Source organism: Streptococcus sp. KHUD_012 (genome assembly GCF_052588255.1).
Genome location: NZ_CP159355.1, coordinates 1453795 through 1511326, shown reverse-complemented (window position 1 = coordinate 1511326; position 57532 = coordinate 1453795). Strand labels below are relative to the sequence as shown.

At 39.8% G+C, this 57532-nt stretch carries 61 protein-coding genes, 1 riboswitch and 1 other annotated feature (2 of these 63 running past the window's edge); of the genes, 54 read left to right on the top strand and 7 right to left on the bottom strand.

Features of this window, described 5'->3' with window-relative positions; all coding sequences use genetic code 11:
• From ABVF55_RS07320 to ABVF55_RS07265, 12 genes are all read left to right on the top strand, one after another.
• Positions 1 to 681, top strand: partial view of a bifunctional riboflavin kinase/FAD synthetase gene (locus ABVF55_RS07320; RefSeq protein WP_445285137.1) — the 3' portion only. Its footprint begins 255 nt before the window's first position; the window shows 681 of its 936 coding nt (coding positions 256-936); the start codon falls outside the window, past its left edge; its stop codon occupies positions 679 to 681.
• Between the two features lie 309 nt (positions 682 to 990).
• On the top strand, positions 991 to 1392 hold the full coding sequence (locus ABVF55_RS07315; RefSeq protein WP_009732658.1) for a Spx/MgsR family RNA polymerase-binding regulatory protein: 402 nt from the start codon (positions 991 to 993) through the stop codon (positions 1390 to 1392).
• 12 nt (positions 1393 to 1404) lie between these two features.
• Positions 1405 to 1683: a UPF0223 family protein gene (locus ABVF55_RS07310; protein ID WP_445285136.1), complete on the top strand. Its 279-nt coding sequence runs from the start codon at positions 1405 to 1407 to the stop codon at positions 1681 to 1683.
• Positions 1673 to 2443: an inositol monophosphatase family protein gene (locus tag ABVF55_RS07305; protein WP_061455451.1), complete on the top strand. Its 771-nt coding sequence runs from the start codon at positions 1673 to 1675 to the stop codon at positions 2441 to 2443. The genes ABVF55_RS07310 and ABVF55_RS07305 overlap by 11 nt, the downstream gene beginning before the upstream one ends.
• On the top strand, positions 2444 to 3748 hold the full coding sequence (locus ABVF55_RS07300; protein WP_320909307.1) for an RsmF rRNA methyltransferase first C-terminal domain-containing protein: 1305 nt from the start codon (positions 2444 to 2446) through the stop codon (positions 3746 to 3748).
• Between the two features lie 107 nt (positions 3749 to 3855).
• Positions 3856 to 4722, top strand: a complete 867-nt coding sequence (locus tag ABVF55_RS07295; protein WP_049518365.1) for a phosphate ABC transporter substrate-binding protein PstS family protein — start codon at positions 3856 to 3858, stop codon at positions 4720 to 4722.
• Positions 4723 to 4738: 16 nt separating this feature from the next.
• Entirely contained in the window at positions 4739 to 5650 is a 912-nt protein-coding gene (gene pstC, locus ABVF55_RS07290; RefSeq protein ID WP_003003307.1) for a phosphate ABC transporter permease subunit PstC, read from the top strand.
• Positions 5640 to 6524, top strand: a complete 885-nt coding sequence (pstA, locus tag ABVF55_RS07285; protein WP_003006597.1) for a phosphate ABC transporter permease PstA — start codon at positions 5640 to 5642, stop codon at positions 6522 to 6524. The genes pstC and pstA overlap by 11 nt, the downstream gene beginning before the upstream one ends.
• Before the next feature lie 10 nt (positions 6525 to 6534).
• The gene (gene pstB, locus ABVF55_RS07280) at positions 6535 to 7338 is read left to right on the top strand and encodes a phosphate ABC transporter ATP-binding protein PstB (protein WP_003006600.1); all 804 of its coding nucleotides are present in this window, start codon (positions 6535 to 6537) and stop codon (positions 7336 to 7338) included.
• Positions 7339 to 7367: 29 nt separating this feature from the next.
• Positions 7368 to 8126 (top strand): phosphate ABC transporter ATP-binding protein PstB, encoded by a 759-nt coding sequence (gene pstB, locus ABVF55_RS07275; RefSeq protein WP_003003393.1) that lies wholly within the window; start codon positions 7368 to 7370, stop codon positions 8124 to 8126.
• A gap of 12 nt (positions 8127 to 8138) precedes the next feature.
• Positions 8139 to 8792: a phosphate signaling complex protein PhoU gene (phoU, locus tag ABVF55_RS07270; protein WP_003006603.1), complete on the top strand. Its 654-nt coding sequence runs from the start codon at positions 8139 to 8141 to the stop codon at positions 8790 to 8792.
• A gap of 130 nt (positions 8793 to 8922) precedes the next feature.
• Positions 8923 to 11466 (top strand): M1 family metallopeptidase, encoded by a 2544-nt coding sequence (locus ABVF55_RS07265; RefSeq protein WP_445285135.1) that lies wholly within the window; start codon positions 8923 to 8925, stop codon positions 11464 to 11466.
• Positions 11467 to 11998: 532 nt separating this feature from the next.
• Here the strand turns inward: ABVF55_RS07265 and ABVF55_RS07260 are convergent.
• A complete protein-coding gene (locus ABVF55_RS07260) occupies positions 11999 to 13276 on the bottom strand; it encodes a sensor histidine kinase (protein ID WP_445285134.1) in 1278 nt (425 codons plus the stop codon).
• Entirely contained in the window at positions 13276 to 13986 is a 711-nt protein-coding gene (locus ABVF55_RS07255; RefSeq protein ID WP_070660283.1) for a LytR/AlgR family response regulator transcription factor, read from the bottom strand. Before ABVF55_RS07255 ends, ABVF55_RS07260 begins: the two co-directional genes overlap by 1 nt.
• 106 nt (positions 13987 to 14092) lie before the next feature.
• On the opposite strand from ABVF55_RS07255, the gene ABVF55_RS07250 reads away from it, so the two are divergent.
• Both ABVF55_RS07250 and ABVF55_RS07245 read left to right on the top strand, forming a co-directional pair.
• On the top strand, positions 14093 to 15049 hold the full coding sequence (locus tag ABVF55_RS07250) for an ABC transporter ATP-binding protein (RefSeq protein ID WP_445285650.1): 957 nt from the start codon (positions 14093 to 14095) through the stop codon (positions 15047 to 15049).
• Position 15050: 1 nt separating this feature from the next.
• Positions 15051 to 15773 carry an ABC transporter permease gene (locus ABVF55_RS07245; RefSeq protein ID WP_320909302.1) on the top strand — a complete coding sequence of 241 codons (723 nt, stop codon included), beginning with the start codon at positions 15051 to 15053 and terminating at the stop codon, positions 15771 to 15773.
• 152 nt (positions 15774 to 15925) lie between these two features.
• On the opposite strand, the gene ABVF55_RS07240 is transcribed toward ABVF55_RS07245, so the two are convergent.
• Positions 15926 to 16459: a biotin transporter BioY gene (locus tag ABVF55_RS07240; RefSeq protein ID WP_445285133.1), complete on the bottom strand. Its 534-nt coding sequence runs from the start codon at positions 16457 to 16459 to the stop codon at positions 15926 to 15928.
• 205 nt (positions 16460 to 16664) lie between these two features.
• Between ABVF55_RS07240 and ABVF55_RS07235 the strand changes: the two genes are divergently transcribed.
• From ABVF55_RS07235 to ABVF55_RS07215, 5 genes are all read left to right on the top strand, one after another.
• Entirely contained in the window at positions 16665 to 17204 is a 540-nt protein-coding gene (locus tag ABVF55_RS07235) for a hypothetical protein (RefSeq protein ID WP_418620199.1), read from the top strand.
• A 135-nt stretch (positions 17205 to 17339) separates the two neighbouring features.
• A complete protein-coding gene (locus ABVF55_RS07230) occupies positions 17340 to 18020 on the top strand; it encodes a response regulator transcription factor (protein WP_021152983.1) in 681 nt (226 codons plus the stop codon).
• On the top strand, positions 18004 to 19365 hold the full coding sequence (locus ABVF55_RS07225; protein ID WP_049490912.1) for a sensor histidine kinase: 1362 nt from the start codon (positions 18004 to 18006) through the stop codon (positions 19363 to 19365). Before ABVF55_RS07230 ends, ABVF55_RS07225 begins: the two co-directional genes overlap by 17 nt.
• A 29-nt stretch (positions 19366 to 19394) precedes the next feature.
• Positions 19395 to 19775, top strand: a complete 381-nt coding sequence (gene gloA / locus ABVF55_RS07220; protein ID WP_003003384.1) for a lactoylglutathione lyase — start codon at positions 19395 to 19397, stop codon at positions 19773 to 19775.
• A 257-nt stretch (positions 19776 to 20032) separates the two neighbouring features.
• The gene (locus tag ABVF55_RS07215; protein ID WP_445285132.1) at positions 20033 to 21415 is read left to right on the top strand and encodes a polysaccharide deacetylase family protein; all 1383 of its coding nucleotides are present in this window, start codon (positions 20033 to 20035) and stop codon (positions 21413 to 21415) included.
• A gap of 42 nt (positions 21416 to 21457) precedes the next feature.
• Here the strand turns inward: ABVF55_RS07215 and ABVF55_RS07210 are convergent, their stop codons facing one another.
• Both ABVF55_RS07210 and ABVF55_RS07205 read right to left on the bottom strand, forming a co-directional pair.
• Complete coding sequence (locus tag ABVF55_RS07210) at positions 21458 to 22543, bottom strand: DEAD/DEAH box helicase (protein ID WP_445285131.1); 1086 nt, start codon at positions 22541 to 22543, stop codon at positions 21458 to 21460.
• On the bottom strand, positions 22540 to 23520 hold the full coding sequence (locus ABVF55_RS07205) for a Gfo/Idh/MocA family protein (RefSeq protein ID WP_445285130.1): 981 nt from the start codon (positions 23518 to 23520) through the stop codon (positions 22540 to 22542). Before ABVF55_RS07205 ends, ABVF55_RS07210 begins: the two co-directional genes overlap by 4 nt.
• 126 nt (positions 23521 to 23646) lie before the next feature.
• Here ABVF55_RS07205 and ABVF55_RS07200 point away from each other — a divergent pair, with 126 nt between their 5' ends.
• The 16 genes from ABVF55_RS07200 to ABVF55_RS07125 all read left to right on the top strand — a co-directional run bounded on the left by ABVF55_RS07200 (position 23647) and on the right by ABVF55_RS07125 (position 41650).
• On the top strand, positions 23647 to 24357 hold the full coding sequence (locus ABVF55_RS07200) for a glycosyltransferase family 2 protein (RefSeq protein WP_049490916.1): 711 nt from the start codon (positions 23647 to 23649) through the stop codon (positions 24355 to 24357).
• Position 24358: 1 nt separating this feature from the next.
• Positions 24359 to 24694 carry a DUF2304 domain-containing protein gene (locus ABVF55_RS07195; RefSeq protein WP_049472006.1) on the top strand — a complete coding sequence of 112 codons (336 nt, stop codon included), beginning with the start codon at positions 24359 to 24361 and terminating at the stop codon, positions 24692 to 24694.
• Positions 24684 to 25961: a lipopolysaccharide biosynthesis protein gene (locus ABVF55_RS07190; RefSeq protein ID WP_070845479.1), complete on the top strand. Its 1278-nt coding sequence runs from the start codon at positions 24684 to 24686 to the stop codon at positions 25959 to 25961. The genes ABVF55_RS07195 and ABVF55_RS07190 overlap by 11 nt, the downstream gene beginning before the upstream one ends.
• A complete protein-coding gene (locus tag ABVF55_RS07185; protein ID WP_049472004.1) occupies positions 25945 to 26727 on the top strand; it encodes a glycosyltransferase family 2 protein in 783 nt (260 codons plus the stop codon). The genes ABVF55_RS07190 and ABVF55_RS07185 overlap by 17 nt, the downstream gene beginning before the upstream one ends.
• Before the next feature lie 98 nt (positions 26728 to 26825).
• Entirely contained in the window at positions 26826 to 27800 is a 975-nt protein-coding gene (locus ABVF55_RS07180; RefSeq protein WP_445285129.1) for a glycosyltransferase family 2 protein, read from the top strand.
• A gap of 56 nt (positions 27801 to 27856) precedes the next feature.
• Entirely contained in the window at positions 27857 to 28783 is a 927-nt protein-coding gene (locus tag ABVF55_RS07175) for a glycosyltransferase family 2 protein (RefSeq protein WP_445285128.1), read from the top strand.
• Positions 28784 to 28848: 65 nt separating this feature from the next.
• Positions 28849 to 29700 carry a dTDP-4-dehydrorhamnose reductase gene (gene rfbD / locus ABVF55_RS07170; protein ID WP_049472001.1) on the top strand — a complete coding sequence of 284 codons (852 nt, stop codon included), beginning with the start codon at positions 28849 to 28851 and terminating at the stop codon, positions 29698 to 29700.
• A gap of 107 nt (positions 29701 to 29807) precedes the next feature.
• Complete coding sequence (gene cps2T / locus ABVF55_RS07165) at positions 29808 to 30956, top strand: beta 1-4 rhamnosyltransferase Cps2T (RefSeq protein ID WP_445285127.1); 1149 nt, start codon at positions 29808 to 29810, stop codon at positions 30954 to 30956.
• Positions 30953 to 31894 carry a glycosyltransferase family 2 protein gene (locus tag ABVF55_RS07160; protein WP_445285126.1) on the top strand — a complete coding sequence of 314 codons (942 nt, stop codon included), beginning with the start codon at positions 30953 to 30955 and terminating at the stop codon, positions 31892 to 31894. The genes cps2T and ABVF55_RS07160 overlap by 4 nt, the downstream gene beginning before the upstream one ends.
• Positions 31894 to 32700, top strand: a complete 807-nt coding sequence (locus tag ABVF55_RS07155) for an ABC transporter permease (RefSeq protein ID WP_003003247.1) — start codon at positions 31894 to 31896, stop codon at positions 32698 to 32700. The genes ABVF55_RS07160 and ABVF55_RS07155 overlap by 1 nt, the downstream gene beginning before the upstream one ends.
• Entirely contained in the window at positions 32700 to 33923 is a 1224-nt protein-coding gene (locus tag ABVF55_RS07150; protein ID WP_049482481.1) for an ABC transporter ATP-binding protein, read from the top strand. Before ABVF55_RS07155 ends, ABVF55_RS07150 begins: the two co-directional genes overlap by 1 nt.
• Positions 33924 to 33935: 12 nt before the next feature.
• A complete protein-coding gene (locus tag ABVF55_RS07145) occupies positions 33936 to 35285 on the top strand; it encodes a glycosyltransferase (RefSeq protein WP_061590797.1) in 1350 nt (449 codons plus the stop codon).
• Position 35286: 1 nt separating this feature from the next.
• On the top strand, positions 35287 to 37032 hold the full coding sequence (locus ABVF55_RS07140) for a rhamnan synthesis F family protein (RefSeq protein ID WP_445285125.1): 1746 nt from the start codon (positions 35287 to 35289) through the stop codon (positions 37030 to 37032).
• A 10-nt stretch (positions 37033 to 37042) separates the two neighbouring features.
• Positions 37043 to 38530 (top strand): DUF2142 domain-containing protein, encoded by a 1488-nt coding sequence (locus ABVF55_RS07135; protein WP_049471995.1) that lies wholly within the window; start codon positions 37043 to 37045, stop codon positions 38528 to 38530.
• Positions 38531 to 38553: 23 nt separating this feature from the next.
• On the top strand, positions 38554 to 41079 hold the full coding sequence (locus ABVF55_RS07130) for an LTA synthase family protein (protein ID WP_445285124.1): 2526 nt from the start codon (positions 38554 to 38556) through the stop codon (positions 41077 to 41079).
• Between the two features lie 94 nt (positions 41080 to 41173).
• The gene (locus ABVF55_RS07125) at positions 41174 to 41650 is read left to right on the top strand and encodes an EbsA family protein (RefSeq protein WP_023917814.1); all 477 of its coding nucleotides are present in this window, start codon (positions 41174 to 41176) and stop codon (positions 41648 to 41650) included.
• 9 nt (positions 41651 to 41659) lie between these two features.
• Here the strand turns inward: ABVF55_RS07125 and ABVF55_RS07120 are convergent, their stop codons facing one another.
• The gene (locus tag ABVF55_RS07120) at positions 41660 to 41860 is read right to left on the bottom strand and encodes a ferredoxin (protein ID WP_003003472.1); all 201 of its coding nucleotides are present in this window, start codon (positions 41858 to 41860) and stop codon (positions 41660 to 41662) included.
• A gap of 45 nt (positions 41861 to 41905) precedes the next feature.
• Here ABVF55_RS07120 and ABVF55_RS07115 point away from each other — a divergent pair, with 45 nt between their 5' ends.
• The 17 genes from ABVF55_RS07115 to ABVF55_RS07035 all read left to right on the top strand — a co-directional run bounded on the left by ABVF55_RS07115 (position 41906) and on the right by ABVF55_RS07035 (position 55795).
• On the top strand, positions 41906 to 42361 hold the full coding sequence (locus tag ABVF55_RS07115) for an SAG1386/EF1546 family surface-associated protein (protein ID WP_445285123.1): 456 nt from the start codon (positions 41906 to 41908) through the stop codon (positions 42359 to 42361).
• A gap of 14 nt (positions 42362 to 42375) precedes the next feature.
• The gene (gene cmk, locus ABVF55_RS07110; protein WP_031574170.1) at positions 42376 to 43056 is read left to right on the top strand and encodes a (d)CMP kinase; all 681 of its coding nucleotides are present in this window, start codon (positions 42376 to 42378) and stop codon (positions 43054 to 43056) included.
• Between the two features lie 23 nt (positions 43057 to 43079).
• Positions 43080 to 43210: a sequence feature (ribosomal protein L20 leader region), on the top strand.
• Positions 43211 to 43226: 16 nt separating this feature from the next.
• The gene (gene infC, locus ABVF55_RS07105; protein WP_003003721.1) at positions 43227 to 43757 is read left to right on the top strand and encodes a translation initiation factor IF-3; all 531 of its coding nucleotides are present in this window, start codon (positions 43227 to 43229) and stop codon (positions 43755 to 43757) included.
• 33 nt (positions 43758 to 43790) lie between these two features.
• Positions 43791 to 43991 (top strand): 50S ribosomal protein L35, encoded by a 201-nt coding sequence (rpmI, locus tag ABVF55_RS07100; RefSeq protein WP_003003453.1) that lies wholly within the window; start codon positions 43791 to 43793, stop codon positions 43989 to 43991.
• 49 nt (positions 43992 to 44040) lie between these two features.
• The gene (rplT, locus tag ABVF55_RS07095) at positions 44041 to 44400 is read left to right on the top strand and encodes a 50S ribosomal protein L20 (protein WP_000124830.1); all 360 of its coding nucleotides are present in this window, start codon (positions 44041 to 44043) and stop codon (positions 44398 to 44400) included.
• A 104-nt stretch (positions 44401 to 44504) separates the two neighbouring features.
• Positions 44505 to 44972, top strand: coding sequence for a deoxycytidylate deaminase (locus tag ABVF55_RS07090; protein ID WP_049490930.1), 468 nt, complete (start codon positions 44505 to 44507; stop codon positions 44970 to 44972).
• A gap of 171 nt (positions 44973 to 45143) precedes the next feature.
• Complete coding sequence (locus ABVF55_RS07085) at positions 45144 to 45584, top strand: hypothetical protein (protein WP_445285122.1); 441 nt, start codon at positions 45144 to 45146, stop codon at positions 45582 to 45584.
• 135 nt (positions 45585 to 45719) lie between these two features.
• Complete coding sequence (locus ABVF55_RS07080) at positions 45720 to 46151, top strand: hypothetical protein (RefSeq protein ID WP_445285121.1); 432 nt, start codon at positions 45720 to 45722, stop codon at positions 46149 to 46151.
• Between the two features lie 139 nt (positions 46152 to 46290).
• On the top strand, positions 46291 to 47517 hold the full coding sequence (locus ABVF55_RS07075; protein WP_445285120.1) for an ABC transporter permease: 1227 nt from the start codon (positions 46291 to 46293) through the stop codon (positions 47515 to 47517).
• A gap of 399 nt (positions 47518 to 47916) precedes the next feature.
• A complete protein-coding gene (metK, locus tag ABVF55_RS07070; protein WP_445285119.1) occupies positions 47917 to 49107 on the top strand; it encodes a methionine adenosyltransferase in 1191 nt (396 codons plus the stop codon).
• Between the two features lie 192 nt (positions 49108 to 49299).
• On the top strand, positions 49300 to 50559 hold the full coding sequence (locus ABVF55_RS07065; protein WP_049471988.1) for a UDP-N-acetylglucosamine 1-carboxyvinyltransferase: 1260 nt from the start codon (positions 49300 to 49302) through the stop codon (positions 50557 to 50559).
• Between the two features lie 56 nt (positions 50560 to 50615).
• Positions 50616 to 51167 (top strand): GNAT family N-acetyltransferase, encoded by a 552-nt coding sequence (locus ABVF55_RS07060; RefSeq protein WP_003003737.1) that lies wholly within the window; start codon positions 50616 to 50618, stop codon positions 51165 to 51167.
• Complete coding sequence (gene spxR, locus ABVF55_RS07055) at positions 51160 to 52437, top strand: CBS-HotDog domain-containing transcription factor SpxR (RefSeq protein ID WP_445285118.1); 1278 nt, start codon at positions 51160 to 51162, stop codon at positions 52435 to 52437. The genes ABVF55_RS07060 and spxR overlap by 8 nt, the downstream gene beginning before the upstream one ends.
• A gap of 21 nt (positions 52438 to 52458) precedes the next feature.
• Positions 52459 to 53319, top strand: coding sequence for a methionyl aminopeptidase (locus ABVF55_RS07050; RefSeq protein ID WP_003015764.1), 861 nt, complete (start codon positions 52459 to 52461; stop codon positions 53317 to 53319).
• An 82-nt stretch (positions 53320 to 53401) separates the two neighbouring features.
• Positions 53402 to 54373 (top strand): YihY/virulence factor BrkB family protein, encoded by a 972-nt coding sequence (locus tag ABVF55_RS07045; protein WP_445285117.1) that lies wholly within the window; start codon positions 53402 to 53404, stop codon positions 54371 to 54373.
• A gap of 253 nt (positions 54374 to 54626) precedes the next feature.
• Positions 54627 to 55091, top strand: coding sequence for a MarR family winged helix-turn-helix transcriptional regulator (locus ABVF55_RS07040; RefSeq protein ID WP_070589239.1), 465 nt, complete (start codon positions 54627 to 54629; stop codon positions 55089 to 55091).
• Positions 55088 to 55795, top strand: coding sequence for a B3/B4 domain-containing protein (locus ABVF55_RS07035; RefSeq protein ID WP_445285116.1), 708 nt, complete (start codon positions 55088 to 55090; stop codon positions 55793 to 55795). Before ABVF55_RS07040 ends, ABVF55_RS07035 begins: the two co-directional genes overlap by 4 nt.
• A gap of 25 nt (positions 55796 to 55820) precedes the next feature.
• Here the strand turns inward: ABVF55_RS07035 and ABVF55_RS07030 are convergent, their stop codons facing one another.
• A complete protein-coding gene (locus tag ABVF55_RS07030; protein ID WP_049497318.1) occupies positions 55821 to 56264 on the bottom strand; it encodes a GtrA family protein in 444 nt (147 codons plus the stop codon).
• A gap of 28 nt (positions 56265 to 56292) precedes the next feature.
• Positions 56293 to 56399, top strand: a riboswitch (PreQ1 riboswitch).
• Between ABVF55_RS07030 and ABVF55_RS07025 the strand changes: the two genes are divergently transcribed.
• Together ABVF55_RS07025 and ligA are read left to right on the top strand one after the other, a co-directional pair.
• On the top strand, positions 56397 to 56906 hold the full coding sequence (locus tag ABVF55_RS07025; protein WP_003006740.1) for a QueT transporter family protein: 510 nt from the start codon (positions 56397 to 56399) through the stop codon (positions 56904 to 56906). (Overlaps the previous riboswitch by 3 nt.)
• 85 nt (positions 56907 to 56991) lie before the next feature.
• A protein-coding gene (gene ligA / locus ABVF55_RS07020) for an NAD-dependent DNA ligase LigA (protein ID WP_445285115.1) crosses the window boundary here: on the top strand, positions 56992 to 57532 show its 5' portion. 1418 nt of this gene lie beyond the right edge of the window; the window shows 541 of its 1959 coding nt (coding positions 1-541); it begins with the start codon at positions 56992 to 56994; its stop codon lies beyond the right edge, outside the window.

Below are 57532 nucleotides of genomic sequence, written 5' to 3'. Positions count from 1 at the left end.
GAACTAGGAGTGGATGAGCTCTTCCTCATTGATTTTACGACTGATTTTGCTTCTAAAACAGCCAAAGAATTTGTTGATCAATTTGTCAAAGCCTTGAGGGCCCGAGTTTTAATTGCTGGATTTGATTATAGTTTTGGCTCTGATAAGAAAACGGCCTCTGACTTAGCTGATTATTTTGATGGTCAAGTGGAAGTCATTTCTCCTGTATTGGATCAGGGGGAAAAGATTAGTTCGACCCGCATTCGTCAGGCTGTCCTAGAAGGACGAGTCCAAGAAGCTGCCCGTCTACTTGGCCACCCTTTATCCAGTCGGGGAATCGTCGTGCATGGGGATGCGCGTGGCCGCACCATTGGCTATCCTACCGCCAATCTAGCACCGATTGATCGGACCTATCTACCATCAGATGGGGTTTATGTAGTTGATGTCGATTTTAAAGGGCAGACCTACCGTGGGATGGCTTCTGTCGGGAAAAATGTCACCTTTGATGGGAAAGAGCTTCGTTTCGAAGTCAATCTCTTTGATTTTACAGGAGACATTTATGGCCATACTTTGACCATTCATTGGTTGGATAAGATACGAGAAATGGTCAAATTCGATGGGATCAATCAACTAGTGGCGCAACTAGAAGAAGATGAAGCAGTTTCACGAAACTGGACCAAGAGGCTGGGACAAAAGTCCTAGCCTCTCAATTGTTTTTGGATTGTCGAACAAGACGCAGTGGTTGAGTGGGCTCTACTACGCTGATTTCATCAGCTTTTACAGCCCTACTCAACTGTGCGGAGGTGGGACGACGAAATCGAATTCTAACGAATGACCGATTTCTGTCCCACTCTCTTTTTTCGGGCCTCTTCTTGGGAAAAATGAAAGGGATTTCTTTTTTCCACTGAAATTCAGAAAAATCGTCGAGAAATCAAAAAAGCGCTTTTCAAGCACCTATTTTTTTTGTATAATAGAGTCAGATAGTTATATATAAAAAAAGAAGTGAACCACATGATTACATTATTTTTATCACCGAGTTGTACATCATGTCGAAAAGCTCGGGCTTGGTTAAAAAAGCACGATGTTCCATTTAAAGAACACAATATTATGACAAGTCCTTTGAGCAAACAGGAGTTGACAAGTATATTGGCCTTGACCGAAAACGGAACAGACGACATTATTTCAACTCGTTCAAAAATTTTTCAAAAATTGGATGTTGATGTTGAAGATTTATCCATCTCAGCCTTGATCCATCTGATTGAGGAAAATCCAAGTCTCTTGCGGAGACCGATTATTTTAGATAACAAACGCATGCAGATTGGCTTTAACGAAGATGAAATTCGGGCCTTCTTGCCACGGAGTTATCGCAAACAAGAGTTACGCTCTGCCACTCTAAGAGCAGAAATAAACTAAGAAGTATGTCGAATGCAAAAAAATTATAGTTACCCACTGGACTTATCGTGGAGCACTGAAGAGCTTGCTTCAGTGCTTTCTTTTTTCAATAAAGTTGAAGAAGCCTATGAAAGTAAGGTAGAAGTCAAAGAATACATGGAAGCCTACCGCGCTTTTAAGAAGGTCGTGCCTAGTATCGGAGAAGAAAAGCGTCTTGGACGGGAGTTCGAAGAAGTGAGCGGTTATTCTCTCTATCGTGTGACCCAGGCTGCAAAGCAAAAAGAGGAAGGATGGTTTTCTCTTGAAGAATAAGTTAGAGTTTGCCAAACAAATCGTTTTAGAGGCTGGAGACTACTTACGTCTTCATCTCCATGATGACTTGATGATCTCAAAAAAGACTGGGCCAACAGATTTAGTAACCCAGATGGACCAACAGGTTCAAAAGGATTTGGTTGAAAAAATCACACATCGCTACCCAGAAGATCGGATTTTTGCGGAGGAAGATGGCCTTCGCTCCCCGATTTCAGAAGGATCCGTTTGGGTGATTGATCCCATTGATGGGACCAATAATTTTGTGACCCAAAAGGAAGATTTTGCGGTGATGGTGGCCTATTTTGAAGACGGAATTGGTCAGTTTGGCCTGATCTACGATGTGATGCGGGATCACCTTTTTTACGGGGGTGGAGAATTCCCTGTTTATCGCAATGAGGTTGAACTGACGCCCTTTGTGGACCAACCTCTGGAAAACCTTTTGATTGCTTCAAATGTCGGCATGCTTGAGAAAAATGACTGGGGCATGGCCGATCTTGGTATGGACTCTCTTGGCATTCGGGTCTACGGAAGTGCCGGTATTAGTTTTTCAAAAATTCTCTCAGGTGGGATTCTAGCTTATTTTAGCTATATCTGGCCTTGGGATTATGCCGCAGCTGCGATCATGGGGGAACAGTTGGGCTATACCGTTTTAAATCTAAATGGAGATAAACCTAATTACCAGTCAGTGGAACCCATTATGATGGTTCCAAAAGTGAAGTTAACAGAAATTCAAACTTATCTTAAGAAAGGGAGAAGTTAAATGAATTTTCCCAATGGTTTTAAAGAAAAATACCAGCATCTTCTAGGTGAGGATGCTGCTGCTTTTTTTGCGACCTTTGAACAAGAAGCAGTATCGGCCTTTCGGACTAATCCTTTGAAAGAAACTCAAAAAGCATTTGATGATCCGATTCCCAATACCCCTTGGGGCCATTATGGAAAGGTCTCAGGAAAATCCATCGAGCACGCAACGGGCTTGGTCTATTCGCAAGAGCCAGCAGCTCAGATAGTGGCCCAAGTCGCCCAGCCTAAGCCAGGAATGAAGGTCTTAGACTTGGCCGCAGCTCCTGGGGGAAAGACCACCCAACTCTTGTCTTATTTGGACAATCAGGGACTCTTGGTCTCCAATGAGATCCACAAGGGCCGCTCGAAAATTCTTGTAGAGAATGTCGAACGCTTTGGTGCGCGAAATGTGCTAGTAACCAATGAGTCTGCCGATCGTCTAGCAAAGGTTTTCTCAGGCTTTTTTGATCTGATTGTACTAGACGCCCCTTGTTCAGGTGAGGGGATGTTCCGCAAGCAACCAGATGCCATGGACTATTGGTCTGTCGATTACCCTCGAGAGTGCAGTCTCCTTCAAAGAGAGATTCTAGAGGATGCCCTCAAGATGTTGGTTCCAGGTGGTTCCTTGGTGTATTCAACCTGCACCTGGGCTCCTGAGGAAAATGAAGAGATCGTATCCTGGCTTGTGGAAAACTATAATCTGGAGCTGGAAACGATCGAGAAGATCAATGGTATGGCAGAAGGCATTGACCATCCAGAAACGGCGCGCATGTATCCTCATCTCTTTAAAGGGGAGGGACAATTTGTTGCTAAGTTCCGTTATCTAGGAGAGAATCGACCTGCCAAAATCCCTTCCAAAAAGGACCAATTATCTGCAGAACAAAAGAAATGGTGGCAGGAGTTTGCTAAGAAACACTTGAAGATCACTCTAGAAGGTGTCCTCGAAACCTTTGGGGACGAACTCTACTTGGTTTCACTTGGTTTACCAGATTTGCGAAAAGTAAAAATCGCCCGAAATGGCTTGCATCTAGGCACCTTCAAGAAAAATCGATTTGAACCTAGTTTTGCCCTTGGCCTTGCTCTAAAACCGAGTGAGGTCAAAGAGACCGTTTCGATCACGCCTGAAGACTTTGTTCATTATGTGGCGGGAGAGACGGTTCAATTAAAGGAAACGCATCCAAATGGATGGTACCAGGTCCTGGTTGAAGGCAATGGTTTGGGCTTTGCCAAAGTGACCGGACAGACCCTGAAAAATTTCTATCCAAAGGGGCTTCGTTTTAGGTAAAATGCTGGGCAAAGAACCCGTTCTATGATATAGTGGAAGTACAGGTTTTTTTGAAAAAAACTTGTCAAAATCATAAGTGAAATAGTGAAATATCAAGGAGACATGATTTGAAAAAGTCTAAAAAGCTGATCCTAGGACTAGCGACGATCGCATTAGCAGGAAGTTTATCTGCTTGTGCGTCTTGGATCAATCGCGGAGAATCCATCACTGCTGTCGGATCGACTGCCTTACAACCCTTGGTTGAAGGAGTAGTAGATCGCTACATTGAAGAACATCCTGGTAAGATTGTGAATGTACAAGGAGGAGGTTCTGGTACAGGACTTTCACAAGTTCAATCAGGCGCTGTTGATATCGGAAATAGTGACCTTTTTGCAGAGGAAAAATCTGGGATTGATGCTTCTAGTCTGGTCGATCACCAGGTAGCCGTAGCAGGGACAGCCATCATTGCCAATAAAAATATCTCAGTAGATAATTTGACAACAGAGCAATTGCGAAAGATCTTTACGGGTGAATATACCAACTGGAAGCAATTGGGAGGTCCAGATCTTGAAATCACGATTGTGAACCGAGCGGTTGGTTCTGGTAGCCGTGCTGTCTTTGATGCCATTATTATGGATGGCAAACAACCCAAGCAGGCTCAAGAGCAAGACTCTAATGGAATGGTGAAAAACATCGTTTCTCAGACGCCAGGAGCCATCTCTTATCTAGCCTTTACCTACTTGGATAGCAGTGTTAAAACCATGAAGCTTAATGGCTATCAACCAACTAAAGCCAATGTCGTCAACAATAACTGGCCAATCTGGTCTTACGAACACATGTATACTAAGGGAAAACCTAATGAGTTGTCTAAAAAATTCATTGACTACATGATGACCGATGAGGTTCAGCAAAAAGTTGTTGGTAAGATGGGCTATATCCCAATCAATGATATGAAAGTCACCCGTGATTTAAAAGGGAATGTGACAAAAAAATAAAAGAATTAGGTAAAAAATGAACGAAGTAGCAAAAAAAATGCTGACGAAATCAAAAAACTCCCGCCTAGAAAAATTTGGGAAAACCATTACTTTTTTATGTATGAGTTTGATTGTTGTCGTCGTTGCCATGATTTTGATTTTCGTGGCCCAAAAAGGTTTATCGACTTTCTTTGTCAATAAAGTCAATATCTTTAGTTTTCTATTTGGGAGTACTTGGAATCCTGCTGCAAAGGAATTCGGAGCCCTACCAATGATTCTAGGTTCCTTTATTGTAACCTTGCTTTCTGCCCTCTTGGCAACGCCGTTTGCCATTGGTGCAGCTGTTTTCATGACAGAAGTCTCTCCTAAAGGAGCTCGTTTCTTGCAACCAGCCATTGAGCTCTTAGTGGGGATTCCTTCAGTTGTTTACGGATTCATTGGTCTTCAAGTGGTCGTCCCATTTACGCGTAGTCTCTTTGGTGGGACTGGTTTTGGGATCCTCTCAGGGGTCTTTGTCCTCTTTGTTATGATCCTGCCAACTGTTACCTTTATGACGACCGATAGTCTCCGAGCTGTGCCCCGTCATTACCGGGAAGCTAGTATGGCCATGGGTGCGACACGCTGGCAAACCATTTGGCATGTCACTCTCAAGGCGGCCCGCTCAGGAATTTTTACAGCGGTTGTCTTTGGTATGGCGCGTGCCTTCGGGGAAGCCTTGGCTATCCAGATGGTGGTCGGAAACTCGGCAGTGGTGCCAACTTCACTCACTACACCAGCTTCCACCCTCACCTCTATTTTGACCATGGGAATCGGAAATACCGTCATGGGTACGGTCAATAACAATGTTCTTTGGTCACTAGCCTTGGTATTGCTCCTCATGAGTCTTGCCTTTAACAGTGTGATTAAACTGATTACGAAAGAAAGAGGTAAGAAGAACTATGCACGCTAAACGAATGGATAAAATTGCAACAGGAGTGCTGTATGCTATTTCAGGGATCATCGTTGCGATTCTTGCCTCATTGATCCTTTATATCTTGGTCCGTGGCTTGCCCCATGTATCTTGGCACTTCTTGACTGGGAAATCTTCTTCTTACCAAGCAGGAGGAGGGATCGGAATTCAATTGTATAATTCCTTCTTCCTCTTGGTCATTACCTTGGTGATTTCCTTCCCACTTTCTCTTGGAGCTGGGATTTACCTCTCTGAGTATGCTAAAAAAGGTCGTTTGACCAATTTGGTTCGTACCTGTATTGAGATCTTGTCTTCTTTGCCATCTGTCGTTGTAGGTCTCTTTGGTTACCTGGTCTTCGTTGTCCAGTTCAAGTATGGATTTTCGATCATTTCAGGGGCCTTGGCCTTGACCGTCTTTAACCTGCCACAGATGACCCGCAATATCGAAGATAGCTTGCAGCACGTCCACCATACGCAGCGCGAAGCAGGTCTAGCACTGGGTTTGTCTCGCTGGGAAACTGTGATTCATGTCGTGGTACCAGAAGCTCTTCCAAGTATTATCACTGGGGTCGTCTTGGCTTCAGGACGTATCTTTGGGGAAGCTGCTGCCTTGATCTATACAGCAGGTCAATCGGCTCCAGCCCTTGATTGGTCAAACTGGAATATCTTTAGTGTGACCAGTCCGATTTCGATCTTCCGTCAGGCTGAAACCTTGGCCGTCCATATCTGGAAGGTCAACAGTGAAGGAACTATTCCAGACTCGATCGAAGTCTCAGCCGGTTCTGCCGCCGTTCTTTTGATCTTTATCTTGATCTTTAACTTTGGAGCGCGCAAACTCGGAAGTTACCTCCATAAAAAACTAACATCTGCTTAAAGGAGAAGAAATGTCAAAATACAATTGGGATGAGAGACACATCATTACTTTTCCTGAAGAAAAGGTGGTCCTATCGACCAAAGATTTGCATGTCTATTATGGAACGAACGAGTCCATTAAAGGCGTCGACATGCAGTTTGAAAAGAATAAGATTACAGCCTTGATCGGTCCTTCAGGATCTGGGAAATCAACCTACCTCCGTAGTTTGAACCGGATGAATGATACCATCGATATTGCGCGTGTAACGGGTGAAATTTGGTATGAAGGAATCGATGTCAATCGTCCAGATATCAATGTTTATGAAATGCGCAAGCACATTGGGATGGTTTTCCAACGGCCCAATCCTTTTGCCAAATCGATTTATAAAAACATCACCTTCCCGCATGAACGTGCTGGGGTGAAAGACAAGAAGATCTTGGACGAATTGGTCGAAACTTCTTTGAAACAGGCAGCTCTATGGGATCAGGTCAAGGATGATCTTCATAAATCAGCCCTGACCCTTTCAGGTGGCCAACAGCAACGGCTCTGTATCGCGCGGGCTATCTCTGTGAAGCCAGATATCTTACTCATGGATGAGCCTGCTTCAGCGCTTGATCCGATCGCGACAGCGCAATTAGAAGAAACCATGCTTGAGTTGAAGAAGGATTATACGATTGTCATCGTGACCCACAGCATGCAGCAAGCAGCCCGTGCTAGTGATTATACTGGTTTCTTCTACCTTGGAAACCTCATCGAGTACGATAAGACTTCGAATATTTTCCAAAATGCGAAATTGCAATCGACCAACGATTATGTATCGGGTCACTTTGGATAAAGTAAAATGACAACAAAAAGGAAAATAGAATGACAGAACCAATTTTGCAAGTCAAGGACTTGTCGGTTTATTACAATAAAAAGAAGGCTCTAAATAGCGTCTCCTTGGATTTTGCTCCAAAGGAGATCACAGCCTTGATTGGTCCTTCAGGATCAGGGAAATCTACCCTTTTAAAAGCCATTAACCGCATGGGTGACCTTAACCATGAGGTCACCACCACAGGAACCATCCTCTATAATGGACATAATATCTACGGACCACGGACCGATACGGTCGAATTGCGTAAGGAAATCGGAATGGTCTTCCAACAGCCCAATCCCTTCCCAATGTCTATTTATGATAATGTGACTTATGGATTGATGATTAATGGTGTCAAGGACAAGGCTGTCTTGGATGAAGCAGTTGAAACCTCTTTGAAACGCGCTTCCATCTGGGATGAAGTCAAGGATCGCCTGCATGATTCAGCGATCGGACTTTCCGGTGGTCAGCAGCAGCGGGTCTGTGTGGCGCGGGTTCTTGCGACCAGTCCAAAGATTATTCTTTTGGATGAACCAACTTCAGCGCTGGACCCAATTTCAGCTGGGAAAATTGAAGAAACCTTGTATGGACTAAAAGACCGCTACACCATGCTCTTGGTGACACGTTCCATGCAACAAGCAAGTCGGATTTCCGATAAAACAGCCTTTTTCTTGGATGGAGATTTGATCGAGTACAATGACACCAATGAAATGTTCTTGAACCCAGCTAAGAAAGAAACAGAAGACTATGTCTCTGGTAAATTTGGATAGGAAGAAAATAAAATGTTACGAGTTCAATTTGAAGAAGATTTAGAGAAGTTGCATAACCAGTTTTATGCAATGGGAAATGAAGTGTTGAGTCAGATCAACCGTACGGTTCGTGCTTTCGTGACCCATGACCGTGAATTGGCCCGTCAGGTCATCGAAGATGATGCGGAGATCAACGAATACGAAGTGAAGCTTGAGCGCAAGTCTTTTGAGATTATCGCCCTTCAACAGCCGGTTTCACAAGACCTTCGCGTCGTGATGACCGTCTTAAAAGCAGTCTCTGACTTGGAGCGGATGGGGGACCACGCAGTATCGATTGCCAAGGCAACGATTCGCATGAAAGGGGAAGTCCGTATCCAATCTGTTGAGGAAGAAATCAGCAAGATGGGCCGTGAAGTCAAAGATTTTGTTGAAGCGACACTAGATGTTTACCTCAAAGGCGATGTGGATTTGGCCTATGAAGTTGCTTCACGAGATGAAGTCATTAACCATTACTTCGATAGCATCCAAGAATTAGCAACTGAAGAAATTCGGAAAAATCCAGAGTCCATCGTGACTGGTCGTGATTATTTCCAAGTGATCAACTTCTTGGAACGCATCGGAGATTATGCAAAAAATATCTGTGAATGGGTAGTTTACTTTGAAACAGGTAAAATTATCGAAATGTAAGATCATGGAGTCTTTTCGATCTCAGACAGGCATTGTCATGCTTGTCTTTTCTTTTATCCCAACTTTGTGATAAAATAGTTTTATTAGGGCTTTTGATTGGAAAAGCGTGAAACATTTAAAGGAGGAAATTATGCAAGCAGTTGCACATTTTGTAGAAACATTCGTTCCAGAACATTATGAAGTGTTTTTGGATTTAAGTCGTAAAACCAAGACCTTTAGCGGTCGTGTGGTGATCACGGGTCAAGCCAAGGCGGACAAGATCTCGCTTCACCAAAAGGATTTGACCATTGAAACAGTAGAAGTAGCCGGTCAAGCCCGTCCATTTACGGTTGATGATGCCAATGAAGTAGTTTATGTTGAATTGGAAGGCACAGGTCAAGTGACAGTTACCCTGACCTATTCTGGTAACATCACAGACAATATGACAGGGATTTACCCATCTTACTACAGCATTGATGGCGTGAAGAAGGAAGTCCTCTCAACTCAGTTTGAGAGCCATTTTGCGCGTGAAGCCTTTCCAAGTGTGGACGAGCCTGAAGCCAAAGCAACGTTTGATCTTTCTTTGAAATTTGACCAAGAAGAAGGGGAAATTGCCCTCTCCAATATGCCTGAAATCGATGTGGAAAACCGCAAAGAAACAGGAATTTGGAAATTTGCTACGACTCCACGGATGTCTTCTTACCTCCTTGCCTTTGCTGCAGGAGACCTTCAAGGAATCACAGCTAAAACCAAAAATGGTACTCTCGTAGGTATCTATTCAACCAAGGCCCATCCGTTGAAAAACTTAGAATTTTCTCTTGATGTAGCTGTACGTGTCATCGAATTTTATGAAGACTATTATGGCGTGAAGTATCCAATTCCTCAATCTCTTCACGTAGCGCTTCCTGACTTCTCAGCTGGAGCGATGGAAAACTGGGGCTTGGTGACTTACCGTGAAGTCTACCTCCTCGTAGATGAAAACTCAACTGCAGTTAGCCGTCAACAAGTCGCTCTTGTAGTTGCTCACGAATTGGCTCACCAATGGTTTGGTAACCTAGTAACCATGAAGTGGTGGGATGACCTCTGGTTGAACGAAAGTTTTGCCAACATGATGGAATATGTATCTGTCAATGCCATCGAACCAAGCTGGAATATCTTTGAAGACTTCCAAACAACAGGTGTTCCATTGGCTTTGAAACGCGATGCAACCGATGGGGTTCAATCTGTCCATGTAGAAGTCAAACACCCTGATGAAATCAATACTCTTTTTGACCCAGCCATCGTCTATGCGAAGGGAAGCCGTCTCATGCATATGCTTCGCCGCTGGTTAGGGGATGATGCTTTCCGTAAAGGACTCAAAGCTTACTTTGAAAAACACCAATATGGCAATACCATCGGTCGTGACCTTTGGAATGCCCTAGGTGATGCTTCTGGTCGTGATGTAGCAGCCTTCATGGATTCTTGGTTGGAACAACCTGGTTATCCAGTCCTTACAGCAGTGGTAGAAAATGATACCTTGAAGATCAGCCAAAAACAATTCTTCATCGGAGAACATGAAGACCAAGGCCGTCAATGGGTTGTGCCATTGAACAGCAACTGGTCTGGTATTCCAGATACACTTGAAACAGAAACGCTTGAAATCCCAGGTTATGCTGCCCTTGCTGCTGCAAATAGTGAACCGCTTCGTTTCAATACGGAAAATACAGCCCACTACATTACCGATTACCAAGGAGAGCTCTTGGATGCGATTGTAGACAATATGGCTTCCTTGGATAACTTGAGCAAGCAACAAATCCTTCAAGAACGCCGTCTCTTGGCAGAAAGTGGTGTCATCTCTTATGCAAGTCTCTTGCCAGTCATCGAGAAATTGACCCAAGAAACGACTTATTTGGTTGTATCTGCAGTTTCATCAATCCTTCAAGGGCTCAGCCTCTTTGTGGATGAAGGGACGGAAGTAGAAGCAGCCTATAAGAAGTTGCTCGTAACCTTCAACCAATTCAACTTTGAACGCCTTGGTTTTGAACCAAAAGCTGGAGAAGCAGATGAGGATGAAATGGTTCGTCAATTGGTTATTTCAAATATGATCAAGGGTGATGATGCAAAAGCAAGCGCTAAAGCAAGTGAAATCTATGCAGCCCATGCAGAGGATATCAGCAAGCTTCCAGCCGCTATTCGTTTACAAATCTTGATTAACCAAATCAAACACCATGAAAGCAAAGAATTGACTGATTTGTACTTGAACACTTATGCTCAAGCGACAGATGGTAACTTCAAGCGTCAATTGTCTACAGCTCTGGCTTATACAACCGATGCAGACACAGTTGAAAAGATTTTGACAGAGTGGAAGAACAAGGATGTTGTGAAACCACAAGACTTGGCAATGAGTTGGTATTTCACCTTCTTACACCATGAGTTCACTCAAGAATCTGCCTGGACTTGGGCGCGTGAAAATTGGGAATGGGTCAAAGCAGCTCTTGGTGGAGACATGAGCTTTGACAAGTTTGTCATCTACCCAGCCAATACCTTCAAAACAGCAGAGCGCTTAGCAGAATTCAAAGCCTTCTTTGAACCACAATTGTCTGATATGGCTATCAGCCGAAACATCAGCATGGGAATCAAGGAAATCGCAGCGCGTGTGGATTTGATTCAACGGGAAAAAGCAGCAGTAGAAGCCGCTATCCTTGCGACAAAATAGATTTAAAAAAGATGCTACAGAATTCATTCTGTAGCATCTTAGAATGTAGACAACGTCATCTTTGAAACTTTCCTTAGGTGAGCACGGACGTCAGCGAACTTCTTTGAAGTTCCATGACTTAGTTTTGAGCCTAAGGTCTCAAAACTCCCGAGTGCCTGAAACAATTGTGTTTCAGGCACTTTTCTCACAGCGGAAAGTTTCAGTGTATATTTGATTGAGACTTAAAAAATATATTATTTTAATTTCTGGGGCATCATTTAGGTTGGTTAATGATAGTTTAACTACATCCTAATGGAGTGGGAAAGAAGTCCTCTCTTTTCAATTTTTCCACCCCCGCATAGATACAACAGTCTGGGAGAGTGTTGGAGGTTGCAGATAAAGGAAATACTGTTTACGTCACCTCAAAGCAGTGCTATGAGCAATCAACCAATGTGTTAAACTGTTATTTCTATCTAACATCAAAGGCTGGACAGATTTTGCCCAGCCTCTTTTTCTATAAATAAGCTGAATAAGACCTCGAGGAGAAGGATCATTAGTTTATTGGACTTGGTAAGAGAATTTCCGTTCGATAGTGGCCATTTTCTTTGAATCGTTTGATAGTTCCTTGGTATTCTTGTACTAGGGCATCAACGTTTCGCAAGCCCCAACCATCTCTTTGACGTGTTTTACGAGTCTCTTTTTCCTGTTCATTAAAGGTATTGTTGATCGAAATAAATAGATTTTGTTGAAAATAACGTATATTCAGAGACAATGTTCTCTCTGATTTATCAGTCAATCGAAGACAGGCTGAAATACTATTATCCAAACAATTTCCTAAAATAACAGCTAGCACATCTGGCTGAATAGATAGTTCTTGTGGTATAAAGCAGTCAATTTCCAATTCAATTTCATCTTCCACATCGTGCAGTTTTTGATTCAGTAAATAATTAACCGTTGGATTTTTGGAGTAAAAGGTTTGTTTTCCTGAAATACTATCGGTTAACGATTGAAGGTACTCTCTAGCCTCATCAGGATTTTCTTCTAGAAGTGCCAAGAGGGTTAAATGTTTATTTTTTAAGTCATGCCGAAGACTTTGCAATCGTTGGTATTCTTCTTGAGACTGTTGTGTTTCTCTTAATTGGAATTGAAGTTGTTCTTTATCTAATTTATTTTGATAATCAGCGTGCTGTTGTTGAGAAAGATGTAAGGTAAAATACAGCGAGGAAAACGACAATACAATAAGAGATAAGAGTGAAATGACAGAAAGATAATCTGGTCCAAATACTTGCCCTTGAATAGCAGATACAGTAAAGGCAAAAATAATCGATAAAATCGGCACGATAAATTGATAAAGCCAATTTCTTCTAGATGTTGCCATGGTTAACTTTTGATGTGTTCGAAATAGTTGTCGAAGAACAAGAGTGATCACAGTTGAAAAAAGAAAACTGATGGCAAGGTAACCACTAATCAGTTCTAAATTTTTCGATACTTTTGACAGTGGAAGAAATAGTTGGATAGCTTGATTGAGGACAGCTCCGGCTAATAATGTCAGGCTTGTTTGTAAGAATATCCAAAAAGAAGAATCACGAAAGGAGAAATCAAAATAGAGTCCTACAAGAGCGGATTCTACAATACTCAGAAAGAGATTGCTAACTAAAAAAACGCGACTTTCTAAAAATAGAAAAACAAGAGCCACATGAAAAAGTAAGAAACAACAAAGGGCTAAAAGTGTCTCTTTTGAATGTTTACTTTTGGATATTGGCCTATAAAATAAAACACTTGCCAGAAATAAGTCAAACAAGATACTAATGATCCGCAATCCTATTAGCATTAGAAATTCCTTTCACTGAGATAGTTATAGTATTTTTCTTTAAAAGAAGACTGGAACTTACGACTAATTGGAAGTGAATGTTCCTCGGTTCCATTTAGCAAAATAGTTACTGTTTTCGCATCAAAATCTTTGATATATTTGGGATTTACAATATAAGAAGCATGAATTTGAATAAAATAATCAGGTAGTTTATCTAAAATGTCTTGAGTTTTCAGTAAGGACTTATAGGTATCTGCTAGTGTGTAAATAAAAACGGAACGCTTATCTTTCTCAAAATAGGTAATGTCACTTAAAGGAATAGAGTAACTTTGTTTTCCAAATGAGAAGTTAAAGATGGTTTGTCCTAAATCTAAATAACGTAAAATTCTGTCTACTACCTTATTTAGCCTTTGAGGTTCGATTGGTTTTACTAAGTAATCAAAAGTCTGTACTTCAAATACTTGTTCCATGTAATCACGATAGCTGGTCACAAAAATAATGGGGATAAAAGGATTGAACTGACGAATTTCACGTGCAAGGTCAATTCCAGTAATTTGTGGCATATCAATATCCAAAAAAACACAATGTGTATCTCTTGTTAACTGTTCTAGCATTTTTTGTGGATTTGTATATAATTTTGTTTCTACAGGAACCTTGTCGTAAGAAAGTAAATACTGTTCTAACTGACTAGCATCTCTAGTTGAGTCATCACAAATAACGACGTTTAACATAAGTCCCCCTTATCAAATTGAGTTGGCTAATTATGACACTAAAATGGTCAATCATGACGTAAACCATGGAAAGTCATATGTTTATTATACAATAATCTTATCAAAAATGAAGGAAGCTGGGAAAATCTTCTCAGTCTTGAGTGATGAGATGAAGACATTTGCGACACTGACTATTAAAGATTTGACAAAATCATTTGATAAGCAACATTTTGCTAATAACCATATTTCCTTAGAAATAGAAGCTGCTAAAATTACAGCTTTTTTAGGACACAATGGTGCTGGTAAGTCCACCCTCTTAAATCAAATGATTGGTTTTACCAAACCTGATAAAGGAGATGTATGCTATGGAGATATTTCTTTTGTACAGAATCGTAAACAAGCTCGCTCAATGATGAGCTATATGTCGCAACAGTATGCACCACTTGAAAAATTAACGGTGGAACAAAACTTAGAAATGCTTGGAAGAATGAGAGGATTAAACACCTTAGATTTACAAAAAGAAATGGATCAGCTCTTAACCGACTTGGAAATTAAGGAGTACCGGGCAAAACAAGGGAAGGATCTCTCAGGCGGTTTAAAGCGTCTAACTTCTTTTGCAATGGCTTTGATCGGATCTCCGACTATCATTCTTCTTGATGAACCCACGAACGATGTTGATCCAATACGTCGTGAAAAACAGTGGCAATTATTACAGAAGCTAGCCCATAAAGGTCATACCATTATTATTGTGACACATAACTTGTTGGAAGTTGAAAAATATGCAGACAACTATGCCTTATTTAACCATGGGAAGTTAATCAAATCAGGCCCAGTTCAGCAAATAACCTATCAAAAGCAGTATCAAATCTCTTTTGAGTTTAGGAATGAAGATAGCTTAGCTCTATTCCAAGATTATACCATTATCAATGGTTCGATTTGCCAGATTGAAGTAGAAGAGAAGGAGATAACGATTCTGCTACCAAAAATAACACAGGAATTGGATAGAAAGAATATTTTTAATCTGTCACTTACTCAGAAAAACGTATCCATTTCAGATCTTTATAGAGAGGAGTTGACAAACTGATATGACTCAATTTTTTTACTTACTTCGTTGGAACTATCTTCGTCAAAAAGATCTATTTCTACTCTTTACGCTAGCTCAGGTTCTGTTATCCATTTCACTTCTTTTTGGTTATCCACTAGTGATTGGTGAGATTGATACGACAGCTGCCTACTATCTCTCTTCTGGTTCAGTTCTGATAGGAATCATTTCTATTGGCTGTACGATCTCATCCCCTGTTATAGCAAATGCGAAGTCAGAAGGACATGTAGACTATGTACGAGCCCTTCCAATACCTCGAATTCTGATTTCCTTAGCAGATCTTTGGATGTGGATGATTGCTATTTTGCCTGGAGTATTCATTTCTGTTATACTGGGCTATTTTCGTTTTTCTGTCCGCCTAAATGTATCTGTTCTGGCTGTTTTCATTCTATTTCTGATCTGTCTTACGATGATTAGTCTTGGATTTGCCATTGCTTATACTTTTTCTCCCAATATTGTCACGCTGATGTCTCAGTTGATTCTCATGATTGGTTTGATGTTTTCTCCAATCATGTACCCAGCGAGTCGTCTTCCAGATTGGATAAACCATCTCTACCATGTTCTTCCATTTGTCCCTTCTGTCAACCTCCTACGAGCTTGTGTCTATAGTCATGGTCACGTCTCATTTTTTGACTTCACCATTCTGATCATCTGGACTTTGTTAACACAGTTACTGATCTTGAGAGTTCTTTATAAGGAAAAATAAAGGAAGGAGGATCTATGTTTTTCATCATTAAAACAGTGTTCTCTTTAAAAGGAATTCAATTGAAGAGATTTACCAATGCATCCCTACAACAAAAATCAACATCTGCGTTCAGATGTTGATTTTTTTAATATATCCGCTAAGCCCTTTGTATCTTATTTGAAATACCAGTGGTGTTTGAGGCTGGCAAAAATTGCCTTGCTGGTGATCGTGATGATGACCAGTTTGATGAGGTCACCAAGGATAAAGGGAGCAACGACCAAAGCAAATGCTTTTTGGAGATCGGTATGCGTGACCAGCATAAAGCCGATAGCTCCTGACACGAAGAGGAGAGCACTACTGAGGAGATTGGCCAAAAAGATAGTGACAAGGCTGGATTTAGCACTCGTGAACAGAGACGTGATCCATGCTCGGAATGGGAAGAAGAGGAGGAAACCAGCAGTAGGACCAAGGAAATGCGAAGCACCACCAGCACCTCCGGCAAATACTGGGAAACCTAAGAAGCCTAAAAGCAGGTAAAGACAGACAGTGACAAAGGCATGGCTGGGTTTATAGATGGTCCCGATGATCCCGATCATGAGTGTCTGTAGGGTCAAAGGAATTGGACCAAAGGGAATAGTGAATTGAGATAGGACGGAGATCATGGCCACTCCAATGGAGATGAGAACTAAGGGAAAGATTTTCTTCATAACAGTTAACCTCTGATTTATTTTATGGTAACTATTCTACAATAAGGGGCTCAACCTGTCAATAGCCCACGCTTGTTTTAGGATTTTTTAAGTAAAAATTTAGGCAGGCTTAAGACTCCTAAAGTATAATCGCCTTACTAAAGGATCGAGCTCCCTTTAAATTTTAAAAGACAAGTACTTGTACAAAAAGATAAAAGGTAAAAAGATGAATCAAAAAGAAACAAAACAAGTAGTCGAAACGCAAGAATCCAAAGAAAAAATGGTTGTCCTCAAACGAAGTCCTAAGTGGTGGATTGGCATGGCAGCCGTTGGTGGATTGTTGGTTGGTGCTGGAAGTGGCTTTGGTGTCGGTGTCATCGCCTCACAATCTTCCAATAATCAACAATTTTCTCAACCGGTCCAAACGGCTCAGAACCAAGGATCCAATCAGCAACAAAATAGTCAAAATGGCCATGCTTCACAAGGAAACCAGCAAAATGGTGGCCCACAGGATGGCGGACCTCAAGGCGGTGGTCCACAAGGTGGTGGTCAAGGACAAGGCGGCCCACAAGGTGGCGGACCTGGTCAGATGCCACAAGAAGGCAATGGTGGCCCACAAGGGAATGGTCCAGAAAATGGCATGAACCAATCTGGCGGACAAGAAGGGAACCAGGGTTCCTCTAAAAAGTCCAATAAGAAGAATTCAAAAAATAAAAACAAGACGAGCGATAGTCAAAGTAACAAAGAAAACACGACAAACTCATAGAATTAGCCTTCCTCAGGCAGGCTGAATTTGATCATAAAACCGGGTTCTAAACTATAGGAAATGAAGGGAAGTCGTGTTATAATGGTTAAGAATAGATTAGAAAGACTCACTCACGAAAGAGAAGAGGATACGACGATGATTAAAATTCTATTGGTCGAAGATGACCTTGGTTTATCAAATTCAGTATTTGATTTTTTAGATGATTTTGCGGATGTCATGCAGGTCTTTGACGGAGAAGAAGGTCTTTACGAAGCAGAAAGCGGGATCTATGATTTGATTTTGCTGGACTTGATGCTTCCTGAAAAAGACGGTTTCCATGTCTTGAAAGAATTACGTGAAAAAGGCGTGACAACCCCTGTTTTGATCATGACAGCCAAAGAAAGTCTGGATGACAAGGGGCACGGCTTTGAGCTGGGGGCAGACGATTACCTCACCAAGCCTTTCTACCTAGAAGAGCTTAAGATGCGGATTCAAGCCCTCTTGAAGCGCTCAGGAAAGGTCAATGAAAACACCCTCAATTATGGCAATTTGAAGGTCAACTTATCTACCAATTCGACTTATGTGGATGGGAAAGAAGTGGAACTTCTTGGGAAGGAATTTGATCTTTTGGTCTATTTCCTTCAAAACCAAAATGTCATTCTTCCAAAAACACAGATTTTCGATCGTCTTTGGGGCTTTGACAGTGATACGACCATCTCTGTTGTTGAGGTCTATGTTTCAAAAATCCGTAAGAAATTAAAAGGTACCGATTTCGTTGAGAACTTGCAAACATTGCGCAGTGTGGGGTATATCTTAAAAGATGCTAACCAGAATTAAGAAAACCGTCGGGGAAGATGATTTCTCCTACTTCATCCGATATTTTGGGCTCTTTACTTTGATATTCTCAGCCATGACCCTGATTATCATCCAGGTCATGCGCTCGAGTCTCTATACAACGGTCGATGAAAACCTCAAGACTCTCAGTCAGGATCCCTACTCACTTGTAGCGATTGCTTATCGAGACCAGCGACAGTCAAATACCAAAGGAGATGATAATGATCATGAGATGATGATCCCAGATCATGATAAATCAGAACCTAAAGGAGATGTCACATCCAATACCACTGTTGTTTTGCTCAATAAAAAATATGAAAACTTGACAACCGGTAATGGGTTTTTAAACTTCAAAACGGTGACGTTTGGTCGAAAGCTCCTCAACAAGGTTTCCCAGCTTCAAATTACAAATAGCTATGGGAAAAAAGAAAGTTACCGGGCCTATATGGCAGAGTTGAGTTTATCTGATGATGAAAGTGATAGTGATATCAAGTATGCGGTTGTCATGACCAATATCAGTCAGCTAGAGCAAACCAGTGAAGAGCACGAAAGTCAAATCGCCCTCATCATGATCTGCTTCTGGGGAATCTCCTTATTCGCTAGCCTCTTCTTAGCACGTCTCAGCGTCAAGCCCCTTCTTGAGAGTATGCAAAAGCAAAAGGCTTTCGTGGAAAATGCTTCCCATGAGTTGCGGACGCCTTTAGCAGTTCTGCAAAATCGCCTCGAAACGCTTTTTAGAAAGCCTGAAGCGACCATTATGGAATCGAGTGAGAATATTGCATCCAGCTTGGATGAAGTTCGAAATATGAAGCTTTTGACTACCAACCTTCTCAATATTGCCCGAAGAGATGACGGCTTGAAGCCAGAGATGGAAGATATCGAACCAAGCTTTTTCGATCAGACCTTCTCGAATTTTGAGATCATTGCAGAAGAAAATGGCAAAATCTTTCGAGGAGACAATCAGGTGGACAAAGTCATTTGTTCTGATCGAACGCTCCTCAAGCAATTGATGACCATTCTCTATGACAATGCCTTGAAGTATACCGATGAAGATGGCGAGATCCAGTTTGAAGTCCAATTGAAGGATAAAAATCTTCTTTTGAGAGTGCTGGATAATGGTCCAGGGATTCGAGATGAGGATAAGAAACGGATCTTTGATCGTTTTTACCGGGTCGACAAGGCCAGAACCCGTCAAAAGGGTGGATTTGGTTTGGGGTTATCCCTCGCTAAGCAGATTGTAGAAGCCTTTAAAGGGACCATTCAAGTCAAAGATAATAAACCAAAAGGGACCATCTTTGAAGTGAAATTATCCATTAAGACGGAAAGTCGTAAAAAAAATCGTTCATAATCTTTTAAAAATAGAAAAGAGGAAAACCTATGAGTTCAAAAATGTTGCACACTTGCCTTCGTGTGGAAAACTTAGAAAAGTCAATCGCTTTTTACCAAGATGCTTTTGGTTTTGAAGAAAAACGTCGGAAAGATTTTCCAGACTACAAGTTCACGATTGTTTATTTGGCCTTGCCTGGAGATGACTATGAGTTGGAATTGACTTACAATTATGATCATGGTCCATATGTCATCGGAGATGGCTATGCTCACGTCGCCTTGAGTACTCCTGATCTAGAAGGTTTGAATGCTGAACACAAGGCTAAAGGCTATGAAGTAACGGAACCAAAAGGTCTTCCAGGAACGAAACCGAATTATTATTTCGTTGTAGATCCGGATGGTTATAAAGTAGAAGTCATTCGCGAAAAATAAGAGGGACTAAAAATAGGAGGCTGGGATAAAAGTCCTAGCCTCTCAATTATTTTTGGATTGTCGAGCAAGACGCAGTGGTTGAGTGGGCTCTACTACGCTGACTTCATCAGCTTTTACAGCCCTACTCAACTGTGCGGAGGTGGGACGACGAAATCGAATTCTTACAAATTACCGATTTCTGTCCCACTCTCTCTTTTTTATGAAACCATTTACAAAAAAGGAATGTTTTTTCGAGAGAAATTTGCTATAATAAAGTTATGAGATTCAAACACACGAAAACTATTTTATTAATCATTACAAATCTCCTTTTACTGAGTCTTTTGTATATTGGCTATCAAAAGATTCAAAGGGTTCGTGAACAAAAAGCCTATCAGGATCAGTTTGATAAGGTCACCCAACTCGAGAAAAGCTCTGAAAAAGGGAAAGATGTTCAAGTTCAGGAAGGGATTTTAGGAACTTCTTATGTGACGGCTTATTATCCCACTAAAGATGGACAAGCTGTTGAGATTGTGAAAGAGAAGATCCAAGAAGACCTTCAGCGTCTAGGATCCGATGAGAAAACCAAAGAGCCAAAGCATTTGACCTTCTACCATAGTGAAGAAGCAGAAGCGCCTTTTGTCGGCTATCACCCTATCCAAATCAAGCGGGCGGAGTATCAGTACAAAAAAGGGAAATTCATCAAAGATGAGACGGTGAAGTTGCCCCTCTTTTACTTGGATGATGACAGTAACCCTCTGACCCTCAGCCAAGTTTTTGCGGATCCAGATGGAGCCAAGCAGATCTTTTTGGAGGAATTACGGGGAAATCTAGCCTTTCGTCAGCTGGACGAGGAAAGTATTGATCAAATGGTTGCCCACTTCTCAGAGTTGGATTTGAGCCAATGGGAATTCCAATATGAAAAAGGAAATTTCACCATTCCATTTCCAACCAAGGTTAAGGGAGATGATACCTTCACTGTTCCCTTGTCTAAATTCTATGACGTGATTGATACAGAGCGCTTGCTTCCTGATGATCTAGCTTCTTACGAATCCTATATAGAAGAACGCCACCGTAAGATGATTGCCCTGACCTTTGATGATGGACCAGATCCAACCACGACTCCTCAGGCGCTGGCCATCTTAAAGAAATACAATGCCAAAGCTACCTTCTTTATGGTCGGAAAAAATGTCAGTGCGAATCCGGATATTGCTAAGCAAGTCCGCAAAGAAGGTCATCAAATCGGGAACCATACCTGGGATCACCCTCAATTGCCAAAATTGAGCTTGGATAATGCCAAAAAAGAGATCTTGGATACCCAAGAAGCTATTCAAAAAGCGACAGGTGTGCAGACCAAGATTACCCGTCCTCCGTATGGGGCCATCAATAACGCTATCCAATACGGTGTCGACCAATCCTTCATCATGTGGGATGTAGATAGCCTAGATTGGAAGACACATAATACGACGGCTATTCTCAATGAAGTGAAAAAAGAAGTCAAACCGGGTTCGATTATCCTCATGCATGATATCCATCAAACCACGATTGACGCTCTACCGACCGTCCTTGACTACCTCAAATCACAAGGCTATACCTTTGTAACGGTGGATGAATTGTTGGATTATCAACTTGAAAGTCATCGCATTTATTACAATGGAAATTAACGTAAAAATCCTCTGCAGTTCATTCACTAGCAGAGGATTTTCTTATTCATTTAAAAAGAGTTCGGAATTTTTTAAAACCAGTTCACGTACAGAAGCGTATTTTTTTAAGGATTTGAGTTCTTTTGGGTGGGTGATAAAGGTGATTACATAGCCCTCACGCCCCATTCGTCCTGTTCGACCGGCACGGTGGGTATAGGTCTCCACATCACGAGGAATATCGTAGTTAATCACACACTCAAGATGTTCAATGTCGATTCCACGAGCGACTAAATCGGTGGCCAGCAAGAGGGTCAGCTGATGGTCTTTGAAGCGTTCCAGAATGACCTTGCGGTATTTTACATTGACATCGCTTGCGAGCGATACAGCCTCAACACCACGGTATTGTAGTTTTTCTTCAGCACTACCCAGATCAGACAGGCTATTGAAAAAAGCCAGACCACGAAAATCTTCGACGTAGGCGAGTTTGCGGAGCAATTCGACCTTGTCCCGCTTATCCACTTGCATATAAAAATGTTGGATATTGTCCAAAGAAACTCCATCAACCGAAATGCGAAGAGTATTTTCTTCTAGCTGGTCTGGATCGACCTTGGCTGTGGCGCTCATATAGATATATTGGTGGTCACGGGGAGCATAGTGGCTGATCTTGTCGACGAAGTGGTACTGAGAATCGCTCAGTAATTGGTCGAATTCATCTAAAATGATGGTTTCCACATTCATCATTTTGATCTTTTTCAGCTTGATCAGTTCAAAGATCCGCCCAGGCGTCCCAACCAGGATTTCGGGTCCTTTTTTGAGGCGTTCGATTTGCCGTTTTTGACTAGATCCTGAAAGGAAGAGTTGTGTCTGGAGACCGAGAGGCTCTGCCCATTGTTTGGTGACATCAAAAATTTGTCCTGCTAACTCTGTGTTAGGAGCCAAAATCAAGAGTTGTTGGGCCTTCTTCGGTTTGAGTTTGAGCAAGCTCGGAAAGAGGTAGGCGAGTGTCTTACCAGTACCGGTAGGACTGATCCCGAGGACATTTTCTCCTTCATAGATAGGGGAGAAGATCTGTTCCTGAATTTCAGTGAATGTTTCAAATCCGAGTGTTTCTAACTGGTCTTTCCAGCTTTGTGGAAATTGTTCTTTCATTCTTTTTCATCCTTAAATTGTATTCCAGCGCTTTGACGCATCTGGTAGAGGGTTTCATGGACCTGCTCAGCTGTTTGTAACCACTCAAGATAAGCAGCTGGCTTTTGATGAGCGATAGCAAAGGCAAAGGCTTCCGCCTCTTCTTGCATTTGGTGTGAGCAGGCCTGGACCGGAAGGTCGATGACCTCCCCAGAATGGCTGACGAAGCGAGCCTGGTTGATGGCTGCTACAGCATTGAGAGTTAGTGTTCCAGTCTTGGTGTAGATTTCAGCAGGTAGATGGCTGGTGATATTTTTCCCTGCCTGAATAGCAACCTGAAAATCTGGATAAATCAAGACACCTTGACCATAGAGATCAACCGAATTGGGTAATTGCTGAGCGGTGTAGTGGCCGGAGATCGGTTCTCCAAAGAAGCCGATCGCCAAGTAGAGGCAGTAGACTCCCAGATCCATCAAGGCTCCACCTGCATAGACATCTGAGAAAATATTGGGCATCTCACCTGCAAGAAGGGCCGGCAATTTAGAAGAATATTTGGCAAAGGTGAAGTTGGCACTCAGTATTTCCTGGTTAGAGAGGAAGTCTTTAATTACTTGAAAGGCTGCTTCTTGGTAATTTCTGGCAGCTTCAAAGAGATAGACCTGGTGCTCCTTAGCGAGCTTGACCAGTTCTTTCCATTCAGAAGGGTTGGTCACAGCCGGTTTTTCAATGATGACATGCTTCTTTGCTAAAATAGCAAGCTTGGCCTGAGCGAAATGAAGAGAATTAGGGCTAGCAATGTAGACCACATCCAGTTCACTGTCTAAGAAGTCAATGAAATCCGTGTAGCAAGAGATTGCTCCATAAGGCTCACAAAACTCTTGAGCAGTCTTCATCTTTCTCGAATACACAGCCTGCAAGTGATAGTGGCCCGTCTGATGAGCAGCTGTAATAAATTCATGTGAAATCCAACTCGTACCAATAATTCCCAGCTTTAACATAAGGTGTCCTTCCGTCATCGATTCACTCTATTATACCATGAAAAGGGGGAGGGGACAGTATAAAGTAGAAAATATGCACTGATTATTGTATAATGAAGTGATATGCTTAGAAGGGAAAACATAGGATTGAGAAATTCAGAATTACTGATCATTATTCCTGCTTATAATGAGAGTGGAAATATTGAAAAAACAATCAAGATGATTGAAGAACATACACCTGAATTTGATTATGTCATTATCAATGATTGTTCTACAGATCATACACTTGAAATTTGTCGCAATAACAACTTTAACGTTATCGATTTACCGATTAATTTAGGAATTGGTGGTGCTGTTCAGACTGGTTATCAATATGCAGTTAAAAATGGCTATCAATATGCTGTTCAAGTGGATGGAGATGGTCAGCATAATCCTGAATTTATCAGAAAGATGCTTCAAGTCCTTCAAGAGAAGAATGTGAATATGGTGATTGGCTCTCGTTTCATTGAAAATCAAGGTTTCCAATCCTCCTTCGCGCGACGGATTGGAATTTCATTTTTTGAAAAATTAATTAAGATTTTAACCGGTCAAAAGGTAACAGATCCAACCTCAGGATTGCGAGTGGCTGATCGAAAGGTGATTGAAGAATTTGCTAAACAATATCCAAGTGATTATCCAGAACCAGAGACGATTGTGTCCCTGTTAACCTCAGGCTATTCAGTTGCAGAAGTGCCTGTATTAATGAATGAACGAGAACACGGAGAATCGTCCATCACATTAAGCAAGTCTGTTTACTATATGATCAAAGTGACAATGGCAATGCTATTGGCTAGAATTGGTGGAGGATATAAGAAATAACATGTTAAATATTTGGTTAACCCTTATTGTAATTATTTTTATCGTTTATATTCTACGCCTAGTTGCAAAGAAAGTCGTTGAACTGAGAAATGTCATTTCTTGGCTCATTCTTTGTTTGCTATCGTTGCCAGTCATTTGGTTTCCTAATTTGATTGGAGCAATATCTTTATTTCTTGGTATTCAGACACTAAGTAACTTTATTTTTTTATTAAGTACATTTTTATTAATATTTTTAATTTTTTCATTAACTCGTACTGTATCAAAACAATCAGTACAGATTAAGAAATTGTCACAAACGATTGCTTTATTAAGAAGTGAGAATGAAAATGAACAATAAAGTAAATAGGAGTATTTATTTTTGGAATTTTGCAGGAAATATAGCAGCAGCTGCAGTCTCAATATTGTATTTGATTATTGTCTCTCGTTATACTTCCGCAAGTGATGCTGATAATTTTAGTTTGGCTTATGCAATTGGAAACCTATGGGTTGTAATTGGTATTTTTCAAGTTAGAAATTATCAGGCGACTGATTTGAAAGAAACGTACTCGTATTTGGAATATTGGCTAACTAGGGTTATTACAGTTTGTTTAATGTTAGTTTCACTATTTCCGTATTTATTTTTTAGTGGAAATAATGTTGGAAAAGGGGATTTATTTTTAATTATCATCCTAACAGTTATTTATCGTTCATGTGATGCTTTTTCTGATTTATTCCAAGGATTATTTCAACAACATGAACGTTTAGATATTGCAGGGAAATTAATGGTGCTTCGTTATAGTTTAAGCACAATCATTCTCCTAATTAGTTTGTTACTTTCAAATTCTTTAATTTTTTCTTTAATTTGTTTATGTTTTTTTAATGTTCTTTTTGTTTTTGGGGGTGATTACATCCAATCCAAACAAATAAGAACGATACCTTTTAATCAGATTTCATCTGCTACATTTAAGCAATCAATTAGCATCATGAAAACTTGCCTTCCATTGTTTGTCAACGGCTTTTTATTGGTATATGTATTGAATTATCCAAAACAAGTGATTGATAAATTGCTAGTAGAGGGCGTATTACGTGAAGGTGCTCAAAGGGATTTCAGTATTCTATTCATGCCTGTTTTCTTTATGAGTTTATTTGTATTAGCACTAAGACCGTTAATAACCGATTTGGCAAAACAATGGTCAGAAAAAAGATTTTATACATTTAATGCTATGATTCGTAAGATTTTATTATTACTTATGATTTTGGGACTGGTTGTATCAATACTAGCCTATTTGATAGGGGTTCCTATTTTAAATATTATAAGTGGTATTGATTTATCAAATTATAGTTTATTACTTACTATTTTAGTGCTTTCCGGCTTTTTATATTCTATAGCTTCTGTCATAGGTGATTTTTTAATTATATTGAGGAAACAAGTCTATCTACTCTATGTTTATGTCGCAATGGCGTTATTGACGAATATTCTTACGCCTATAGTGATGAGGGAGTTTGGCTTGTTTGGAGCAGGGCTTAGTTTTGTTATTGTTATGTTGTTTTACACCATTGCTAGTTGGATTGTCTTTGTAATTATGAGAAGGAAGGAGATTCAAAAATATGAATCAGTGGAATGATCATACATTTGTAATCTGTGCTTATGGGGATAGTCCTTTTTTAGAGGATTGTATAAACTCGTTATTAAGCCAAACCGTAAAAAGTAATATCATTTTGTATACTTCTACTCCAAGTGTATTTATCGAAAGTATTTGCCAAAAATATGCCATTCCGTTTAATACAACTGTAGGTGGCGGGATTGGAAAAGATTGGAATAATGCTTTATCTTTTGTTACTACCCAATATGCTACAATAGCCCATCAAGATGATTATTATGAGCCAACCTATTTAATGGAAATTCAAGAGAGGATAAAGAAGCATCAAGATGCTATCATTCTTTATTCTGATTATTTTGAAGAAAAAAACGGAGAGGTCATTAAACCGACTTCAAATCTAAAAATCAAATCATTAATGTTAAAAACAATCTCATTATTCCCTAAAACTAAGTGGTGGAGAAATCGGATTCTTGCTTTTGGAAATCCAATTTGTTGCCCTGCTGTAACTTATAATTTAGAATTGGTTAAGGGCTTTAGATTTGATGAGGAATGGAGAGTTAGTCTAGATTGGCTTGCCTGGTACCATTTGGCTAAATTTGATGGCAGATTTGTATATGTTCCAAAAAAATTAATGTGCCATCGTATTCATGAAGACTCTGAAACGAGTAATACCATTAGTGACAATACTCGAACAAAGGAAGATTACATGATGTTTAAACTCTTTTGGCCAAACGGATTAGCGAAATGTTTAAATCGTTTTTATAAAAAGAGTCAGGATACGAATGGTTAAAGTTTGCGTGCTCGAGGTTTGATAACAATATAAAAGTATGAATATCTTAATTATTTGAAAAACTATGGGTTCTATTAAAATATATAAAGGATAAGATTGTGAAAGAAGCGCCTAAGATTAGTGTCATTATTCCAGTATATAATGCAGAATTATATCTCAAAAGATGTATAGATTCCGTTTTGAATCAAAGTTTTAAATCATTTGAAATTATTGCAATTGATGATGGTTCAAAGGATAATTCGTTTAAAATATTGAATGAATACCAACAATTTTCTCCAAATATTAGAACTTTGAGTCGAGAAAATAAAGGTGCAGCCTATACTAGAAATGAAGGTATCAAGCTTGCAAAAGGTGAATTCATCATGTTTATCGATAGTGATGATTATATAAACCCAGATTACTTGCAGGTGTTTTATGATGAAATATCAAGTGGGATAGATGATGCAGTTATTGGTGGTCTTCAGAGAGTAAACCAAGATGGTAAACAACTATTTTCTATCCAATTGGGTAAAGATAAATGGTCGAAATATAGATCGATTTCACCATGTGCTCGCATCTATAGAAAAAAATTTTTAGTAGATCACGAACTTTCTTTTCCAGATATTCCGCTGGCTGAGGACTTGTTATTCAGCTTAACGGTATATACAAAATCTGAAAATATAAGAACTATCCCATATTGTGGATATAATTGGTTTTATAATGAGAATAGTGCCTCTAATACATTAAATAAAGGATTTAACCCAAATTTAGATATCAAGAATGTACTTGATAAAATTGCAGCGATTATCCCTAAAGATTTTTCTGAAACTAAATTAATTAAATTTTTTATAAAAAAATTTACTCTTTATTGGTTATTGGACGGTGGGAGACATTCTACAAGTGCAGAGTTTTTACATCAATATAAAGAAATTAATGATTGGATCAGGATAAATGGAATGAAGTCCACTCTTTCTGTTTTTGATCGAGAAATTAGAGATGAGAGGTTTATGGTTAAACTAGCTATCTTTACAATGAACTTGATTGAAAAGCTCGGTTTATTAAAACTGTTTGCAAAACTGTATTGTAAAGGGTAGTTAGAAGATATACAGTTTACTGATAAGTTAGTAGCAGATGTTAATAGGAGCAATGAATGGTTATATCAGTTGTAGTCCCATGTTTTAACGAAGAAGAATCGATTCCATTGTTTTATCGAGAAATGGAACGTGTTCGGATGAAGATGGGAGAAAAGTTTGAATATATTTTTATAAATGATGGCTCTTCAGATGGTACGCTATCTGTTCTTCAAAAGCTACATGTTACAGATTCAAATGTGCACTACCTTTCTTTTTCTCGAAATTTCGGGAAAGAGGCGGCGCTGTACGCTGGACTTGAGCGTGCTAGTGGTGAATACGTGACCGTCATGGATGTAGATCTGCAGGACCCTCCTGAGTTATTGATCGAAATGAAGCAGAAGTTGGAGGAACAGCCGAATTTAGACTGTGTCGGAACGAGACGCGTAACCCGTGATGGGGAACCACCGATCCGCTCTTTCTTTGCACGGATGTTTTATAAATTGATCAATCATATTAGTCAAGTGGAAATGGTTGACGGGGCGCGTGATTTTCGTTTAATGCGTCGTCCTATGGTCGATGCGATTCTTGAGCTCTCGGAGTACAATCGTTTCTCAAAAGGAATTTTTGCTTGGGTAGGATTTGAGACAGAATACCTCGAATATAAAAATGTAGAGCGCGTGGCAGGAGAGACGTCTTGGAATTTTTGGTCCCTCTTTAAGTATTCGATTGAAGGGATTGTCAATTTCTCGGATGCCCCACTAAATATTGCCTTTATTGGTGGACTATTATCTTGGATTTTGGCCTTTATCATGGTGATTCTGATTGTAATCCGCACCTTAGTCTTTGGGGATCCTACTTCAGGTTGGCCATCCCTTATGACAGTGATTCTTTTCCTGGGAGGGTTCCAATTATTGACCATTGGGATTTTAGGGAAATATATTGGTAAGATCTTCATGGAAACCAAGAAACGTCCAATCTATGTTATCAAAGAGAAAAGTGAGTAAAAAGCAGAAAACTTCTGCTTTTTTTGCTATAATGATAGGGAAAAAGCAATTGAAAGGAATTTAACATGATTTTAATTACAGGAGCGAATGGTCAACTTGGAACAGAGCTTCGCCATTTGTTAGACGAACGAAATGAAGAATATGTAGCTGTTGATGTGGCTGAAATGGATATCACAAATTCAGAGAAAGTAGACGAGGTATTTGCGGAAGTAAAACCAACCTTGGTATATCACTGTGCTGCCTACACAGCTGTTGATGCTGCTGAAGATGAAGGAAAAGAGTTGGACTATGCCATCAATGTGACTGGTACGGAAAATGTAGCAAAAGCGTCTGAAAAACACGGTGCAACCTTGGTTTATATCTCAACGGACTACGTTTTTGATGGTAAAAAACCAGTGGGACAAGAATGGGAAGTAGACGATCAACCAGATCCTCAAACAGAGTATGGTCGTACCAAACGTATGGGGGAAGAATTGGTTGAGAAGCATGTTTCTAACTTCTATATCATCCGTACAGCTTGGGTTTTTGGAAACTACGGTAAGAACTTTGTCTTCACCATGCAAAACCTTGCCAAGACTCACAAAACACTTACAGTTGTTAATGACCAACATGGCCGTCCGACCTGGACCCGTACTCTTGCAGAGTTTATGACTTATTTGGCTGAAAACCGTAAGGAATATGGTTATTACCACTTGTCAAATGATGCGAAAGAAGATACAACTTGGTATGACTTTGCAGTTGAAATCCTCAAAGATACGGATGTAGAAGTGAAACCAGTGGATTCTAGCCAATTCCCAGCTAAAGCGAAACGTCCACTGAACTCAACAATGAGTTTGGCAAAAGCGAAAGCTACAGGATTCGTTATTCCAACTTGGCAAGATGCCTTGAAAGAATTTTATAAACAAGAAGTGAAATAAGAGAAATTTGAAGCGGCCCTTGAGGGTCGCTTTTCTGTTTGGATTAGGCAAAAAGCCTAGAAAATGGTATAATTGAATAGACTGTGAATGATTTGAAAGGGAACTCTATGCAACATGTTTTTATTATCGGAAGTCGTGGGCTTCCGGCTCAATATGGCGGTTTTGAGACTTTTGTGGACCAATTGGTTTCGCATCAAGTGTCTCCAGATATCCAGTACCATGTTGCTTGCCTTTCTAATGATCAAGCTTATCAACATTTTGACTACAAGGGTGTCGATTGTTTTACCATTAAAGCCCCTAAGCTTGGGCCTGCGCGTGTCATTTCCTATGATATGATGGCTATTAACTATGCCTTGAAGCTCATTAAGAAACAAGGAATTGAACAGCCGATTTTTTACGTCTTGGGCAATACAATCGGAGCCTTTGTGGCGCCTTTTGCGCGCAAGATCCATAAGATAGGCGGACGATTTTATATCAATCCAGATGGACTGGAGTGGAAGCGGGCCAAGTGGGCCAAGCCGATCCAAGCCTATCTCAAGTATTCTGAAAAGATCATGACGCGCCATGCTGACTTGGTGATTTCTGACAACCCGGGTATTGAGTCTTATATCAAGGAAGCCTATCCTTGGTCCAAGACGACCTATATTGCCTATGGGACGGACTTGTCTCCAACCAGCCTAAGTAGTCAGGATAATAAGGTCCGAGAATTCTATCACAAGTGGCAGACTCAGGAGAAAAACTATTACCTAATTTTGGGCCGTTTTGTCCCAGAAAATAATTACGAGACCGCCATTCGTGAATTTATGGCCTCTTCCACCAAAAGGGATTTGGTGATCATTTGTAACCAGGAAGGCAATCCTTATTTTGAGGAGCTCCGAGATTGTACTGGATTTGATCAGGATCCACGCGTCAAGTTTGTAGGAACGGTCTATGACCAAGACCTGTTGAAGTATATCCGTAAAGAAGCCTTTGCCTATATCCATGGTCATGAAGTGGGCGGAACCAATCCGGGTCTCTTAGAGGCTCTTGCTCACACGGATCTGAATTTAGTTTTAGGAGTCTCCTTTAACCAAACGGTTGCCAAGGACACAGCTCACTATTGGACTAAAGAAACTGGAAATTTGGCGCATTTGATTGATCAGGTCGATCCTTTAGAAGATGTATCTGAATGGGGGCAACGTGCCAAGGCTAATATGAAGCAAAACTTTACCTGGGAAAAAATTGTAGGTGAGTACGAGGAATTATTCTTATTATGAAAGTAAATATCTTGTTGTCCACCTATAATGGTGAACAGTATCTAAAAGAGCAGGTCAAAAGTATCCAAGATCAGACCTATCAAGACTGGCAACTCTTGATCCGAGATGATGGATCGACAGATGGTACGGTGGAGATCATTCAAGAGTTGGTGGCCCAGGATGAGCGCATTCGCTTTATCAACCAAGGAGCTATCGAAAATCTCGGTGTTATCAAGAGCTTCCATGCGCTTCTGAAATATGAAAAAGCTGATCTTTATTGCTTCAGTGACCAAGATGATGTCTGGCTTCCTGAAAAGATTGCTCTTCAAGTAGCAGAAGCCGAGAAGCATCCTCAAGAAGTGCCTTTGCTGGTCTACACAGATTTAAAAGTGGTCGATGAAAATTTGAATGTGCAGCATGAAAGCATGATTCGCACCCAGTCTGATCATGCCAATACAGAATTGATTCAAGAATTGACAGAAAATACGGTAACTGGCGGTGTAGCCATGATTAACCACGCTCTGGCTGACTTATGGACAGGTCAAGAAAAACATGCACTCCTTATGCATGATTGGTATTTGGCCTTGTTGGCAACTGCATTTGGGAAGCTCATCTATATCGATCGGCCAACAGAATTGTACCGTCAGCACAGTAGCAATGTTCTGGGGGCTCGTACCCTTAGAAAACGGGTTAAAAATTGGGTTCGCCCTCATATTCTGTTTGCTAAATATTGGAATCTCATAGAGTCTAGTCAAGAACAAGCAAAAAATCTATTGGATCTGCCTGTCAGTTCCCAAACTAAAGAAATCATTGAAAACTTTGTCACCATTATGGATGTTCCACTAAAAGAACGTTTGAGACGGATTCGTCAGTATGGTTACCGGAAGAACCGAGCTTTTCATACGGTTGTGTTTACCAGCTTGATTCTGACAAAGTTTGCATATCGAGGTAAAAAATAATGTTTGACGTTTTTAGTCAGAAAAATCGAATTTTATTACGAGAATTAATCAAAACAGACTTTAAATTACGCTACCAAGGATCAGCGATCGGTTATCTTTGGTCCATTTTAAAGCCCCTGATGACCTTTACGATCATGTATATTGTCTTCATCCGATTCTTACGCTTGGGTGGAGATGTGCCCCATTTCCCAGTTGCCCTCTTGTTGGCCAATGTAATCTGGGGCTTTTTCTCAGAAGCAACTTCCATGGGGATGGTGTCGATTGTTAGTCGAGGCGACTTGTTGCGGAAGTTGAACTTCTCCAAACATATCATTGTCTTGTCTGCGATTTCAGGAGCAGCCATCAACTTTGTCATTAACCTGGTTGTTGTCTTGATTTTTTCATTCTTTAATGGGGTGACATTTTCTTGGACAGCCTTGATGGTCATTCCACTATTCTTTGAGTTATTCTTGATGGCGACAGGGTGCGCTTTGATCTTAGCGACATTTTTTGTTCGTTTCCGTGACTTAGGTCAAGTATGGGAAGTACTCCTGCAAGCAGGCTTGTATGCGACGCCAATTATCTATCCGATTACCTTTATTGCAGACCGCAATCCATGGGCGGCTAAGTTGGTCATGATGAATCCTTTGGCTCAAATTATTCAAGACATGCGATACTTCTTGATTGATAAGGCCAACACCCCTGTCTGGCTTTTGGTAGAGAATAAGTTCTTGGTTTTGATTCCTTATGTTTTACCAATTCTTATTTTTGTCGCTGGCTTTGCTTACTTTAACAAACATGCTAAGAAATTTGCGGAGATTCTCTAATGACAGATAAACAAATTGCAGTAAAAGTAGACCATGTCAGCAAGTACTTTAAGTTGCCAACAGAGGCAACCAATAGTCTTCGAACTGCCCTGGTCAATCGCTTCAAAGGCATCAAAGGGTACAAAGAACAACATGTGCTTAAGGATATTTCTTTTGAAGTAGAAAAGGGAGACTTTTTCGGGATCCTGGGAAGAAATGGTTCTGGAAAATCGACTCTTTTGAAAATTATTTCTGAAATCTATGTGCCAGAAAAAGGCACCGTCACTATCGATGGGAAACTGGTGTCCTTTATCGAGCTTGGAGTGGGCTTTAACCCAGAACTGACAGGTCGGGAAAATGTCTATATGAACGGGGCCATGCTAGGCTTCTCAACAGCTGAAATTGATGCCATGTATGATGATATCGTAGACTTTGCCGAGTTACATGAATTCATGAACCAAAAGCTTAAGAACTACTCATCAGGCATGCAGGTTCGTCTGGCCTTTTCGGTTGCCATTAAGGCCCAAGGGGATATCTTGATTTTGGACGAGGTCCTCGCAGTAGGAGATGAAGCCTTCCAGCGCAAGTGTAACGATTACTTCCAAGAACGCAAGAAATCAGGGAAAACCACGATCCTCGTTACCCATGATATGGGAGCCGTCAAGAAATATTGTAACAAGGCTGTTTTGATTGAAAATGGATTGGTGAAGGCTTTAGGGAGTCCAGAAAATGTTGCCAATCAGTACAGTTTTGATAATACAGCTCCTTTGCAACAGGGAGGAGAAGCTAATGGAGCAGGCAATTCCAACCAGGAAGAAAAAGTCTTGGTAGAAAATTTTCAGCTTCAGTTGTTAAGCTCAAACAAATTACGTCCTCAAGATCCTATTCAGTTCCAGATTGATTTTGATGTTCGTGAAGATATCAGGACCTATATCGCTCTGTCTTTAACGGATATTGATCGGAACATTTGGATCTACAATGATAATTCTATGAATCAACTGATGAGTGGAGCTGGACATAAAACAGTTCATTATACTTGTTCACTGCCAACTGTAAATGACTTAAAAATGAAATTGGAAGTGACAGTAAGGGATGAGGAAGGGCAGATGTTGGCCTTTTCAGATGCCACCCAGACTCCACTGATCTTTATCAATCGAGATGATATTGCTTTGGATGATAAATCAGCAATGGATTCGGCAAGTGGCTTAATCCAACGCAATGGAACATGGTCAATGACTGACTAGACTGAGGGAAATATGGAAACGACGCCTTTTGTTTCGATTATTTGTACGGTTTTTAATAAAGAGCCCTGGCTAAAGAAGACGATTGATAGCTTCTTAGCCCAACAAACAGAGTTTGATTATGAGATTATCTTAGTGGATGATGCTTCAAGCGATGGATCTCGTTCTATCATTCATGATTATCAAGCCAACTACCCTGATCTGATTCGTGCCTTTTATCAGGATGAGAATCAGGGAATTTCTAAAACCTGGGTCTCTATCTGTAAAGAAGCACGTGGAAAGTATATTGCCCGCTGTGATGGAGATGATTTTTGGTTAGACCCTTTAAAACTTCAGAAACAGGTTGATTTATTAGAAAGTGAACCTGATTGCAAATGGTCCAATACAGATTTTGATATTTATGATGAACAAGGAACCCTCGTTTCTAAGGCCGGCTTTGCCAAACATACGATTCCATTAGCAGATACCTATGAAAAGATGCTTGCAACAAGAGGGTTTACCATGGCCTCTACATGGCTAGTTGATAGAGATCTGATGTTAGAAGTCAATCAAGAGTTAGACTTAACAACATCAGATGATACTTTCAACCTTCAATTGGAACTCTTTCAACGGACTTCTTTAGCCTATCTGGATGAAGCGACAGTTGCTTATACCATTAATCAAGGATCGGATTCTCGTCCAACTGATTTCAGAAAACTAGAACGCCGATTTCATAAGTTGTTGAAAACACAACTTGAGTATCTTGATAAATATCCAAATGCCGATTATAAAGAGATGACGAAGATCCTTTTAGATCGTAATAATACTTATGAGATTCGTCTTTCCAAACCAATGGATTCTCTTTCACACATCGGAATGGAGTCTGTTACAATTTATTTTGGTGACGAAGAAAATACTTATTCGGAAGATCGTACCATGACCAAACTTCTTCAAAAAGAAGATAGTCTGGCAATCGAAATTCCGAAGGGAACTTCTGTTATCCGAGTTGATCTGTCTGAAAGTCCAAGTTATTACTCTGATGTTGAATTGAGAGATTCTAACGGAAAGGTTTGCTCGCCAGTTTATAGTAATGGTATCGTTACAGATAATTTGTTTCTTTTTAGTGAACCAGATCCTCAATTGATTTATGAAGTTGAAGAAGAAGGTGTGTATCAACTGAGCTATAAAATGATTTCTATAGATAATCCCTCTGCACCGGATTATATTGGAAAAGTTTTTGCTGCCGAAATGTTAGATTGTCAAAATAGTTTGAAAAATCTTGAGGCAGAGTTACAAGCTACGAAAGAAGCATATAATACAGTCATCCATTCTCGCCGTTGGACCATTCCAACAAAGATCTTGAAATTCTTTAGAATAAGGAAATAATATGCAACGTTTACTTTTATATGTTCACTACAATAAGTTTAATTTTATTAGTGGGCATGTACTCTATCAGTTAGAAAAGATTCGCCCCTTGTATTCACGGGTGGTCTTTATCTCCAATAGTCAACTACCAGAAGATGTGAAGTCTAATTTAGTAGCACAGCATCTGGTAGACGATATTCTAGAGCGCCAAAATAGTGGCTTTGACTTTGCGGCTTGGCGGGATGGAATGAAGACAGTTGGCTTTGATCAACTGGCTCATTTTGATTCGGTTACCCTCATGAATGATACCTGCTTTGGACCGCTTTGGGATCTAGAACCCATTTATCAGCAGTTTGAACATGATGATGAAGTGGATTTCTGGGGAATGACCAATTACCGGAAAGACAAGGATTTTAACGAGCATATTCAGAGTTATTATCTTAGTTTTAAAAAACAGGTGCTGACATCAAGTGCCTTCCATGAATTTTGGCAGGGTGTTCAGGACTTCACCAATGTTCAAGATGTGATTGATAACTATGAAACCAAGGTCACAACGAATTTCTTGGATGCTGGTTTTCGCTATAAGACGGTCTTTAATACCATACATGAAGACACAACAGGGATGCTCTATCCGGACTTTTCTTACTACAATCCTACAGCGATTCTCAATCATAAGGTTCCTTTCATCAAAGTCAAAACCATTGCAAATAATGAAGGAATTATGCCTTATATTTTTGACGAGTTGGAGCGTGTATCGAACTATCCATTAGACTTGATCCTCAACCACATGTCTATGATTGATCGTCCGGACTATCCTTATCTCTTGTCTCGTAAGTACTTGAAAAACCAGGAATTAGCTGGAGAGTTCGGTAAAAAAGTTGCGGTTCATCTTCATGTCTTTTATGTGGACCTCTTGGAAGAATTTCTAGATGCTTTCCAAGCTTTTCATTTCACTTATGACTTATGGATTACGACAGATGTAGAAGAGAAGAAGCAGGCTATTGAACAAATCCTTTCTAATCGAGCACAAGATGCGACGGTTGTGGTGACTGGAAATATTGGACGAGATGTGTTGCCAATGTTGCTCTTAAAAGAGCAACTCTCTCGTTATGACTATGTAGGCCATTTCCATACCAAGAAATCCAAAGAAGCAGATTTCTGGGCAGGTGAATCTTGGCGCAAAGAATTGATCGAGATGCTGGTCAAACCGGCTGATCAAATCCTAGCCAATATGGAAGCCAATCCAAAAGTCGGAATCACTATCGCAGATATTCCAACTTTCTTCCGTTACAATCGAATAGTGGTTGCTTGGAATGAGGCTCTTATTTCACCAGAGATGAATAAGCTCTGGGAACGGATGGGAGCTACCAAGACAATTGATTTCAAAAATCTCAATACTTTTGTTATGAGTTATGGGACCTTTGTTTGGTTTAAATATGATGCTTTGAAACCACTCTTTGATTTGAATTTGACAGCAGCAGATGTTCCAGCAGAACCTCTTCCTCAAAATTCGATATTGCATGCGATCGAACGTTTGTTGATCTACATTGCTTGGGATCAAAAGTATGACTTTAGGATCTCTCAAAACCCACATGTTCTGACACCATTTATTGATAATAAGCAATTGAACAATCGTGAAGATCTTCAACCCCATACCTTTGTGGACTTTAATCAAATTGGGGGGATAAAAGGAGCCTTGAAGTATATCGTAATTGGTCCTGCAAGAGCTGTGAAATATATACTAAAAAGAATGATAAAAAGAAAGTAGAGTAAATTATATGGGAGTTATTGATAAGACTAAAATTAGAAATATTTTAATCGCTATATTTTTAGTATTATTTTCAAGAGTGTTTTTGGCCAGTTTATTTCAGTTTACTATCAATCTCAAAATTATACTATTAATTATTAGTATTGTAATTTATTTTATTCTTTTTGATCCAAAAGATAAAAAGAAATTGCCAATTAATGCTTTTTTTCTGATAATTATTTTCGGTAGTGTAATTTCAGTAGTGAAACCAGTCCAATATGGATTAGATGAAGAGTCTCATTTACCAAACGTAATCAGTATTTCGGATAGTCCTATTTTTAAATATTCTAATGAGAAATTGGAAGATTATAATTCAGTTTTTAAATATGATGCACTAAGAAATCCTAGTAAAAAAGATAAAAATTATTGGTTCAATGTTGAGCATAAGGAAAGTAAAATTAAAGGAGTAAGAGTTGGATTTGATAATCCAGCCTTTATTCCTAGTGCAATTGGATGGAATATAGGTAGATTAATCTCTAAAAAAGTGTTTGTTTCCTATTATTTGGGAAGAATCTTCGAAGTCATAGCATATGCCATTCTAGTATTTATTGCATTAAAAATCAGCAAAGTTTATAGAGAAGCGATATATTTATTTTCTACATTCCCTGCAGTATTGTACATTATAGCAGGTTATCATTATGATTATTTATATTTTGGAGCAACTTTAATTAGTCTTGCTATATTGACAAATATTCTATCAGGTGAACGTAAAATTGATAGAAAATATGCTTTTGTATTTCAATGCTCTACATTACTATTTTCATTTGCAAAATTTCCGTTTGTATTAATTGGAAGTCTATTTTCAATATTGCCAAATAAGTATTATCAGGATAAATCAGTAAGAAAATTCAGTTCAATCCTGTTTGGTTTAAATTTATTCATTTCCTTTACATACGTTGGAATCATTAAATTGTTTGCTTCAGACAATGCTTTGTCAGGCAAAGGACCAGGACTATTATATTTTGTAACACATCCATTACCATTAATTAGAACTTTACTTTTAGCGCCATACGGTATTATTCATGATTTTGTTTCTGAACCATTGAAATATGTTTCAGAATCGTCTCCGTTTTTAATTGCAATTTCGATAGTTACTTTCTTTTTTGCTATGTTTGTCATTGCATTAAAAAATAAAATTGAAATGCCAACATTTTTTAAATATTACTGTCTTCTTTTACTTGCAGGTATTGCCTCATTAATAGTAATTGCTATTTCAGGAGATCCTAGGGTATACCACAAAGGTGATATTACTGTAGGTGGTGTACAAGGTCGTTATTATTATTTTATTCTGATGTTTTTGCCACTTTTTTGTGGATCATGGTTTAGAAAATTATTTGGTTTTTTAGATATGACCATTCAAAATGAAGATTCGAATTTTGAATGTAGTTTGCAATATATGTTAGTGTATTTAAATATTTTAACAATTAGTATCGGAATATACACTCAATTGCAGGGATAAAAAATTTATAGGAAGGATAAAAAATGAAGAGAAAGAGGAAATTAGATTTAAGAGATTTTCTTTTTAAAATTTATAATAAAATAACAAGAACACAAAAGTACTGTATAGCTCTCTTTCTTTTATTTTTTATAAGCAATACTTTCTTAACACAAAATTTGATTTCTAAAGAGATCAAATCAACAGGATCTGTATTATTCTTAGTTAATCAGTTTGGAATTTGGTTTGGAATTGCCTTCTTAATTCTAGTTTTACTAATTTCACAATACGCTTTAAAATGGATTTTTTTCCTTAAAATTTTAGTTTCATACGTAATCTATTTAATACTATCATACTCGATTGATGTTTCGCTTAATATTAATAATCCTAGTTATAAGATTGATCATTTTGAAAAAAACAATTTTTGGCAATTTAATTCTCTAGTATTTATTTTGTCATTGTTAGTGATTTCTTATGTTTTGGGTCAGATCAAAAAATCATATGATAATAAAGCGAATAGAAAAAAATTAGAACCTATTGGGAAAATGTTCGAATATGTCTTGCATTCTAGCGTAGTTTGTTCGTTCATTTTTACTGATTCTAAAATTCTTTCTTTTTTGTATCGTACATCATGGTATGTATCTGGAAATTTTGAGAAATTAGGAGCAGGAAAGTACTCCTTGAGCCAATTTTGGATTTTAGAATTTCATTTGCTACTCTTAAGTTTTTTCCTGACTTTAGTTGGCTTGCTTTTTGTAAAAGGACAAGTTGATGTAGTAAAAAATAGGTCTAGTTTTTCGCTAGCTGCATTTACAAGTATTAGTCTTGCAATATTATTTAATACAGGAATTCAATTGGGTCTAGGCCATGGGGAACCTTTGGTTGGATACTCAATATTTCCTGGAGGTGTAATATTTCAGATATTGTGTTTATCTTATCTGTTTATTTTTCTATATATTATCTTTAATAGATATTTATTTACGACAATATTGATTTTATTTGGTGGGGTTCTGTTTATTGTTGCTAATGCTATAAAATTTAGTATGCGTGCGGAACCAATTTTGCCAAGTGATTTGGTCTGGGTATTTCAACCTTCTGTTTTATTTAGTTTTGTAGATGCTTCGGTTTTAATGACTGTGAGTATTTCCTTAGTCATTTTTACGTTTATCTATATAATAGGACGGAGATATATTTATCCAGGTAGAATTATTCGTGCAACGATCTTAAGATTTGTTTTATTAGGACTTATGCTCTTATTGTCCATTAATGTTTATTCTATTTTTAAAAGAAAAGATAATGGAAAAATTATTGATGACGTTCCGATTATTACCTTGTTAAATAATTTCCAAGATACAAAATGGTTAGGAAATTCCATAAACGCTAGATATCGATCGTTGTCATATGTATGGTTGAATCAAATAACAACAGATCCAATTATAGAACCGAAGGGATATAGTAAAGAAAAAATCAAAGAAATTGAGAAGAAATATGATCAAGTAGCTTTAGAAATCAATAAAAATAGAAATGAGTTAATTGATAATCAAACGATTGTTTATGTTTTAAGTGAGAGTTTTGCTGACCCATCAAGAATTGAAGGGGTAAATTTATCTAGAAATCCTATACCAAAAATTCAAGAAATTAAGACAAAAGTTACAAGTGGATTAATGCAATCAGATGGTTATGGTGGTGGAACCGCAAATATGGAGTTTCAAACATTGACAGGGTTACCTTTTTATAATATTAATCCGACAGTTTCTGTATTATACTCAGAGGTTGCTCCTAAAATGAGAAGACTAATTTCAGTTAGTGATTCATTTAATAATAAAGAAGTTATTCATTTCGAATCTCCAATTAATTATTCTAGAAATGTGATTTACAATAGATTGAAATTCAATAAATTTATAAGCATTGATGATAAAAAGAATTATGATTTAGGTTATCAAGAAGTACATATAAGCGATGAATCTACGTATAAGGCAGTATTAAAAGAGATGGATGCTAAAAAGAATCAATTCTTTTCTGTCATTACGATTCAAAATCACTCCCCATTTATAGCAGGAGAACCTTCAGACTTAACAGCAACAGGCAATGGTTTTTCAGATGATGAAAATACCAAGTTAACGAATTATTCACGTCTTTTAACCTTTACCGACACCGCCACCCAATCCTTCCTGGAAAGTCTTTCTAAAATAGATAAGAAGATTACAGTGGTATTTTATGGGGATCATTTGCCAGGTCTTTATCCTGAGTCCGCCTTTAAGAATAATCCGGAGAGTCAGTATCAGACAGACTACTTCATTTGGAGTAATTTTGATGCACCGAAATTGAATTATCCTTTGGTCAATTCAAGTGATTTCTCTGCTATGGTCTTTGAACAGACTAATTCAAAAGTTTCGCCTTACTATGCTTTATTGACAGAAGTATTGAAAAAAGCAAGTGTCGATAAAAAGGCCTTAGAAGGGGAAGCGCAAGAAATTGCAGAGGATTTGAAAATGGTTGAATACGACTTGATTAGTGGGAAAGGTTACCTTTCTAAAGACTTCTTTAAAGTTCCAACTAATAAATCCAATTAAAAGGAGAGCAAGCAGTTAAAAATCTTTGTGATTTTGGCTGTCTGGCTCCCTTTTTTTTGTTTTTTATGCTAAACTATTAGATGGGGGTACGCTCATGATTAAGATATTTGGAAAGGTCCATTATCATTGGCAACCGGACTTATCTATTCTTGTGACTTATTGGTCCATTGCAGTGATTCCGGTCTTTATTGGACTGGCCTTGATGTATGAGAGCTCTAGTGTGCCAACGCTAGTTTTGTTTTCGTTCTTTTTATTTATGGTCTTGCTCGCGATTGGGGTCCATCGTTACTTCACGATTTATGAGGATGGGATCTTGCGGATTATTACAGCTAATCCTTTTACTCCAATCAAGGTAAAGATTGACTCGATCGAAAAGGTCGAAGTAAATAAGAAATCGATCAAGCTTATATTTAATGATGGATCGCGCAGTCGAACATTCTGTATGCGTAAATGGCCGAAAAAATACTTTATCAATGCACTTGCCTTAAATCCTTATTTTAAGGGAGAAGTAATCCTGACGGACAATTTCATCCATGTGGATTACTACGAGATGTATTATGCAAACAAATAAAAAGCCCTCTTAATCTTTTAAGAGAGCACGAGTGGGGCATTCTTTAATAGCCTCGAGAACATCGTTTGTGACAGGAACTTCCTTTTCAAGGAGGTCGTCCTCTTCAGCAGCAAATTTAACGATGCCATTGTCATGGTAATCAAATAATTCAGAATAGGTCTGACAGAGACCGCAAGCGATGCAACGATCTGGAATTAACGTAACTTTCATACTTCTATTGTAATGATTTTTACGAGAAAAAACAAGGAGGAAGTCATGGCAAAAGAACCATGGGAAGAAGATATTTACGATGATGGAGAAGAAACATTGAAAAGAACGAGTAAGTTAAACGGAATCAAGGCAGATCGTCTATTGACGATTTTAGCCATTATTTTCTTTGTAGTAGTAGTAGCGATGGTCTGCTTGTTGATTTTCCTTTCAACAGGTGGCAGCAATAAATCAAAACAAATGTCTGGCTTCTACAATGGAGAGACTAAGGTTGAACAGAAATCATTAGCCCCTGCAGCACAAACTGACCAAGCGGCTAAAGACGATAGTTCAAAAGATGAGAACTCTGAAGAAGGTACGATCACTGTTCAAGCAGGTGAAGGGGAAGCAGCGATTGCTGCGCGTGCTGGTATTTCCATTGCCCAATTGGAACAGTTAAATCCATCTCACATGTCTACAGGATCTTGGTATGCCAATCCTGGTGATGTCGTTAAGATTCAGTAGGAGTTGAGGACAACATGAAACAAATTCAAATTGCCATTGATGGACCGGCTTCTAGTGGAAAATCCACAGTTGCAAAGATCATTGCCAAGGATCTAGACTATACGTATCTAGACACAGGAGCTATGTACCGTGCGGCGACTTATCTAGCTTTGCAAAATAATCTGACAGCTGAACAGGTTGATGACCTCTTAGCCCTTTTAGATCAGTATCCAATTAGTTTTGGTCGATCGGAAGAAGGAGAGCAACTTGTCTTTGTAGCAGACGTGGATATTACCCACCCAATTCGCGATAACCAAGTGACCAACAATGTTTCATGGGTTGCAGCGCTTGCGCCAGTCCGTGAAAAACTTGTCGCTCTACAGCAAGAAATTGCAGCAGAGGGGGGCATCGTTATGGATGGACGCGATATTGGGACAGTCGTTCTTCCACATGCAGAGTTGAAGATCTTTTTGGTCGCTTCTGTTGAGGAGCGGGCAGAACGTCGTTATAAGGAAAATGTTGAAAAGGGCATTACAGCGGATCTTGAATTGTTGAAAAAAGAAATCGCTGAGCGGGACTATAAGGACAGCCACCGTGCCGTTTCTCCTTTGAAACCTGCAGCTGATGCCATTCATTTTGACACAACGGGTGTTGGAATTGCAGACGTTGTTGCATTTATTGAAGAAAAAGCAAAAAAACTTCTTGACAAAGAATAAAAAACTTGATATCATATAAAAGTTGAGAAAAGCAGAAGTGAGAACTTCTCGCCTTGTGACGCAAGTTGCCTGGCCCCTACGGATCAAGTTTCAGTAATGAAATACATCATGTAGTTCGGGCCTGTTTTGCACAGGTCCGTTCTTTGTTTTTCTCGAATAATAAAAAAGAGGTGAAAACCATAGCAAAGCAAGACTTATTCATCAATGATGAAATTCGTGTACGTGAAGTTCGCTTAATCGGTCTTGAAGGTGAGCAATTGGGTATCAAACCACTTAGCGAAGCGCAAGCACTTGCGGACGACGCTAATGTTGACTTGGTTCTCATTCAACCTCAAGCTAAACCTCCTGTTGCGAAAATTATGGACTACGGTAAGTTCAAATTTGAGTACCAGAAGAAGCAAAAAGAACAACGCAAAAAACAAAGCGTTGTGACCGTGAAAGAAGTTCGTTTGAGCCCAGTGATTGATAAGGGTGATTTCGATACAAAACTTCGCAATGCTCGCAAATTCCTTGAAAAAGGAAATAAAGTGAAGGTATCCATTCGCTTTAAGGGTCGTATGATTACCCACAAAGAGATTGGTGCTAAAGTTTTAGCCGACTTCGCTGAAGCGACACAAGATGTGGCGATCATCGAACAACGAGCTAAGATGGATGGACGTCAAATGTTCATGCAATTGGCGCCAGCAACTGACAAGAAATAATCTGTCAGAAAGTTAAAAAAAGGAGAAAATATCATGCCAAAACAAAAAACACACCGCGCATCAGCTAAACGTTTCAAACGTACAGGTTCTGGTGGACTTAAACGTTTCCGTGCTTACACTTCTCACCGTTTCCACGGAAAAACTAAGAAACAACGTCGTCATCTTCGTAAAGCATCTATGGTGCATGCAGGAGATTTCAAACGTATCAAAGCAATGCTTACTCGCTTGAAATAATTGCGTATTCGTAAGTAAAGAATTCTAGGAAATATTGGAGGAAATATAAATGGCACGTGTTAAAGGTGGCGTTGTATCACGCAAACGTCGTAAACGTATTCTTAAATTAGCTAAAGGTTACTATGGAGCTAAACATATCTTGTTCCGTACTGCAAAAGAACAAGTAATGAACTCTTACTACTATGCATACCGTGACCGTCGTCAAAAGAAACGTGACTTCCGTAAATTGTGGATCACACGTATCAATGCGGCAGCTCGTTTGAACGGACTTTCATACTCACAATTGATGCATGGTTTGAAATTGGCTGAGATCGAAGTTAACCGTAAAATGCTTGCTGACTTGGCTGTTAACGATGCAGCAGCTTTCACAGCTCTTGCAGATGCAGCTAAAGCAAAACTTGGTAAATAATGATTATAAGACTGGGAAGGTTTTCTCAGTCTTTTTTTCTTGCTGATTTCATGCTATAATGAAAATAATCGTAACCGATATGAGGAGAGATGGAGGATACAAAGGTGACACATAATCGACTAGCATGGGATGAATATTTTGCAGCACAGGCCTTACTGATTTCGAATCGAGCGACTTGTAATCGAGCTAAGGTTGGGGCTGTTCTGGTTAAGGATAATAAGGTCATTGCAACAGGTTATAATGGATCCGTTTCTGGGACAGATCACTGTTTAGAGGATGGCTGTCTCATGGTCGAGGGACACTGTGTCCGGACGATTCATGCGGAAGTCAATGCGATTTTGCAAGGAGCTGAACGTGGAATTCCCAAAGGCTTTACAGCTTATGTGACGCATTTTCCTTGCCTCAATTGCACCAAGCAGTTGCTTCAAGTCGGTTGCAAGCGGGTCGTTTATATCCATCAATACCGCATCGATGAATATGCCGAATACCTCTACCGCGAAAAAGAAGTAGAACTGGTCAATTTACCAATTGAAGAAGTGAAACGAGCTATTGCAGAGGCTGATTTTATTTAGGGAAGGCTTCCCAACTATTTCATGATATATTAGCAATCTAATTGGAAACCTGTCCAAATTAATGTTTAAGAGATAGCATTGAATAGATGGATACCATGAAAGGAATGATGGAATCAAGAATAATGGTGTTAACGGAAAAACATAAAAATATAAGAAAGGTAGGAGTAAGTGATGACAAACCAAGAGAAACATCTTGAGGAAAATAAAGAACATAGTAAGATAAGTGAAGATTATCCCAATTCTGTATCTGTTCAGAATCCTCCAAAAGAAAATAGCTTACATTCTATTCTTCTTTCAGTGACATTTTACTTATCCATTATCTATCTTGTATTGTTTTTCTTTTACTTTGCACCTTGGGGTGATGGTTGGGGATTTGTCGTTTTGATTTTCCTTGGTCCAAACTTATTAAGTCTTGCGATTGGAGCCTCTCTAATTCGACTAGGGATGAAGAAGGGGAATAAAAGCCTTCTCTATGCGAGTGTTGGACTCTATCTGCTGTCTATCATCTTGGCTTTTGATCCGGACTGGGAAATATTTCGAATTGCTCCCTTATGTTTAGGTATTTTGGATTTAATCGGAACACTCCTGGTTAAAGAAGTGAAAAGCTCTTAATTAAAAAATGGATATGGTCAACTCTACTCAATAAAAAATATTCGGATCGATCAAAGCGATAGTTAAATCAGTTCTTCCGCTCTATTTTTAAGCGCTATTATTTGAAAGAATAACTAAAAGTGTTAGGAGAAAGTTATGGCAGATCAACAGAAAAATCTGGAAGTAGATAAAGAAAATGAGGCATATGCTTCAGATGAAAGTCTTTTTCCGAACAATGAAATGAAGCCAGAGAAGAGAATTGGAAATTCTGTAATCCTTTCTATTGCTTTGATCTTGGCCATTGTTTATATAGTTTTACTTTTATTAGGTCTCTTTTCAATGGGAGCGTGGGCTGGTGGCTTTTTGTACTTTTTGGGAATCCATATGATTAGCTTTGTGATTGCAACCATCCTGCTTTGGAATGGATATGTGAATGGCAATAAAGCAACTCTTTATATAGCAGCAGCTATTTATGTTTTTTCATTTATTGCTGCGGGTGATCCGGATTGGGTGATTAATCATGTACCACCGCTTGTAGTAGGAGTGCTGGTATTGATTGGAACTGTATTGTTAAAAAATGAAGAGTGATGATAGCAGGTAGGGTGTTCAATCCTATCTTTTTTATTTAATTAGTACTGATAACGCACTAAGAAAACGGTTACAAATTGTGTTATAATTTAAATAAATGAATCGTTACATACTTTTCTTAGAAAGTGGAGGAGAATCTATGTCTAGAAAAAAATGGTATTGTATACTGCTAATTCTTGAAGCAATTCTTTATCTTGTTTCTTATGGTAGTAGTATAGTAGTGAACTATAGTTCCCAAAATTTAAATGGAAATACACCACTGTTCACTGTCTCTAGTATTTTTTCTATATGGAATGGAATGATTATTTGCTGGGTAATTTGGAGAATCATGAAGCAACGTTTAAATGTTGAAGGATTGATAGCTGTTCTTCTCCTCTCAATTACCCAACTACTGATGTTTTTTTTACCACCTTTCTCCCCAACAAATCTGATGAACATTTCCTTTGTGCTAAATATCATTTGTTTAATATGGATTTGCTTGCTTATAAAGAATGTAGAAATGAGGGAGCTTTTAAACAATTGGAAAAGTAAAGATGGTTGGAAATCATCGATAGCTTATTTAGTACTATTTGTTGCCTCTACAAATATTTCTCCACTATTTATATTGATTGGTATGGATAGAACGAGTGATATTTACGCTTTTACACTTCGATACAGTGTAATGGAGTTAATGTTTTTACTTCTGATTAATGTTATGATCACAAGTACAAGTGATAAACTTCAGAAAGTCTTTTCTCTTTTGCTCATTTTATCTTCCTTTGTTGAGATAGGTATAGTATACTCTTTCATCTCTCGTATAAGCTTTTACGGTCTCTTTTATCTTCTCTTATCGATTTATATTGCTTGTCGTGTTTTTAGTTTACTTGAGAAAGTTGCAGCTAGCTGGGAGTCCAAGGTGAAAGTACAAGATCTATCATCTATTGACACTAAACCAGAGATGGCGTACTCTCAAGTAGAAGGAGACATAGATGTAAACGATCAGTTGAATGCTGATATACAATCAAACAATGATAAAGAAAATTCGCCAAAGAGGATCATTCTTCATTCGCCTTGGTTATGGAGCGCCCTTATAATAGCAGTCTGCCACCTTGGTATTATGATTTTTCCTTTATTTTTAGGAAACCCCATGTATCTACTGATCTTATATATTGGTGCCATCCATTATATTTGTTTTATGATTGCGACTTTCATCCTTTTCATAGCTATGAGGAATGGAAATGTGGGTCTCTTAAATACATCAGCCGTCTTATTTATTGTTTCCATCATAGGTACGCTAGATCCTTATTGGACAGGTCCAAATATTTTATCCTTGGTTTTAGGAGTCCTGGTATTTATTGGAGGTATATTATTTAAAAATGGAGACTGATTAAAGTAGATAGGGTTGAAAATTTTTAAAGAACTGTTATCATTTAAGTAGGTGGTAGGTTTTCGAGTACCCATAGGTACGCGGACGCCTACCATTTTTGAAGATAAAAAAAGCACCGTGTGAGGGTGCTAGATCTTGCCTGCTGAACTCGTCAATTGATAGATATCCTACGGGGTATTTTTTGTGAACTTTTTAGGAACTTTGAGGACTGTTTAAGTCAGTTTAACTGGGTAGTGCATAGATCGAAAAAGCTGATTTAATGGGCTTTTTGAAAAATAATTTTCCATATCATATGTAATGTGTTATAATGAAGTGTTATATGGTCCCGATAAGGTGGTAGAAATCTTCTATCAGTACTTTGTAACTCTATAACAATATTTTTTAAGGGGGGACATTTTTATGTCAGAACGTAAACTTTTCACGTCTGAATCAGTATCTGAGGGGCATCCAGATAAGATTGCAGACCAAATTTCAGATGCTATTTTAGATGCTATTTTAGAGCAAGATCCAGAAGCTCACGTAGCTGCCGAAACAGCTGTTTATACTGGTTCCGTGCATGTCTTTGGTGAGATTTCAACGACTGCTTATGTGGATATTAACCGTGTGGTTCGTGATACCATTGCAGAGATTGGGTATACCAATACGGAATATGGATTCTCAGCTGAGACGGTAGGAGTACACCCATCTTTGGTGGAACAATCTCCTGATATTGCCCAAGGGGTTAATGAAGCCTTGGAAGTACGTGGAAATGCAGATCAAGATCCACTTGATTTGATTGGAGCTGGAGACCAAGGTCTCATGTTTGGTTTTGCGGTGGATGAAACAGAAGAACTCATGCCATTGCCAATTTCACTCAGCCACAAGTTGGTTCGTCGTTTGGCAGAGCTTCGTAAGTCTGGGGAAATCGGCTATCTTCGTCCAGATGCCAAGTCACAAGTTACTGTTGAGTACGATGAAAACGACCGCCCAGTACGCGTGGATACAGTGGTTATTTCAACTCAACATGATCCAGATGTCAGCAATGAACAAATCCACGAAGATGTGATTAACAAGGTCATCAAAGAGGTGATTCCAGCTTCTTATCTAGATGCTGAGACCAAATTCTTCATCAACCCAACGGGTCGCTTTGTTATTGGTGGGCCTCAAGGGGACTCAGGTTTGACAGGTCGTAAGATCATCGTGGATACTTATGGTGGTTATTCACGTCACGGTGGTGGTGCCTTCTCTGGTAAGGATGCCACTAAGGTGGACCGTTCTGCTTCTTATGCAGCTCGCTACATTGCCAAAAACATCGTAGCGGCAGGTCTTGCTAAGAAAGCAGAAGTGCAATTGGCTTATGCCATTGGGGTTGCTCAACCTGTCTCTGTTCGGATCGATACTTTTGGTACTGGAACAGTCGCTGAAAGTAAGCTTGAAAAAGCAGCACGTGAGCTCTTTGATCTTCGTCCTGCAGGGATTATCCAAATGCTTGACCTCAAACGTCCAATCTACCGTCAAACAGCAGCTTATGGCCATATGGGACGGACAGATATCGACCTGCCATGGGAACGTTTAGACAAGGTAGAAGCCTTGAAAGAAGCTGTAAAATAATTAGTTGAAATGGAAAAGTTAGGGTCAAGTTGATCCTAGCTTTTTTTCGTTTTGAAAATTCCTACAGATGGAAAAATAGGTCGATCTGTGGTATAATAGATGCAGTATTTTGAATACGTTGTCCCTTTTATTTCCGTTACAAAAAACGATAGTAAAAGGAAAAAGACTTGAAAGAGCTAATAAATTATTAAGATGAAAAAAATTGTAATAAATGGTGGTCGCCCTCTAAAAGGAGAGGTGACCATTAGTGGTGCAAAAAATAGTGTAGTAGCCTTGATTCCGGCGACCATTCTGGCGGATGATATCGTGACTCTTGATGGGGTACCGGATATCTCCGACGTGGCGAGTCTGATTGAAATCATGACCATCATGGGGGCTAAGATCGAGCGCAAAGAAGACAGTTTGATTATTGATCCACGTGGGGTGAAGAATATGCCCATGCCATTTGGAAAGATCAACAGTTTGCGAGCTTCCTATTATTTCTATGGCAGCTTACTAGGACGCTATGGTCAAGCAACGGTTGGACTACCTGGTGGGTGTGACCTTGGACCACGTCCTATCGATTTGCATTTGAAGGCCTTTGAAGCAATGGGAGCCGCTATGACCATGGATGGCTCTAGTATGAAACTTGCGACTGATGGCAAGCCTCTTCAAGGAGCAAACATCTACATGGATACTGTTAGTGTCGGTGCAACGATCAATACGATTTTGGCAGCGGTCAAGGCTGAAGGTCGGACAGTGATCGAAAATGCGGCGCGGGAACCTGAGATTATCGATGTGGTAACCTTGCTCAACAACATGGGAGCCCATATTCGGGGAGCAGGTACGGATATCATAATCATTGATGGTGTTCCACAATTGCATGGAACGAGACATCAGGTGATTCCAGATCGCATCGAAGCAGGAACCTATATTGCCCTTGCAGCTGCTATTGGAGAAGGTATCCAGATCAATAATGTCCTGTATGAGCATTTGGAGAGCTATATTGCCAAGTTAGAGGAAATGGGTGTGCGCATGACCATTTCTGAAGATAGCATCTTTGTAGAAAAGCAGACGGGCTTGAAGGCGATCCAGATTAAAACGTCTCCTTATCCTGGTTTTGCGACTGATTTGCAACAACCGATCACACCTTTGCTCTTAACGGCTGCAGGACGTGGGCGCATTGTTGATACGATTTATGAAAAACGGGTCAACCATGTGCCAGAATTGGCTAAAATGGGAGCCACCATTTCGACCTTAAACGACCACATTATCTATGAAGGGCCAAATCAATTGACAGGATCCAGTGTGAAAGCGACGGATCTTCGAGCTGGTGCGGCTTTAGTGATCGCCGGTCTCATGGCTTCTGGAACAACAGAAATTACAAATGTGGAATACATCCTTCGCGGGTATTCAGATATTATTCATAAATTGACCCAACTTGGAGCAGACATCCAGTTGGTTGAGGAATAGTGACAGAACGAGAGATCTGATAGTGGCGGCTGGATACACGAACAATGGAGTTTGAAATGAATATTTGGACGCACTTAGCTGCCTATTCACTAATTGAAACACAAAGGTTGTATTTACGACCTTTTCTCTTTGAGGATGCGGAAGATTTTTATAAGATTGCTTCGAATCCTGATAACCTACAATTTATCTTTCCTGCACAAGCCGATCTTGCTGAAACTCAATATGTACTAGCCAACTATTTCATGAAAAATCCCTTGGGGGTTTGGGCAATCTGTGATAAGGAAACTAATCAGATGATCGGCTCTATCAAGTTTGAAAAGTTGGATGAAATTAAGGGTGAGGCTGAGTTAGGCTACTTTTTACGCAAGGATTTTTGGGGAAAGGGCCTGATGACAGAAGCGGTCAAAGAGTTGGTTTATCTATCATTTGAGAAATTTCAACTGAAGGAGCTTAAGATTGTCACCCATGTTGAAAATGCAGGGAGTCAAAAGGTCGCTTTAAAGGCTGGTTTTCGTCTCTTTCGTCAATTCAAAGGGAGTGACCGCTATACGCGTAAAATGCGCGATTATTATGATTTCCGCCTAGGTAGAGGGGACTTCTATGAGTAAACACCAAGAGATTTTAGACTATCTCGAAAAATTACCGATTGGAAAACGTGTCAGTGTCCGCAGTATCTCCAATTTTTTGAATGTCAGTGATGGGACGGCCTATCGTGCCATTAAAGAAGCTGAAAATCAAGGAATTGTGGAAACGCGTCCTAGAAGCGGAACCATCCGTGTCAAATCGCAAAAGGCTGTACTAGAGCATTTGACGTATAGGGAAATTTTAGAAATCACCGGCTCTGAAATATTAGCAGGTGAGGAAGGTCTCGAAAAAGAATTTAATAAATTTTACATCGGTGCTATGATGGAGAAGCACGTCCTAGACTATGTGTCTGAAGGAGGCCTTTTGATCGTGGGAGACCGCACCAGCATCCAACGATTGGCTCTTAAGCATGACAATGCGGTCTTAGTGACGGGTGGCTTTGAAGTGAGTGAGGATGTGATTGATCTGGCCAATCAGGTTCAAATCCCAGTCATCCGAACTTCACACGATACCTATACCGTCGCAACCATGATCAATAAGGCCTTGTCTAACATGCAGATCAAGACGGATATCTTGACAGTAGAACAGGTCTATCGGCCCTTCCATGAGTACGGCTATCTTTCTGAGACGGATACGGTCCGGGATTATTTAGATTTGGTTCGAAAGAATCGCTTTAGTCGTTTTCCAGTTGTCAATCAGCACCAGATGGTAGTGGGCGTCGTAACTATGAGAGATGCTGGAGATAAGGCGCCTCAGACGACTCTTGATAAGGTAATGTCACGGACCATTTTTACCACTAATTTGTCCACCAGCATTGCGACGATTAGCCAACGGATGATCGCTGAAGATTATGAAATGATTCCTGTTGTTCGTAATAACCAGACCTTGCTGGGTGTTATTACGCGTCGGGATGTCATGGATCGGATTAGCAAGGTGCAGTTTTCGAGCTTACCAACCTTTAGTGAGCAAATTGGTCAAAAGATTCAAACAGAGAACGACCATTACCAATTCACAGTGGAGCCAAGTATGCTGGAGAAAAGCGGTGTTTTGGCCAATGGGGTCATGATCGAAGTGCTGATGAAGGTTGTTCGCAAGATGATGCAACACAGCGGGCGTAGCCTGATCGTAGAACAGCTGATCATCAATTTTTTACAAGCTGTGCAGGTGGATGATGTGATCCGCATTGAACCACAACTTGTTCGGCGAACCAGACGTTCGGCCTTGGTTGATTTTAGCTTGTATTTAGATCTGCAGCTAGTCGCGAAAGCAACCATTACGATTAAGATTAATTAAACAAAAAGAAATGAGGAGACAATGATTACATTAAAATCACAACGTGAAATTGAAGCCATGGATCGTGCGGGAGACTTCCTTGCTAGCATCCATATTGGATTGCGTGACTTGATCAAGCCAGGCCTTGACCTATGGGAAGTTGAAGAATATGTCCGTCGTCGCTGTAAAGAAGCCAATGTCTTGCCGCTTCAGATCGGTGTAGAAGGTAGTCTCATGGATTATCCTTATGCGACTTGCTGTGGTTTGAATGACGAGGTAGCCCATGCTTTTCCACGTCATGTCATTCTCAAAGATGGTGATCTCCTCAAGGTAGACATGGTCTTGTCAGAACCGCTGGATAAGTCTGTTTTGGATGTATCGAAATTAGATTTTGATAATGTAGCGCAAGTCAAGAAATACACTGAGTCCTATACTGGTGGCTTGGCGGACTCTTGCTGGGCTTATGCGGTTGGAAATGTTTCGCAAGAAGTCAAAGATTTGATGGACGTGACCAAAGAATGTCTCTATAAGGGAATTGAGAAAGCGGTCGTTGGCAATCGCTTGGGAGATATTGGTGCAGCGATTCAAGAGTATGCGGAAAGCAAAGGCTATGGCGTGGTGCGTGATTTGGTCGGACACGGTGTCGGGCCTACCATGCATGAAGAACCAATGGTCCCGCATTATGGTCGTGCTGGACGCGGTCTTCGCTTACGTGAAGGGATGGTCTTGACGATTGAGCCAATGATTAATACCGGTACTTGGGAGATTGATACAGATATGGAAACTGGTTGGGCCCATAAGACCCTCGACGGTGGACTTTCTTGTCAATACGAGCATCAATTTGTGATTACAAAAGATGGTCCAGTGATCTTGACTAGTCAAGGTGAAGAAGGAACATACTAAAACTAGAGAGGAAAGAATGGAGCTGAAGGCAAGTGTCTGGTTTCGCTCTTTGCTCTTTTTTAGTAAAATGGGGAGGTGACGAATGAAAAAGGTCCTACAAAAAATACTGGGACAGCCATTTATAAAGGGCTTCGTGCGGTTTTATCAGAGTGCAGAGTCTGATATCACCAGCATTGCGGTGGCTTATTATTTGCTGATCTCCATTTTCCCTTTGATGCTGATTGCAGCCAATATTTTACCCTACTTTCATATTCGTCCTACCCAAATTCTTTTGAGCTTACAAAAAGTTTTGCCAGCCTCCTTATATCGAATAGTGGCACAGATGATTTCGAGTGTCTTGACCAAGCCTTCGACAGGCTTACTGAGTTTCTCGATTATTTCAGCTTTGTGGATCTTCTCTCAGAGCATTGCCTACCTCCAAAAAGCCTATAACAAGAGTTATGGGGTGGAAAAGGAGCGTGGTATTATCTGGGGGCGACTCTTTAGCTTTCTGATCAGTTTTGCCTTACAGGGCTTGTTTGGACTCTCGCTGATCCTTTCCATGTTTGGGAAAATGATCGTTCGTTATCTCTATAAGACCTTTTCATTTGATCGGACGATTTATGTACGTTTACTGAATTTGACAGAGCCGACCATCTACCTTTTGCTTTTTGTCAGTCTGGTCTTGCTCTATTACACCCTTCCAAATGTCAAAATTCCAAAATTTAGATATGTATTGCCAGGGGCGACCTTCGTTGTTGCTGTCCTGTATGCGACCTTGAATATCTTTTGGAAATACGTGGATCGTTATGTGAGTCATTTCTTAGATGCTCGTTTCTTCGGTTCGGTCGTCCTAGCGGTCATCATGTTCTGGTTCATCTTGGTGGCAAAAATCATGATTATTGGTTGTATTTTAAACGCCAGTATCCAATTTGCCAGAGAAGCCAAGTTCCAAACGCGCAGTGGAGAAATTGTCTCTAAGTTAAAATCAGAAGAAGTGGACTTTCGGCATAGAGAAGTTTCACAAAAATTAAAGCGTCGCTTACGCTTGATAAAAAAAGAAAAAACGGAATAAGGGAGAGTGGGACAGAAATCGGTAATTCGTTAGAATTCGATTTCGTCGTCCCACCTCCGCACAGTTGAGTAGGGCTGTAAAAGCTGATGGGATCAGCGTAGTAGAGCCCACTCAACCACTGCGTCTTGCTCGACAATTCAAAAATAATTGAGAGGCTAGAACTTTTGTCCCAGCCTCTTTTTTTCCTATCTATTTTTATTGCATTTGCAACAAAAATGTGTTATGCTATTGTCAATAGGAAAGGAGGAGTGAGATGAGTATTTTGCGTGAGATTGGCATCATTGCGAGAGCACTGGATTCTATAGCAAATATTGAATTTCGAGATTTGGATCTGGCGCGTGGTCAATACCTCTACTTGGTGCGAATTGCCGAGCAACCTGGAATGATTCAGGAAGAACTATCTGAAGTCTTGAAAGTAGATCGATCCACCGTTGCAAGGTCTGTAAAAAAATTAGAAGAACGAGGACTGATTCAGCAGCGTCCAAGGGGTGAAAACCTTAAAATCAAGGAATGGGAATTAACTGAAAAAGGTAAGCAGATTTACCCCTTCATTTTAGGGGAGCATCTTTACTCTGAGACAACTGCCTTAAAAGGATTTTCCAAAGAAGAAGTCGCACAGTTAGAGGAGTATCTCATCCGAGTTCGAGAGAATATTACCCTGGATTGGGAACTAGTCAAAAAAGGTCAAAAAAGAAATTATAGTGAGGTAAAGCAATGAAAGTGACAGTCGATCAAGCATTTTGGGATTTATTTCCAACAGCTAGAATTACAGTGATGTCCTTGTATGGTATTGATAATACAGTAGATGAAGCCAAGGATCCTTATTTCAAAGAATTGTTGGACAAGGGTGCCAAGCGAGCATGGGAATTTATCGATGAAGAAAACTATACACAGAGTGAGTTCGTGCAAGAGTGGCGCCAAGCTTTTAGCAAGTTTAAAACAAAAAAAGGAGCCCGATCTTCAATCGAAGCGCTCTTAAAACGGGTTCACCAGGGGCGTGAATTCTATCCGATTAATCCTTTGGTGGATCTTTACAATAGCGTGTCGATGGCTTATGCCCTTCCTTGTGGGGGAGAAGATATGGATAAATTGGTGGGTGGACTCTCTCTAGGACAAGCGAAAGGAGGCGAACCTTTCTTTCCATTAGGTGCTGAAGAAGATGCTCCAGCTTTGGAAGGGGAGATTATCTACTACGACCAAGAAGGAGCTGTTTGCCGTTGCTTGAATTGGCGTGAGGCTCAAAGAACCATGTTAACAGAAGATACCAAGGACGCTATTTTAGTTATTGAAGCCATCAATGAGGAGCAGGCCAAACGAGCCCAAACAGCTATGCAGGAATTGAAAGATCTAGCCAAGGATTATTTTGGGGTTGAAGGTACCATCTATCAATTAAGTGCAGAGCAAGCAAGTATAGAAGTTTAAAAGAATAAGGCTTGAAACAATCGTTTCAAGCCTTGTTTTTGTTTTTAAAGACAAAGAGTTTACTAAAGACGTAATTGAGGACCACAATGGCCACTTGTGCAAAGAGGGTTTCAATCAGATTGATTTGACTCTTGTTATTGTGGACGAATTGACCGATAATTCCTGGGAATTGCTTGACAAAAATCTCGGTCAAGGCCATATCTAGAATAAAGGTCCCAGAGCGCGCAATTGCAAATCGGATCAAGCGCTGAAACCAGCCCTTTCTTTCTTGTTTAAAGACAATGGTATCGTTGGTCGCAAAGGCAAAGAGGATCCCAGCAATGTTTCCAATCGCTGTCGCTAATCGTTCATCACGAGACACTTGATAGATGAAGAGGCGGGTTCCGACGGAAACAATGGTTGTGGCAACTCCAAAAAAGAGATAGGATAAAATCTCATTATCAAAAAATTTTTTAATTAGTGTTTTCATAAATTCAGTCTACCATAAAACCTCAAAATATGCTATACTTGAAAGGTTGAAGAAATCAAACCTTCAACCCTTGGTGCTTAAGATCCTTTCGCCAAGCATATTACACGCGGGAAAACCGCTAAAGGAGAATAAATGAAACAGTTAACTGCTCGTGATATGGCACAAATTGCCATTGTTGCTGCGATTTATATCGTATTGACCATTACCCCACCTCTCAACGCAATGGCCTACTATGGCTATCAATTCCGTGTTTCGGAAATGATGAATTTCTTAGCTTTTTACAATAAGAAGTACTTGATTGCGGTGACGCTTGGTTGTATGATTGCTAACTTATTTAGTTTTGGATGGATCGATGTCTTTGTCGGTGGAGGTTCAACCTTTGTCTTCTTAGGACTTGGACTCATTCTATTTGGTCGATTCAAAAACAAGTTCTTGTTTGACGGTCTTATTCGCTTGGACCATTTCTTGTTTGCGATTTTCTTTTCCATCTCCATGTTTACGATTGCCTTGGAACTATACTACCTTCAAGGCCAACCATTCTTCTATAACTGGTTGACTATGGGATTGGGTGAATTCGCATCCTTGATTTTTGGAGCGATTGTGATCAATCAACTTTCTAAACGGATCGATTTTACAAAATAAGAAAAGGGAGCTTTGGCTCCTTTTTTTAATGCTAAGAATGCAGTAAATTCAAGGCTAAATTAAGATTTTATGATAAAATAAGAACATGAAAACCAGAATGAAAGAATTAGTGGAATTACTCAATCGATATGCTTACGAGTATTACACAAAAGACGCTCCATCTGTTTCAGATAGTGAATATGATCAATTATATCGGGAGTTGGTGGAACTAGAAACCGCTCATCCTGATGAGATCTTACCAGAGAGTCCAACTCACCGTGTAGGTGGGGTGGTTTTAAAAGGCTTTACCAAATACCAGCACCAGTATCCCCTTTATAGTTTGCAGGATGCTTTTTCGCGTGAAGAATTAGAAGCCTTTGATCAGCGTGTCCGTAAGGAATTTCCTTCTATCAGCTATGTATGTGAGCTGAAAATCGATGGCTTGTCCATTTCCCTCACCTATGAAAATGGTGTCCTCGTAACGGGGGCGACACGTGGGGATGGTTCTGTCGGTGAGGATATTACAGAGAACCTCAAACGGGTCAAGGACATTCCTTTGGTGTTACCAGAGCCAGTGAACATTACAGTTCGAGGCGAGTGCTACATGCCACGGGCTTCCTTTGATCGGGTCAATCAGATCCGTCAAG

Bases quoted from the DNA above. Each gene is read 5' to 3' on its own strand.
- ABVF55_RS07120 (WP_003003472.1), bottom strand. From the start codon at position 41,860: ATGAAAGTTACGTTAATTCCAGATCGTTGCATCGCTTGCGGTCTCTGT.
- ABVF55_RS07030 (WP_049497318.1), bottom strand. From the start codon at position 56,264: ATGAAAACACTAATTAAAAAATTTTTTGATAATGAGATTTTATCCTAT.
- phoU (WP_003006603.1), top strand. From the start codon at position 8,139: ATGTTACGAGTTCAATTTGAAGAAGATTTAGAGAAGTTGCATAACCAG.
- ABVF55_RS07025 (WP_003006740.1), top strand. From the start codon at position 56,397: ATGAAACAGTTAACTGCTCGTGATATGGCACAAATTGCCATTGTTGCT.
- rplT (WP_000124830.1), top strand. From the start codon at position 44,041: ATGGCACGTGTTAAAGGTGGCGTTGTATCACGCAAACGTCGTAAACGT.
- ABVF55_RS07175 (WP_445285128.1), top strand. From the start codon at position 27,857: ATGGTTATATCAGTTGTAGTCCCATGTTTTAACGAAGAAGAATCGATT.
- rfbD (WP_049472001.1), top strand. From the start codon at position 28,849: ATGATTTTAATTACAGGAGCGAATGGTCAACTTGGAACAGAGCTTCGC.
- ABVF55_RS07135 (WP_049471995.1), top strand. From the start codon at position 37,043: ATGGGAGTTATTGATAAGACTAAAATTAGAAATATTTTAATCGCTATA.
- ABVF55_RS07040 (WP_070589239.1), top strand. From the start codon at position 54,627: ATGAGTATTTTGCGTGAGATTGGCATCATTGCGAGAGCACTGGATTCT.
- ABVF55_RS07195 (WP_049472006.1), top strand. From the start codon at position 24,359: ATGTTAAATATTTGGTTAACCCTTATTGTAATTATTTTTATCGTTTAT.
- ABVF55_RS07075 (WP_445285120.1), top strand. From the start codon at position 46,291: ATGTCTAGAAAAAAATGGTATTGTATACTGCTAATTCTTGAAGCAATT.
- ABVF55_RS07130 (WP_445285124.1), top strand. From the start codon at position 38,554: ATGAAGAGAAAGAGGAAATTAGATTTAAGAGATTTTCTTTTTAAAATT.
- pstB (WP_003006600.1), top strand. From the start codon at position 6,535: ATGTCAAAATACAATTGGGATGAGAGACACATCATTACTTTTCCTGAA.
- ABVF55_RS07215 (WP_445285132.1), top strand. From the start codon at position 20,033: ATGAGATTCAAACACACGAAAACTATTTTATTAATCATTACAAATCTC.
- ABVF55_RS07065 (WP_049471988.1), top strand. From the start codon at position 49,300: ATGAAAAAAATTGTAATAAATGGTGGTCGCCCTCTAAAAGGAGAGGTG.
- ABVF55_RS07250 (WP_445285650.1), top strand. From the start codon at position 14,093: ATGAAGGAAGCTGGGAAAATCTTCTCAGTCTTGAGTGATGAGATGAAG.
- ABVF55_RS07315 (WP_009732658.1), top strand. From the start codon at position 991: ATGATTACATTATTTTTATCACCGAGTTGTACATCATGTCGAAAAGCT.
- rpmI (WP_003003453.1), top strand. From the start codon at position 43,791: ATGCCAAAACAAAAAACACACCGCGCATCAGCTAAACGTTTCAAACGT.
- ABVF55_RS07245 (WP_320909302.1), top strand. From the start codon at position 15,051: ATGACTCAATTTTTTTACTTACTTCGTTGGAACTATCTTCGTCAAAAA.
- ABVF55_RS07260 (WP_445285134.1), bottom strand. From the start codon at position 13,276: ATGCTAATAGGATTGCGGATCATTAGTATCTTGTTTGACTTATTTCTG.
- metK (WP_445285119.1), top strand. From the start codon at position 47,917: ATGTCAGAACGTAAACTTTTCACGTCTGAATCAGTATCTGAGGGGCAT.
- ABVF55_RS07035 (WP_445285116.1), top strand. From the start codon at position 55,088: ATGAAAGTGACAGTCGATCAAGCATTTTGGGATTTATTTCCAACAGCT.
- ABVF55_RS07190 (WP_070845479.1), top strand. From the start codon at position 24,684: ATGAACAATAAAGTAAATAGGAGTATTTATTTTTGGAATTTTGCAGGA.
- gloA (WP_003003384.1), top strand. From the start codon at position 19,395: ATGAGTTCAAAAATGTTGCACACTTGCCTTCGTGTGGAAAACTTAGAA.
- ABVF55_RS07235 (WP_418620199.1), top strand. From the start codon at position 16,665: ATGAATCAAAAAGAAACAAAACAAGTAGTCGAAACGCAAGAATCCAAA.
- spxR (WP_445285118.1), top strand. From the start codon at position 51,160: ATGAGTAAACACCAAGAGATTTTAGACTATCTCGAAAAATTACCGATT.
- ABVF55_RS07045 (WP_445285117.1), top strand. From the start codon at position 53,402: ATGAAAAAGGTCCTACAAAAAATACTGGGACAGCCATTTATAAAGGGC.
- ABVF55_RS07300 (WP_320909307.1), top strand. From the start codon at position 2,444: ATGAATTTTCCCAATGGTTTTAAAGAAAAATACCAGCATCTTCTAGGT.
- ABVF55_RS07230 (WP_021152983.1), top strand. From the start codon at position 17,340: ATGATTAAAATTCTATTGGTCGAAGATGACCTTGGTTTATCAAATTCA.
- ABVF55_RS07155 (WP_003003247.1), top strand. From the start codon at position 31,894: ATGTTTGACGTTTTTAGTCAGAAAAATCGAATTTTATTACGAGAATTA.
- ABVF55_RS07115 (WP_445285123.1), top strand. From the start codon at position 41,906: ATGGCAAAAGAACCATGGGAAGAAGATATTTACGATGATGGAGAAGAA.
- ABVF55_RS07160 (WP_445285126.1), top strand. From the start codon at position 30,953: ATGAAAGTAAATATCTTGTTGTCCACCTATAATGGTGAACAGTATCTA.
- ABVF55_RS07205 (WP_445285130.1), bottom strand. From the start codon at position 23,520: ATGTTAAAGCTGGGAATTATTGGTACGAGTTGGATTTCACATGAATTT.
- ABVF55_RS07310 (WP_445285136.1), top strand. From the start codon at position 1,405: ATGCAAAAAAATTATAGTTACCCACTGGACTTATCGTGGAGCACTGAA.
- ABVF55_RS07140 (WP_445285125.1), top strand. From the start codon at position 35,287: ATGCAACGTTTACTTTTATATGTTCACTACAATAAGTTTAATTTTATT.
- ABVF55_RS07080 (WP_445285121.1), top strand. From the start codon at position 45,720: ATGGCAGATCAACAGAAAAATCTGGAAGTAGATAAAGAAAATGAGGCA.
- pstC (WP_003003307.1), top strand. From the start codon at position 4,739: ATGAACGAAGTAGCAAAAAAAATGCTGACGAAATCAAAAAACTCCCGC.
- ABVF55_RS07050 (WP_003015764.1), top strand. From the start codon at position 52,459: ATGATTACATTAAAATCACAACGTGAAATTGAAGCCATGGATCGTGCG.
- ABVF55_RS07255 (WP_070660283.1), bottom strand. From the start codon at position 13,986: ATGTTAAACGTCGTTATTTGTGATGACTCAACTAGAGATGCTAGTCAG.
- ABVF55_RS07145 (WP_061590797.1), top strand. From the start codon at position 33,936: ATGGAAACGACGCCTTTTGTTTCGATTATTTGTACGGTTTTTAATAAA.
- ABVF55_RS07125 (WP_023917814.1), top strand. From the start codon at position 41,174: ATGATTAAGATATTTGGAAAGGTCCATTATCATTGGCAACCGGACTTA.
- ABVF55_RS07185 (WP_049472004.1), top strand. From the start codon at position 25,945: ATGAATCAGTGGAATGATCATACATTTGTAATCTGTGCTTATGGGGAT.
- ABVF55_RS07240 (WP_445285133.1), bottom strand. From the start codon at position 16,459: ATGAAGAAAATCTTTCCCTTAGTTCTCATCTCCATTGGAGTGGCCATG.
- pstA (WP_003006597.1), top strand. From the start codon at position 5,640: ATGCACGCTAAACGAATGGATAAAATTGCAACAGGAGTGCTGTATGCT.
- ABVF55_RS07150 (WP_049482481.1), top strand. From the start codon at position 32,700: ATGACAGATAAACAAATTGCAGTAAAAGTAGACCATGTCAGCAAGTAC.
- ABVF55_RS07060 (WP_003003737.1), top strand. From the start codon at position 50,616: ATGAATATTTGGACGCACTTAGCTGCCTATTCACTAATTGAAACACAA.
- ABVF55_RS07210 (WP_445285131.1), bottom strand. From the start codon at position 22,543: ATGAAAGAACAATTTCCACAAAGCTGGAAAGACCAGTTAGAAACACTC.
- cps2T (WP_445285127.1), top strand. From the start codon at position 29,808: ATGCAACATGTTTTTATTATCGGAAGTCGTGGGCTTCCGGCTCAATAT.
- ABVF55_RS07225 (WP_049490912.1), top strand. From the start codon at position 18,004: ATGCTAACCAGAATTAAGAAAACCGTCGGGGAAGATGATTTCTCCTAC.
- cmk (WP_031574170.1), top strand. From the start codon at position 42,376: ATGAAACAAATTCAAATTGCCATTGATGGACCGGCTTCTAGTGGAAAA.
- pstB (WP_003003393.1), top strand. From the start codon at position 7,368: ATGACAGAACCAATTTTGCAAGTCAAGGACTTGTCGGTTTATTACAAT.
- ABVF55_RS07265 (WP_445285135.1), top strand. From the start codon at position 8,923: ATGCAAGCAGTTGCACATTTTGTAGAAACATTCGTTCCAGAACATTAT.
- ABVF55_RS07085 (WP_445285122.1), top strand. From the start codon at position 45,144: ATGACAAACCAAGAGAAACATCTTGAGGAAAATAAAGAACATAGTAAG.